This window comes from Mycoplasma zalophi (assembly GCF_025486335.1).
GTDB lineage: Bacteria > Bacillota_I > Bacilli_A > Mycoplasmatales > Metamycoplasmataceae > Metamycoplasma > Metamycoplasma zalophi.
Genome location: NZ_JAOOPZ010000003.1, coordinates 1 through 57,671, shown reverse-complemented (window position 1 = coordinate 57,671; position 57,671 = coordinate 1). Strand labels below are relative to the sequence as shown.

The 57,671-nt window shown below is 29.4% G+C and carries 55 protein-coding genes, 4 rRNA genes and 1 pseudogene (1 of these 60 running past the window's edge); 58 read left to right on the top strand and 2 right to left on the bottom strand.

From position 1 onward, the window contains the following. Positions 1-995: the final stretch of a PhnE/PtxC family ABC transporter permease gene (locus N8G13_RS02510; protein WP_262289334.1), read on the top strand. The gene continues 1,180 nt to the left of window position 1, outside the view; the window shows 995 of its 2,175 coding nt (coding positions 1,181-2,175); its start codon lies beyond the left edge, outside the window; its stop codon occupies positions 993-995. Between the two features lie 3 nt (positions 996-998). Then, entirely contained in the window at positions 999-1,916 is a 918-nt protein-coding gene (locus N8G13_RS02505) for a DHH family phosphoesterase (RefSeq protein ID WP_262289333.1), read from the top strand. A gap of 27 nt (positions 1,917-1,943) precedes the next feature. Here N8G13_RS02505 and N8G13_RS02500 read toward each other — a convergent pair whose 3' ends face one another. Next, positions 1,944-2,489: a deoxycytidylate deaminase gene (locus tag N8G13_RS02500; RefSeq protein ID WP_262289332.1), complete on the bottom strand. Its 546-nt coding sequence runs from the start codon at positions 2,487-2,489 to the stop codon at positions 1,944-1,946. A gap of 602 nt (positions 2,490-3,091) precedes the next feature. Between N8G13_RS02500 and N8G13_RS02495 the strand changes: the two genes are divergently transcribed. The 8 genes from N8G13_RS02495 to N8G13_RS02460 all read left to right on the top strand — a co-directional run bounded on the left by N8G13_RS02495 (position 3,092) and on the right by N8G13_RS02460 (position 17,094). Next, positions 3,092-6,403 carry an OppA family ABC transporter substrate-binding lipoprotein gene (locus N8G13_RS02495; RefSeq protein ID WP_262289331.1) on the top strand — a complete coding sequence of 1,104 codons (3,312 nt, stop codon included), beginning with the start codon at positions 3,092-3,094 and terminating at the stop codon, positions 6,401-6,403. A 16-nt stretch (positions 6,404-6,419) separates the two neighbouring features. After that, a complete protein-coding gene (locus N8G13_RS02490; protein ID WP_262289330.1) occupies positions 6,420-7,511 on the top strand; it encodes an ABC transporter permease in 1,092 nt (363 codons plus the stop codon). Next, complete coding sequence (locus N8G13_RS02485) at positions 7,501-8,784, top strand: ABC transporter permease (RefSeq protein WP_262289329.1); 1,284 nt, start codon at positions 7,501-7,503, stop codon at positions 8,782-8,784. The genes N8G13_RS02490 and N8G13_RS02485 overlap by 11 nt, the downstream gene beginning before the upstream one ends. A gap of 9 nt (positions 8,785-8,793) precedes the next feature. Continuing rightward, the gene (locus N8G13_RS02480; protein WP_262289328.1) at positions 8,794-9,909 is read left to right on the top strand and encodes an ABC transporter ATP-binding protein; all 1,116 of its coding nucleotides are present in this window, start codon (positions 8,794-8,796) and stop codon (positions 9,907-9,909) included. Further along, complete coding sequence (locus tag N8G13_RS02475) at positions 9,899-12,415, top strand: ATP-binding cassette domain-containing protein (protein WP_262289327.1); 2,517 nt, start codon at positions 9,899-9,901, stop codon at positions 12,413-12,415. The genes N8G13_RS02480 and N8G13_RS02475 overlap by 11 nt, the downstream gene beginning before the upstream one ends. Then, complete coding sequence (locus N8G13_RS02470) at positions 12,396-12,917, top strand: hypothetical protein (protein ID WP_262289326.1); 522 nt, start codon at positions 12,396-12,398, stop codon at positions 12,915-12,917. Before N8G13_RS02475 ends, N8G13_RS02470 begins: the two co-directional genes overlap by 20 nt. An 80-nt stretch (positions 12,918-12,997) precedes the next feature. Next, complete coding sequence (locus N8G13_RS02465; RefSeq protein WP_262289325.1) at positions 12,998-13,735, top strand: triose-phosphate isomerase; 738 nt, start codon at positions 12,998-13,000, stop codon at positions 13,733-13,735. Further along, positions 13,735-17,094 carry a type I restriction enzyme subunit R domain-containing protein gene (locus N8G13_RS02460; RefSeq protein WP_262289324.1) on the top strand — a complete coding sequence of 1,120 codons (3,360 nt, stop codon included), beginning with the start codon at positions 13,735-13,737 and terminating at the stop codon, positions 17,092-17,094. Before N8G13_RS02465 ends, N8G13_RS02460 begins: the two co-directional genes overlap by 1 nt. 25 nt (positions 17,095-17,119) lie before the next feature. Here N8G13_RS02460 and N8G13_RS02455 read toward each other — a convergent pair whose 3' ends face one another. Further along, positions 17,120-18,040, bottom strand: a complete 921-nt coding sequence (locus N8G13_RS02455; protein ID WP_262289323.1) for a site-specific integrase — start codon at positions 18,038-18,040, stop codon at positions 17,120-17,122. A 119-nt stretch (positions 18,041-18,159) separates the two neighbouring features. On the opposite strand from N8G13_RS02455, the gene recA reads away from it, so the two are divergent. The 48 genes and pseudogenes from recA to N8G13_RS02215 all read left to right on the top strand — a co-directional run bounded on the left by recA (position 18,160) and on the right by N8G13_RS02215 (position 57,492). Further along, a complete protein-coding gene (gene recA, locus N8G13_RS02450; RefSeq protein WP_262289322.1) occupies positions 18,160-19,140 on the top strand; it encodes a recombinase RecA in 981 nt (326 codons plus the stop codon). A gap of 55 nt (positions 19,141-19,195) precedes the next feature. Then, positions 19,196-20,011, top strand: coding sequence for a TIGR00282 family metallophosphoesterase (locus tag N8G13_RS02445; RefSeq protein WP_262289321.1), 816 nt, complete (start codon positions 19,196-19,198; stop codon positions 20,009-20,011). A 77-nt stretch (positions 20,012-20,088) separates the two neighbouring features. After that, positions 20,089-20,433 carry a transcription antitermination factor NusB gene (locus tag N8G13_RS02440; RefSeq protein ID WP_246529882.1) on the top strand — a complete coding sequence of 115 codons (345 nt, stop codon included), beginning with the start codon at positions 20,089-20,091 and terminating at the stop codon, positions 20,431-20,433. 1 nt (position 20,434) lies between these two features. Then, positions 20,435-20,932, top strand: a complete 498-nt coding sequence (locus N8G13_RS02435; protein ID WP_262289320.1) for a hypothetical protein — start codon at positions 20,435-20,437, stop codon at positions 20,930-20,932. Then, positions 20,920-21,657, top strand: a complete 738-nt coding sequence (locus tag N8G13_RS02430) for a TlyA family RNA methyltransferase (RefSeq protein ID WP_262289319.1) — start codon at positions 20,920-20,922, stop codon at positions 21,655-21,657. The genes N8G13_RS02435 and N8G13_RS02430 overlap by 13 nt, the downstream gene beginning before the upstream one ends. 14 nt (positions 21,658-21,671) lie before the next feature. Further along, positions 21,672-22,829, top strand: coding sequence for an aminotransferase class V-fold PLP-dependent enzyme (locus tag N8G13_RS02425; protein ID WP_262289318.1), 1,158 nt, complete (start codon positions 21,672-21,674; stop codon positions 22,827-22,829). Then, a complete protein-coding gene (sufU, locus tag N8G13_RS02420; RefSeq protein WP_262289317.1) occupies positions 22,816-23,244 on the top strand; it encodes a Fe-S cluster assembly sulfur transfer protein SufU in 429 nt (142 codons plus the stop codon). Before N8G13_RS02425 ends, sufU begins: the two co-directional genes overlap by 14 nt. Before the next feature lie 22 nt (positions 23,245-23,266). Continuing rightward, a complete protein-coding gene (locus N8G13_RS02415) occupies positions 23,267-24,478 on the top strand; it encodes a Y-family DNA polymerase (RefSeq protein WP_262289316.1) in 1,212 nt (403 codons plus the stop codon). Positions 24,479-24,488: 10 nt separating this feature from the next. Beyond that, the gene (locus N8G13_RS02410) at positions 24,489-25,562 is read left to right on the top strand and encodes a nicotinate-nucleotide adenylyltransferase (protein ID WP_262289315.1); all 1,074 of its coding nucleotides are present in this window, start codon (positions 24,489-24,491) and stop codon (positions 25,560-25,562) included. 299 nt (positions 25,563-25,861) lie between these two features. Next, positions 25,862-27,381: ribosomal RNA gene (locus tag N8G13_RS02405) — 16S ribosomal RNA — on the top strand. A 254-nt stretch (positions 27,382-27,635) separates the two neighbouring features. Next, positions 27,636-30,532: ribosomal RNA gene (locus N8G13_RS02400) — 23S ribosomal RNA — on the top strand. A 198-nt stretch (positions 30,533-30,730) separates the two neighbouring features. Beyond that, positions 30,731-32,250: ribosomal RNA gene (locus N8G13_RS02395) — 16S ribosomal RNA — on the top strand. Between the two features lie 254 nt (positions 32,251-32,504). Continuing rightward, positions 32,505-35,401, top strand: a 23S ribosomal RNA gene (locus tag N8G13_RS02390). The 16S and 23S rRNA genes sit together here, the layout of an rRNA operon. A 621-nt stretch (positions 35,402-36,022) precedes the next feature. After that, on the top strand, positions 36,023-36,331 hold the full coding sequence (gene rpsJ / locus N8G13_RS02385; protein ID WP_246529895.1) for a 30S ribosomal protein S10: 309 nt from the start codon (positions 36,023-36,025) through the stop codon (positions 36,329-36,331). A gap of 72 nt (positions 36,332-36,403) precedes the next feature. Beyond that, positions 36,404-37,081, top strand: a pseudogene (rplC, locus tag N8G13_RS02380) (50S ribosomal protein L3); the annotation flags it as partial. A gap of 143 nt (positions 37,082-37,224) precedes the next feature. After that, positions 37,225-37,998: a 50S ribosomal protein L4 gene (gene rplD / locus N8G13_RS02375; RefSeq protein ID WP_262289314.1), complete on the top strand. Its 774-nt coding sequence runs from the start codon at positions 37,225-37,227 to the stop codon at positions 37,996-37,998. Further along, the gene (gene rplW / locus N8G13_RS02370) at positions 37,998-38,402 is read left to right on the top strand and encodes a 50S ribosomal protein L23 (protein WP_262289313.1); all 405 of its coding nucleotides are present in this window, start codon (positions 37,998-38,000) and stop codon (positions 38,400-38,402) included. The genes rplD and rplW overlap by 1 nt, the downstream gene beginning before the upstream one ends. A 78-nt stretch (positions 38,403-38,480) precedes the next feature. Then, positions 38,481-39,326: a 50S ribosomal protein L2 gene (gene rplB / locus N8G13_RS02365; RefSeq protein ID WP_216489252.1), complete on the top strand. Its 846-nt coding sequence runs from the start codon at positions 38,481-38,483 to the stop codon at positions 39,324-39,326. After that, a complete protein-coding gene (rpsS, locus tag N8G13_RS02360) occupies positions 39,326-39,604 on the top strand; it encodes a 30S ribosomal protein S19 (RefSeq protein ID WP_171112548.1) in 279 nt (92 codons plus the stop codon). Before rplB ends, rpsS begins: the two co-directional genes overlap by 1 nt. Beyond that, positions 39,604-39,942 carry a 50S ribosomal protein L22 gene (gene rplV, locus N8G13_RS02355; protein WP_216489253.1) on the top strand — a complete coding sequence of 113 codons (339 nt, stop codon included), beginning with the start codon at positions 39,604-39,606 and terminating at the stop codon, positions 39,940-39,942. Before rpsS ends, rplV begins: the two co-directional genes overlap by 1 nt. 10 nt (positions 39,943-39,952) lie before the next feature. After that, positions 39,953-40,627 (top strand): 30S ribosomal protein S3, encoded by a 675-nt coding sequence (rpsC, locus tag N8G13_RS02350; protein WP_216489254.1) that lies wholly within the window; start codon positions 39,953-39,955, stop codon positions 40,625-40,627. Beyond that, positions 40,605-41,027 (top strand): 50S ribosomal protein L16, encoded by a 423-nt coding sequence (gene rplP / locus N8G13_RS02345; RefSeq protein ID WP_216489255.1) that lies wholly within the window; start codon positions 40,605-40,607, stop codon positions 41,025-41,027. Before rpsC ends, rplP begins: the two co-directional genes overlap by 23 nt. Next, positions 41,027-41,230, top strand: coding sequence for a 50S ribosomal protein L29 (gene rpmC, locus N8G13_RS02340; protein WP_216489256.1), 204 nt, complete (start codon positions 41,027-41,029; stop codon positions 41,228-41,230). Before rplP ends, rpmC begins: the two co-directional genes overlap by 1 nt. Then, a complete protein-coding gene (gene rpsQ, locus N8G13_RS02335; RefSeq protein ID WP_216489257.1) occupies positions 41,230-41,499 on the top strand; it encodes a 30S ribosomal protein S17 in 270 nt (89 codons plus the stop codon). Before rpmC ends, rpsQ begins: the two co-directional genes overlap by 1 nt. Positions 41,500-41,502: 3 nt before the next feature. After that, positions 41,503-41,871, top strand: coding sequence for a 50S ribosomal protein L14 (gene rplN / locus N8G13_RS02330; RefSeq protein ID WP_216489259.1), 369 nt, complete (start codon positions 41,503-41,505; stop codon positions 41,869-41,871). Then, positions 41,871-42,203 (top strand): 50S ribosomal protein L24, encoded by a 333-nt coding sequence (gene rplX / locus N8G13_RS02325; RefSeq protein WP_262289312.1) that lies wholly within the window; start codon positions 41,871-41,873, stop codon positions 42,201-42,203. The genes rplN and rplX overlap by 1 nt, the downstream gene beginning before the upstream one ends. A gap of 15 nt (positions 42,204-42,218) precedes the next feature. Beyond that, entirely contained in the window at positions 42,219-42,767 is a 549-nt protein-coding gene (gene rplE, locus N8G13_RS02320) for a 50S ribosomal protein L5 (protein ID WP_373422496.1), read from the top strand. A gap of 6 nt (positions 42,768-42,773) precedes the next feature. Then, complete coding sequence (locus N8G13_RS02315; RefSeq protein WP_216489265.1) at positions 42,774-42,959, top strand: type Z 30S ribosomal protein S14; 186 nt, start codon at positions 42,774-42,776, stop codon at positions 42,957-42,959. A gap of 8 nt (positions 42,960-42,967) precedes the next feature. Beyond that, positions 42,968-43,369 (top strand): 30S ribosomal protein S8, encoded by a 402-nt coding sequence (rpsH, locus tag N8G13_RS02310; RefSeq protein ID WP_444875231.1) that lies wholly within the window; start codon positions 42,968-42,970, stop codon positions 43,367-43,369. A gap of 1 nt (position 43,370) precedes the next feature. Next, positions 43,371-43,910 (top strand): 50S ribosomal protein L6, encoded by a 540-nt coding sequence (gene rplF, locus N8G13_RS02305; RefSeq protein WP_262289311.1) that lies wholly within the window; start codon positions 43,371-43,373, stop codon positions 43,908-43,910. A gap of 21 nt (positions 43,911-43,931) precedes the next feature. Then, a complete protein-coding gene (gene rplR / locus N8G13_RS02300) occupies positions 43,932-44,279 on the top strand; it encodes a 50S ribosomal protein L18 (protein ID WP_216489272.1) in 348 nt (115 codons plus the stop codon). Then, the gene (rpsE, locus tag N8G13_RS02295; RefSeq protein ID WP_316043856.1) at positions 44,279-44,962 is read left to right on the top strand and encodes a 30S ribosomal protein S5; all 684 of its coding nucleotides are present in this window, start codon (positions 44,279-44,281) and stop codon (positions 44,960-44,962) included. The genes rplR and rpsE overlap by 1 nt, the downstream gene beginning before the upstream one ends. A gap of 17 nt (positions 44,963-44,979) precedes the next feature. After that, a complete protein-coding gene (gene rplO, locus N8G13_RS02290) occupies positions 44,980-45,423 on the top strand; it encodes a 50S ribosomal protein L15 (RefSeq protein ID WP_216489276.1) in 444 nt (147 codons plus the stop codon). Beyond that, the gene (gene secY, locus N8G13_RS02285; RefSeq protein WP_216489278.1) at positions 45,423-46,859 is read left to right on the top strand and encodes a preprotein translocase subunit SecY; all 1,437 of its coding nucleotides are present in this window, start codon (positions 45,423-45,425) and stop codon (positions 46,857-46,859) included. The genes rplO and secY overlap by 1 nt, the downstream gene beginning before the upstream one ends. Continuing rightward, on the top strand, positions 46,853-47,533 hold the full coding sequence (locus tag N8G13_RS02280; protein WP_262289310.1) for an adenylate kinase: 681 nt from the start codon (positions 46,853-46,855) through the stop codon (positions 47,531-47,533). Before secY ends, N8G13_RS02280 begins: the two co-directional genes overlap by 7 nt. After that, the gene (map, locus tag N8G13_RS02275; RefSeq protein ID WP_262289309.1) at positions 47,520-48,275 is read left to right on the top strand and encodes a type I methionyl aminopeptidase; all 756 of its coding nucleotides are present in this window, start codon (positions 47,520-47,522) and stop codon (positions 48,273-48,275) included. The genes N8G13_RS02280 and map overlap by 14 nt, the downstream gene beginning before the upstream one ends. Beyond that, positions 48,275-48,490, top strand: a complete 216-nt coding sequence (gene infA, locus N8G13_RS02270; protein ID WP_216489284.1) for a translation initiation factor IF-1 — start codon at positions 48,275-48,277, stop codon at positions 48,488-48,490. Before map ends, infA begins: the two co-directional genes overlap by 1 nt. A gap of 14 nt (positions 48,491-48,504) precedes the next feature. Then, positions 48,505-48,618, top strand: a complete 114-nt coding sequence (gene rpmJ / locus N8G13_RS02265) for a 50S ribosomal protein L36 (RefSeq protein ID WP_169605176.1) — start codon at positions 48,505-48,507, stop codon at positions 48,616-48,618. Positions 48,619-48,624: 6 nt separating this feature from the next. After that, positions 48,625-48,993, top strand: a complete 369-nt coding sequence (gene rpsM, locus N8G13_RS02260) for a 30S ribosomal protein S13 (protein ID WP_216489286.1) — start codon at positions 48,625-48,627, stop codon at positions 48,991-48,993. Between the two features lie 2 nt (positions 48,994-48,995). Then, entirely contained in the window at positions 48,996-49,370 is a 375-nt protein-coding gene (rpsK, locus tag N8G13_RS02255; RefSeq protein ID WP_216489289.1) for a 30S ribosomal protein S11, read from the top strand. Positions 49,371-49,383: 13 nt separating this feature from the next. Further along, positions 49,384-50,382 carry a DNA-directed RNA polymerase subunit alpha gene (locus N8G13_RS02250; RefSeq protein ID WP_216489291.1) on the top strand — a complete coding sequence of 333 codons (999 nt, stop codon included), beginning with the start codon at positions 49,384-49,386 and terminating at the stop codon, positions 50,380-50,382. Then, positions 50,382-50,744 carry a 50S ribosomal protein L17 gene (gene rplQ, locus N8G13_RS02245; protein WP_216489293.1) on the top strand — a complete coding sequence of 121 codons (363 nt, stop codon included), beginning with the start codon at positions 50,382-50,384 and terminating at the stop codon, positions 50,742-50,744. The genes N8G13_RS02250 and rplQ overlap by 1 nt, the downstream gene beginning before the upstream one ends. Before the next feature lie 56 nt (positions 50,745-50,800). Next, positions 50,801-50,995, top strand: coding sequence for a 50S ribosomal protein L32 (gene rpmF, locus N8G13_RS02240; RefSeq protein WP_216489295.1), 195 nt, complete (start codon positions 50,801-50,803; stop codon positions 50,993-50,995). A gap of 133 nt (positions 50,996-51,128) precedes the next feature. Beyond that, complete coding sequence (gene mraZ, locus N8G13_RS02235; RefSeq protein WP_262289308.1) at positions 51,129-51,569, top strand: division/cell wall cluster transcriptional repressor MraZ; 441 nt, start codon at positions 51,129-51,131, stop codon at positions 51,567-51,569. Next, the gene (gene rsmH, locus N8G13_RS02230) at positions 51,563-52,465 is read left to right on the top strand and encodes a 16S rRNA (cytosine(1402)-N(4))-methyltransferase RsmH (RefSeq protein WP_262289390.1); all 903 of its coding nucleotides are present in this window, start codon (positions 51,563-51,565) and stop codon (positions 52,463-52,465) included. Before mraZ ends, rsmH begins: the two co-directional genes overlap by 7 nt. A gap of 10 nt (positions 52,466-52,475) precedes the next feature. Next, positions 52,476-53,675 (top strand): hypothetical protein, encoded by a 1,200-nt coding sequence (locus N8G13_RS02225; protein ID WP_262289307.1) that lies wholly within the window; start codon positions 52,476-52,478, stop codon positions 53,673-53,675. Between the two features lie 8 nt (positions 53,676-53,683). Beyond that, on the top strand, positions 53,684-54,826 hold the full coding sequence (gene ftsZ, locus N8G13_RS02220; protein ID WP_262289306.1) for a cell division protein FtsZ: 1,143 nt from the start codon (positions 53,684-53,686) through the stop codon (positions 54,824-54,826). A gap of 134 nt (positions 54,827-54,960) precedes the next feature. After that, positions 54,961-57,492: a type I restriction-modification system subunit M gene (locus N8G13_RS02215; RefSeq protein WP_262289305.1), complete on the top strand. Its 2,532-nt coding sequence runs from the start codon at positions 54,961-54,963 to the stop codon at positions 57,490-57,492. The last annotated feature ends 179 nt before the right edge of the window (positions 57,493-57,671 follow it).

Genomic DNA, 57,671 nt, shown 5'->3' with positions numbered 1-57,671 from the left:
TAGCTATTTCAGTTTTAGCGAGTGTAATAGGTTTATTTTTAAGTTTAATTTTAGGGATATTAGCTTCAAGAAAAGTTACTGGATTATTTATTTCATTATTATTTAAATTCTTAATAATTGCAATTAGAGCAATTCCACCATTTACATATGCACTTATTTTCTTATTATGACAAAAAGATTCAATTATATGAGCAGGAACTCTAGCTTTAGGAATTCATAGTATTGGAATGCTTGGTAAATTAATTACTGAAAGTGTAGATAAAATAGATGATAAAATTTTCCAGTCACTTGATAGTGTTGGTGCTTCAATGTGAACAAAAATAAGAGTGGGAATTTTAAAAGAAATATTACCACAAACATTATCTAATTTCCTATACAGAATTGAAATTAATTTTAAATCAACAGTTGTTATAGGAGCCGTGGGAGCATGTAATTATGGTTATCAAATCATTGTTTATTCTGCTGATATTCGTTATTGAAGTTCTTTAAGTTCATATTTAATATTTACAATTGTTTTATTGTTAATCATTGAACAAATTTCTAATATTTTAAGAAAAAAAATAATTAACGGTTATTTCTTAGAAGAAAATGTTCGTATAAAAAAATATTTAAGAACTAAAACTTTACTTAAATCACTTGCAATTGCAACTGCAAATAAAATGCCCTTTATTTACGACTTAAGAAATGCAAAATTTGAAATTGCAAAATTTAATGGTGAAAATATTAATAAATATTTTTTAACTCAAACAACATATAATGAGACTACAAAATCACAATTATTGGAATATTTACAACAAAAACAAGATATACGTAAAGAATATAAAACAATTTCTAAAACATTAAAAAATATTCAAAAAAATGCTTTTATGAATAATTGAAAAGAAAATCCACGTAAAGTAAATAATTTTAAAATATTTAAAAAATTAAAATATGCATTAAGAGCTTATGATAAATCAACTTCAAAATTCTTTGAAAGTAAAACGCAGAGAGTTTAAAATATGTTAGAAAAACAATTAAAAGAATTTTGAAATTACATTTTAGATGCTGAATACATTACTTTATTTACTCATGTTGAACCAGATGGCGATACATTAGGCAGTGCTGTTGCACTAAAAGAATTAATTTTATTAAATTCTCCAAAAATTAAAGAAGTTCAAATTTCAGGAAAAGATTATCCGCGTAATTTGATGTTTTTAGTTGATTTTGAACCTCGCTTAGTTTCAGATGCATTTTTTAAAAAAAGTTTAAAGGTTGTTGTTGATACATCAACTAAATCAAGAATATATGATCAAAGAGTAATAACGACTGAAGCTATTAAAATTGATCATCACCCACATGAAAATGAGTGACTATTTGAAATAGGCGGTGATAATTGACCCGCAACTGGACAATTGGTTGCAATGTTGATTAAGTATTTAAATTTAAAAACTAATGATTTAGCATTAGAAGCCACTGCTTCTGCTATATTAACAGACACTGAATTTTTTAAAGAAAGAAATATTTCACAACAGACATTTGAGGCGATGCAAATTCTTTTTGAAAGAAATTTAAATTATAGTTTTTTGTTACAAAAAATGCAATTAAACGAACAAGAAATAGAGTTTATTTTTGAAATCTGTAAAAATAAATATATTTCAAAAAATGTTTCATGAGTTGTTTCTGAAGAAATTGTCACAAATGATTTAGCAAGACCGCTAGTTGCTAAATTTGTAGAAATAACAACAACCGAAATTGCAATTGCTTTTTTAAAAAGAACTCAAGGTGATTACCGTGTCGAAATAAGATCAAAAGGAAATTTTGATGTTTCAAAAATAGCAATTCGTTTTGGCGGCGGCGGTCATCATAATTCAAGCGGTTTTATTATTAAAAATAACCAACAAATACCAGAGGTTATTTCATACATAAATAATTTATAAAAAAATCAAGCGCGCTTGATTTTTATTTTATTCTTTTTCAGTTATGTTAATATCAAAATCTCTTTCTAGTTTTATTAATTCCACACCCATAGACTTTAAAATATATAAACTACTCTCTCATTCCTCTGAGTCATTTCTGTATTCATTTGCATAAACTACTCTTGTAATTTTTGATTGAACAATTAATTTAGCACAATTAAAGCAAGGTGAGTGAGTTATGTAAATGGTGGAATTAGGTTTAATATTACTATTTGTTAAATTAGCGTTAATAATTGCATTTGCTTCTGCATGAACTACATAAGTGTATTTAGAATTTTTAATATCATCTTTAGTTTTAGGTCTATCTCAGCTAAAAATTTTATCATTATCAATATTTTGTGTTTCAGATACTTCAGAAACAACTTTTGGCATTCCATTATATCCTACACTAATAACATGATTTGAATCACTTACTATACAAGCTCCTACTTTTGTAGTTGGATCTTTTGAACGCATAGCAGAAAGTTTAGCGAGTGACATGAAATAATAATCTCATTTTAAGCTACCATTTTCAGTTAAAAATATTTTTTTCATTTCTTAATTGTATCACAAGATAATAAAAAATTTAGCAACCCCCGCAGCTGTGCTAACTATTATTCATTGAAATAAGGATTTTCCTCGGTTAGACATTTACAATAAATCCAATCACTGTGTGATCGAATCAAAATTATTATATCATAAAAACATGAAAAATTTTATTTTTATTTTTTATATTATGAGTTAAAAGTTTTTTGAAAAAATAAATTAAAAAAGTAGATTTTTTTTACAAAGTGATATAATTATATCGATAGTTATGGAAATAAATACATTATTTAATGGAAAAAATATGAATAATTCTGACACAAATAATGGGTCATTTTTTAACTATTCAAATTTTAAAGCTATGAACATTATTAGCATGTATATTATTATTAAGTGACTTAATATGAAAAAATGAATAGCTTTCAAATTTGATTGCAAAATTTCTTAAAAAAATATAACTGTAATGATAACAGAATTAAAAGTATATTTAAGCTAGCAATTAAACTTGAAAAAGTTTATTTTGTTAGCTTTTTTTAATAAATTTTGTAAATAAATTATAAAAAATCAATTAAATTTCTACTTCAAAGAAACAAAATTGTAAATTAAGGAGAGATATGAAAAATTTAAAAAAGTTTAAATTTCTTGTTTCGGGAATAGCGCTAAGTGCTGCCGTAACTGTTTTAAGTGCCTCGGTTGCTGCTGCTTGCGCTAAACAAGAAACCGTTTCAACAACTCAGGAGAAACAGGTTTCAGATGAGGCAAAAAATAGTTATGTAAAAAGTTTAGAATTTTACAAACAAGAACTACAATCACTTTCATCAGAAACTGATAAATTAGTAAAACAATATAATGATAAAGGTAAAACTGGTGAAGAAAATTTAGCTTCAAGATTAAAAACTACTCTTGAAAAAGAATTAACTTCAATAAATAGTGCATTAACAACATATGGAACAAAAAATAATTTAACTGTTTTTGAATATAATGAAGCTTTAATAAAATATAAAGCATTATCAAAAAAAGATCCAAAAACAGATCAAGAAACAGCTGAATTTAAAGATTTGGAAAATAAATTTACTCCATTAACAGAAGCAGAAACTCAAAAATTAACAACATTAAAAGCTAAAGCAGATAAAAGTGCTGAAGAACAAAAAGAAATGGAAACTTTAGAATCAAAAGTTTTATATGAAGATGCTAAAAAATTACAAGAAGTTTTAGATAATGCATCAAGTAATTATAAAAAACATGTTTTAACTTTCAATACATTAGTAAGGGATATTAACACAACTTCAACTGGTGGTATTGTAACTGCTGCGCAACGTAAAACATATTCATATGAATATAATACTGCAAACTCATTAAATGGATTTGATTACGACGGTTCATGATCATATGGTTCAGAAATTCAAACTTCTAAATTCTTACAAGTATCATTAAAACTTTTAAGAACTACACCTTTAAATGAACCAGAGCTTTCAAAAACTCAAGATGATAACTTTAAAGTTGTTACAAAAATTAATAAACCATCATTCTGAAAATATACATTTGAGGGAGCGAAAGCTGTTGTAGTTACATTAGCAGATGGTACTGTTAAGGTTTATGATAATGATAAAATTGATGATTTAAATTCACAAACCGATTCACAAAATACTGATGGAACATATTCATCACTATACGTTCAAGCATTTTCAAGCGATTCACGTTCAATTAACTCAAAAGAATTTTTAAATAGCCTAAACAAAATTAAAAAATTACAAGTAGTTGTAAGAGAAACTCCATGAGTAACATCAAATGGTGAAAAAACAAAATACACCACAAAAGCAGATGACTACTACTACTCATGAATGAGAACAGTTTTACACTCACAAAAAACACGTTTAGCAAATGGTTCAACTCAAGAATTAGAACAAGAAATGAATAGCTTATTACCTGCTGGTTCAACAACATTTACTAAATCTGATACATATCCAAATGAATATGTTTATGAACTTTACAATGTTAAATCATCAGATTTCTACGATAGAGCTAAATTTATAACAAGTGTTGAAGGTGAAAATGAATATAAAGGTCAAGAAGCTCTAACATTTACACCATTAGATGACACAACAAATATTTTAGGAACAGAATTATTTACATCATTTAGTGATTCAAATGACTTTATAGCAGCGCCTAGTGATTACATTAAAGAAAAAACAGCTGATAAAACAATGGAAATTGTTTCATATAATGAAACTAGTGCTAATAGCTTATTACAAAAAATTAAACAAGATACTTTCTTAAGCACTAAAGTTGGTCAATTTGGAATATTCTGATACGGAATGAATCCTGCAGAAAATACATTATATGCTGGACCATATTATGCAGAAGGATTCAGATCATTAAAAGAAACATATAAACAAAACCCACACTTCTTCAATCAAGAATGAGTAAATTCAACTGAAAGTATTAAAGTAATTGAAAGTATTTATCAACAAGCACCAGTGGATGCAGGAATATTTGACCAAAGACAATGAGCAAAATACCGTGAAGGAACAACAACAAGAATTCCTTATTCATCACTAAACCAACAAGCAAAAAACACAATTAATAAAGATCCTATAGAATATGGATTACGTTCATTACAATCTTTAAATAAAACTAGTTTTATTTCAAGATTATTACTACAACCAGTACCGGCTTCATTTGAACAATTAGAGGTTCCAACAACAACAAATCCAGCTCAATATTACTCATTTAATGATGTTTATGCAAAATTAATGTGAGGAAGTTCATTACGTGAAATAGCAGATGGACAGGTTAAGAGTTTAGATACATTCATAGCAGGAACAGGATTACAATTTAGAACATTAATTTCAGCAGCAATAAACTGATCAAAATATATTGATGCGCTAACTTCACAAGTTGGTAAACCATACTTAGCTCACCTTGCACCAGATGCAAGTATAGCTGGAAAAGATCAAACTAGTGCTAAATTAAAAACAGTTCGTGAAGCTTATGAAAAAGTTAACTCATTATTTGCATTAGATTCAAACTTAGCAAAAATTGATTTTGGTACAAATATAGGAAATGAAATTACTCCCGCTAATAACTATGATACTTTCAAAGGAACATCAGAAGAATTAGCTCAATATAAATCAGCTGGTTTTGAACAAATAAAAGCTCAAATGAAAAAATTATTGGATGAATTATACAAACAAAATCCAACATTCGCTGATCAAAAAGTTAAATTTACTTACTTCTATCCATATTTAAACCCTTCAAATGCTTACTTACAATCAACAAGAAATGCAATTGAAGTTGTTAAAGCTTTAGATTCTCGTATTGATACTGAATTACAAACACCAACAAATGCTCAAGAATTCTATAAATTAATATGAGGATCAGGAACTGATTTCAATGGATGAGGATATGACCTTAACACAATAGGTTCAGGGTTCGATGGATTTTCATGACAAGGTAATTTAATTCCACAATTATTTGCAATTGGTCAATCAGCAGAATTACAAGGTAAATTACAAACTTCATTCCCACAAATGGTAGATGCAGCTAAAGCATTAGTAAAATACACAAATGAAAGATTAAAACAAAACAAAATATCATTTGGAACAGTAGATATAACTAAATTACCTGAATTATTATTAAAATACCAAATACAAACGTCAGCAGTAGTTGATTTATCTGAAGGGGTTAAAACTTCAACAGGAACATTCTCAGGACAATTCTGAACAAACTACATATTAAATAAAACAAATGAAGATTTAATTGAACTTGCTGTAGAATTATCAAACTACTTATCACCAGCACAATTTGATTCAAATCAATCAATATCATCTGAAGATTTTGCACCTTTCTTATTACAAAAAGGTTATGAATCTCCATTACAACAAAGTGGTATAGAACATTACGCAGATTGAAAAATAAAACTTTAATAGATAGGTATTAACCATGTCAAAATATATTTTACAGAGGATAGCTTTTGCTATCCTTACATTATTTATAATATCTCTATTTTCATATGTACTAATTGCAACTTTTAGTACTACAAACCCATTTAGGGAACTTGCTATTAACAATAAAGTTCCAAACATTGAACAATTTGTTAAAGAACAAGAAATGAAATACGGGTGAGATAAAAATGTTTTAACACAATATTTTACATATATTGGTAAATTTTTAAGTGGTGATTTTGGTTTTGTGTTTAATGGACAAAACAATCCATTTGGTGCAGAAATAACCACAATGCCACAACTATTTTTCAAACCACTAAAATATTCAATTATGATATCATTACCAGCTTTTATAGTTAGTGCAATAACAGGAATAATTTTAGGTACTTTTGCAGGATATAAACGAGGAACATTATTAGATAGTGGAATTAATATTTTTGTATTAATTTTTATCGCATTGCCTTCATTTATTATTGCTCCTATTGCAATAAACATTGCAATTAATTCAGGGCTTCCTTCAACGGTATTTAAACCAGGTGATGGACAACCTATGAGTGTTGTTATTAAGTCATATTTAACACCTATTTTTGTTGTTACATTAGGATCATTAGCTGGATATACTTCTTATACACGTAACCAAGTTATAACTGTTTTAACAAGTAATTATGTTTTAATTGCAAAAACAAAAGGATTAAGTAATTTAGAAATTTTTAGAAAATACGTTTTTAGAAATATTTCTATTCCTATTTTCAGTATTGTTTTCCCTTCTTATGTTGTTTTATTAACAGGATCTATTATTGTTGAAGTATACTGAAATGTTCCAGGAACTTCACAAATAATAGCAAAAGCCTTCCCATCAGGTGAAAGAAATGTTGTTATGTTTAGTACCTTATTCTTTACATTTTTATCACTTATAACAGAAATAATTACTGACGTAAGTTATGCAATATTAGATCCACGTATTAAATATTCATCATCAAGTGGAAAAAACAGATTAGCATATCTACAAGCATACATTGAAAGAAAAAAAATAGAAAAATCATTTTTACAAGAAAATTTATTAAATAAAGGAGAAGCAGATGCAAGCTAATGAATTTAATAATCGCTATAATCTGGGAACAAATTTACAAGAAAAAATTAAATATGTAAGCAATCCAGATTCATTACATTCTTCAAACATTGCAGGTAAACCTAAAAAAATGCTTGTAGAAATTGTAAAAAGATTTTTCAAAAATCCTTATGTTACCTTAGCATTTATTACATTTATAGTTTTACTTTTATGTTCAATTATTATTCCTTTAACAACACAATATACACCAAATAAACCTATAAATAAAGTAGATAAAGAATTTATTACTTTATTACCTCCACAATATTTACAAACAAAATCAGTATTATTAAAACCAAATAACCGTATCTTTCAAACATTTTTAGATATTAGAAATTTAGTAAGAGATCATGCAGATCTTCAACCTTATTTTCAACCTCTATTAGATAGTTTTAAAGTCGGAGAATTACAAGCAGCATCAGAAAGTTACCCAGTAACTTACAACACATTTATAATGTTTGATGCTTATTTATTAAAAATTGAAGTTTCAAACATATTATTAGCTGATCCTTCACATGTTTTCACTGCTACAGAAATTTCTCAAATACGTTCAACATTTCCAGTAGTTAATACACTTTTAGGTACAGATGTTAATGGTTATGACATTTGAACAAATAGTTGAGCAGCCACTGCTGAAAGTATTAAAATAGCATTAATAGTAGCAACTTTACAAACACTTATCGGAGTAGCAATTGGAGCTTATTTAGGATTCCATGTTGGTAAGTGAATTGACACAATCTTCATGAGAGTTATTGAAATATTTTTAGCTCCTCCATCATTAATATGATTACTACTATTTGTTTCAATTATGGGAGTTTCAAATACAGCGTTAATAACAGCTTTAGTTATAACTGGTTGAGCATGACCTGTTTCAGGAACTCGTATGTTTATAATTACAGTTAAAGATGAAGAATATATAACTGCTGCAAAAAGTATTGGTTCTTCAACATCAAGACAAGTATTTGCTCACGCATTACCTGCAATAATAGGTAAAATAGCAACTAGTTTCGTGCAAAGAATTCCAGGAATTATTCTTTCAATTGCATCATTGGCGTTTTTAGGATTTTATAAAAATGCAGAAACTGCAAACTTAGGACAATTACTACTTGATGCAACTCCTCAAGCACCTGATAATTTCTGAGTCTTATTATTACCTTCATTAATACTACTAACATTATCATTATCACTACAATTTATTGCTTTAGGTGTTCATGATGCTCTAGATCCTAAAGTTATTAAAACATCTAAAAAATAGGAGAAAATCATGAAAAATAAACAAGAATATGATTTAAATATTTATACAGAAAAAATTGAAACTGAAGACACAAAAGACACTGTTTTAGATGTTGAAGATTTACATGTTAGTTTTAAGCTAGGTAAAAAACAATTATTACACATAATAAGAGGTATTGACCTTAAAATTAAAAAAGGTCAAATAGTAGGTATAGTAGGTGAATCAGGTTCTGGAAAGTCTGTTACTTCAAAAGCTTTAATTAATGTTAATGAAAGAACTTTAACAACTTCTAAGACAATGTCTATTGATAATATTGATTTATCTAAATTTAAAAAAGAAAAAGAATGAACAAAAATAAGAGGATCAAAAATTGGATATATTCCTCAAGATCCTTTAACATCATTAAATCCAACAAGAAAAATAGGAAAACAATTATTAGATGCACTTAATAATAACCCAGAGTGAAAAAAACGTTCTTTAAAAGACAAAAAAGAATATTTAATTGGTCTTTTAAAACAATTCGGGTTACGTAATGCAGAAGAAATTTTTTACATGTACCCTCACACATTAAGTGGAGGAATGAAACAAAGAGTTGTTATTACTATGGTAGTAGCTCTTAAACCACTAGTTATTATCGCCGATGAACCAACAACAGCATTAGATCCAACAGTTCAAGCATCTGTTTTAGCATTATTTGAAAACATTAGAAACACAATGGGAATTTCAATAATTTTAATTAGTCATAATATTTCTGTTGTTGCTAAATTCTGTGATTATATCTATGTTATGTATGCAGGAAGAATTGTTGAAAGAGGAACTAAAGAAGAAATTTTTACCGTTCCAGCTCACCCTTATACCTGAGCTTTAATAAGTGCAGTTCCAGAAGATAGAGAAGCTAGATTATTTTCAATTAAAGGAACACCACCAGATATGGCTAATTTAGGTTTAGGAGATCCTTTTGCACCTAGAAATGAATATGCAATGGAAATTGATTTTATTAAGGAACCTCCATTGATACCAATTTCAAAAACCCATTCAGCTGCAACATGACTATTACACCCTGATGCTCCAAAAGTCCATTTAAGAGAAGATTTAGTTAAACGTTTAGAATCATTTAGAAAGGTATTTTACAAAGATGAACAATAATAATAAAAAAGTTATTTTAGAAATAGATAATTTAAAGAAATACTTTATAAATAATGGACACATAAATAAAGCGGTAAATGGTGTTAGTTTCAATGTTCATGAAGGTGAAGTTGTTGGATTAATCGGTGAATCAGGTTCAGGAAAAACAACAATCGGTAGATCATTACTTAGACTTTATGATAATTATAATGGTTTTGTTCGTTTAGATGGAAGAATTATAAGTGGTAAGAAAATTTCTAAACGTCGTAATAAATTCCTAAGAAGAAACATGCAAATGATTTTCCAAGATCCACATGCTTCTTTAAATGGACAAAAAACTATTTATTCAACACTAAAAGAACCTTTAGTAGTAAATGGAATAATGAAAGAAAAATTACATGACATTTTTAGTGATTGAAATAAAGTAACAAAAATGTTTAAATATACATTTTCTAAAAAAACAAAAACCCTAGAATTAGAAAATTTAAATGAATTTAATAAAATTGCAACAAAATTTGTTGAACATTGAGAAAAAGAATTAAATAATATTCATTTCGATAATAATCTTAATTTAGAAGATAATTTCAACACATATTTTGCTTATCTAGAAGAAAAACAAAATATGGAAAGTGAAGTTATTAATGCAATGTATTCAAATACGACTAAATTAATTGAATACTACTACCAAAAACAAAAAGAATTTCGTGATAATACTTTAGAATATGATGAAATTGAAGTTAATAATCAAACTAAATTATTAAATGAAGGACTTTTAAAAGTTAAATATTCTCAACAACAATTAGATGCATACTATGAAGTAGAAAAAATAAAAGCGCAAGAATCAAAATTTACAAAAGATATAAAAGATTACAAAACAATTAACCAAAACACTTTTAAAAACTTTTATCAAGAATTTAAAAACGAAAAAGATTTAATTAAAAATTCACGTCTTTTAGCAACTGATTTAGATTATTACGCTTACAACCTAAAAAGAGAACTTTTAAACAAAAAAGCACTGAAGTTATTACAAAAAACCAGAATTCAACTAAGATATTTAGGATTTAGTGAAGTAAAAAGATTTGTAAATGACTTAAAACAATATATTTTAGCTTTTTATAATGAAGAATTGCAATTTCCTTACCAAAAACAATTAGCAAAAAAAATAAATCATACAATTGAAAAATCATTTAATTTTAATTATGATGATTACGTTGAACAAAATAAAGCTAATATTCAGGAAATAAAAGATGAATTCGCAAAATTCGACAAAAAAATAAATGAATTAAATTTAATTTTAAAAGAAAAACACCAACCTTTAATTACTAATGAAGAGTTAGAAACAATTAAACAAAATCTACAAAAAGCAAAAGATATTCAAGCTCAGGAAGTTAAAAAATATGTTGAAAAAAATAAAACTGTAATTGATGAATTAGATGTACAAATTAAAGATGTTAATGCTACTTATTATGGTTTAAGAGATAAAATTACTAATTTATCTGCAAAATTCAAAGAAGTACATAAAGAATTTTTAAATTACATTCAAAAAGCACCAATAAGTAGTTTTTACACTGAAGAATCAATTGAACAATTAACTGAAAAAGAAGAAAAAAACAAACGTAAATTCGCTGTTTTAAACTATAGTACAATAGTTACAAATAAACTAGAAACCCAAAAAACTTTTGACATTGAATATAAATATTTACTAAGAGATATTGCAGATATTGATTTACTTTTAGGAATTAATGAAACTTTTGTAAGTAAAATTCTTAAAAATAAAGCACCTTGACTTTTAAATGCATATGAATTTTTATACACAAATGTATTTATTCGTTATCGTGTTAAAAATTTATTATATAAAACTATAATTTATAAAAATTTAGAACAAGTAGGACTATTAAAACAATTTGCATACCGTTATCCACATGAATTTTCAGGTGGACAAAGACAAAGAATTGTTATTGCAAGAGCTTTAATTACTGAACCTAAAATCATTGTGGCTGATGAACCAATTGCAAGTTTAGATATTTCAATTCAAGCTCAAGTTGTTAACTTATTAAAAGATTTATGTAAATCAAAAAACATCGGTTTAATTTTTATAGCTCATGATTTAAGTATGATTGAATATGTTGCAGATCGTGTACAAATTATGCACCTTGGAAAAATAGTAGAAAGTGGAAAAACAGAAGCAATTTATGACACCCCTGTTCACCCTTATACTAAAAACTTATTCAAAGCTATTCCAAAAATTTCAAATGCTGATGAAAAATTCCAAAACGTTAGCTTTGAATTAGACTACCTTGAACAACAAAAATTCCCAAATATTCCAAAAACATATCAAGTTGAAGATGAGCATTATGTATACGGAACTAATGAACAAGTACATGATTGAACAAAGGTTTTAAAAGAAATAAAAACTTTAAAAATTGAAACAAAAGATGCATTAAGTTTCGAAGATTTAGAAAAAGCTAGAAAAACAAGAAACACTAAATTAAATAATCAAAAAAATAATGAAGAAAAACCATTTTAAAAATTTTTATAATAAATTAAAAACTTGAATAATAAAGGGGTTTAATTTATATACTGTTTCTTTTTTAGTGATAAACATTTTAATTTATATATTCGTGTTTTTAACTCTTGCCTACTGGTTAAAAGACTCAATTTTAATTGATGAAAATAATGTAAGACATACATTTAAAAACACAAAATCTATTTCTGATTCATTAACTGTTGCTAATGTTATGATTTTTAGCATCAATGTACTTAGTTTAATGATTAGAAAAGGTTTTGGGTCAGGTTTAAAAAAGATTTTACAAAATGTTTTTGATACTTTTAATTTTAAAAAGCAAAATGAGATGTTAAAAAAACGGAATATGTCACAATATGAATTAAAACAATTAGAAAATCAAAAACCTAAAAAAGAATCAAAAATCCATGGAAAACCAGAATATAAATCATCAAGTTTTATTTTTTGGACACTTATTTTCATAACAATATTTATTCAAATATCATTAATACCTTATATGATATAACTCAAAAATACTCGCATTTTTTGTGAGTATTTTATTTTTAATTTATAATTAAATTAAAATTTAATAAAAAAGGATAAAAAATGGATAAATATTATTTAATTGGTAACCACAAAATGAATTTAACATTTTCTGAAGAACAAAAATTTGTTAAAAATTTCAATGAATTAAGTGAGGAAAATATAAATTCAAATATATACGTTGGTATTTCAGTGAGTCCAAGTAATTTAGCTTTAAAAAGCGTAGTCGATTTAAATGAATTAAAGTTAGGATCACAAAATATTTCAATTTATGAAAAAGGAGCATATACTGGTGAAGTATCTGCAACTCAAGTAAAAGATTTATCGGTAGATTTTACAATATTAGGTCACTCAGAACGTAGAATACATTTTCAAGATAACCCATCTTTAATTAACATAAGAATTAAAAATGCACTTGAAAATGATTTAAATGTTATCTTATGTATTGGTGAAACAAAAGAAGAATATCAAGAAAATAAAACAATTGAATCATTAACTTATCAAATAGAAGAAGCATTAAAGGATGTTCAAAATCCAGAAAAAATCATAGTTAGTTATGAACCAATTTGATCAATTGGAACTGGATTAGTATCTTCAAATGAACATTTAAAAGAAATATATGATTTTTTAGAAAAAAAATTGCCTCATACAACTTTTATGTATGGAGGTTCTGCTAAACCTTCAAATATTTTACATTTGCTTGAAATTAAGCAAATTAAAGGATTTTTAGTTGGTAATGCATCTTTAGATTCAACAAGTTTTTTTGAAATGTATAAAATTTTATCAAATTTAGGAAAATAATGGAATCAGAATACGAATTACAAAATAGAATTGTTGAACTTTTAAAAATACATTACAGAGATAATAAAGAATCACAAAATAATAATGCAATACCAAAGGTTATAAAAAACGCAAATAATGAAGATTTAAAGCGAAATTGATGTGACATACTGAATATTATTAACAAAGATATTTTAAAAGATAAAAGATTAAATATAAGTCATATCGAGATTATTTTAGGTCAATTAGCAAAACAAACAGTTACTGAAATTCACGATCTTTTACAAATCGGTACTTTACCGGCTTATGATTATTTTCAAAATAACAAGCCTATTTACTTAAAATTATTTAAAGGTAAAGAATTTGAAGCTCATTTTGATAATCCTGATGCAATTTATCAAATAGCAACTGAAACAACATTCCAAACAGATAATAAATTAAAAAGTGAATTAAGAACTGATATTTTACTCCTAATTAATGGTTTACCAATTTATAACATTGAATTAAAAAAAGAAAGATCTAATATTCAAAAAGCTGTAAATCAATTAAAAAATTACAGTGAAGAATTATTTAAAAGAAAAATTTATGATGATGCTAAGCATCAAGTAATGTATAAATTTGTACAAATTTTAGTTGCAATGTCTGAAAATGAAATGATTTATACACCAAATCAAACAGATCCACAAAATATAAGTTCAAAACCAAGCGAATGATTTAACTGAACAAATAAAGATAATTCAAAAATTCATGGCTATGAACAAGTAGTGAAAACATTTTTTCAAATTCCTCTTACTCATCATTTAATTGCAAGATACACAGCAGCAAACATAAGCAATGACCAATTAATGGTTTTAAGAAGTTATCAAGTTCACGCTATTGAAGCAGCATTAAAAAACGTTGAAGAAGTAATTGAAAGCCAAAAAGAACACCAATTAAATAAAATTGGTTATGTTTGACATACAACAGGTTCAGGAAAAACCTTTACTAGTTTTAAACTTGCTCAATTATTAAAAAGAAAATACCCAGATCGTAGAGTAGTTCATGTAGTTGACAGAAGATCACTAAATCAACAAACAAAATTTCAATTTCAAAAATATGCAAATGATGATAGTTCAGAAGATAAATATATAATAAAAATTTCACAGCCTGATAATTCAAAATTCTTAAAAAGAAAATTAGAATCAAAACCAGATGCTGAAATAATAATAACTTCAATTCAATTGATTCATGAAATAAAAACTATCCAAGCTGAAACTGAAAAATTTATATTTGTATTTGATGAAGCACACCGTTCAACAGATGGAGAATGATTTATCCAATTCAAACAAAATTTCAAAAATGCCATGGTTATTGGTTTTACAGGTACACCAATTTTAAATGAAGAAGATGAAGAATCACAAAAAACTTTAACTCAACAAATTTTTGGTGAAGAAATTCATAAATATACAATGCAAGAAGGAATTCGTGACAAAAAAGTTCTACCTTTTACTATTAAATTAGATTATCGAAAAGAATTATTAGAATTTTATGGAGTTTTAGACTCAATGAAATCAAAAGCACTGGAACATCAAGATAATATTGAAAAATTTCAGTGTTTTTTAAGGGATAAAACGCAATTTTATAAAACATATGTTCAAACTTCTTGAAGTAGTATTTTTTCACGAAATGATTTTGATAATGCAAGACAAACATTTTTAAGTTTATTAGAAGAAAATGAACAAAATAATGATTTAAAGCAAAAATTAGAAAACAAATTAGAGTCACTTGGTTATTTTGAAAGTGATAATTATAAAAAATGAATAGTAGAAGAAATAATTGCTGATAGACAAGATAATAAAACCAGAATCTGAAGCGGTATTTTTGCAACATCAAGCATCGAAGAAGCTATTTGATACTACAAACAGTTTCAACAAGATCTTGCAAAGTCAAAAAGTGAAAATAAAATAAAAGTATCAGTTTTATTTGATTTTTCACTTTCTTCTGATTCTGCTAATTTTGAAGAACGCACGCGATTTTTAAATGAACTTTTAGATAAATATAATAAAGATTTCAACACCGCTTATAATGCTCGCGATCATTTAAGAGATGGTACATTTAAAACAGATATTGAAAAAAGACTAGCACAAGATATAAAAGAAGAAAATATCACCAAAACAATAAAAGATAAAGGAAATTCAGAACAAAAATTAGATTTATTAATTGTTGTTGATCAATTATTAACAGGATACGATTCTAAATTTGTAAACACCATTTATTTTGATAAAGAAATAAGTCAAAAATACTCAATAATTCAAGCTATTTCCAGAACAAATAGAATTTATCCAAATAAAAATTATGGAAAAGTTCATTTCTTTAAAAAACCAATTCAAATGAAAAATAACTTAGAAATGGCTTTAAGAATGTATGCAAATGTTACACCAGATCAATTTAATGGTTTTATTGAAGAATACAAACCTAAAAAACTTTTTGCAAAAATTTTACAAGAATATAATAACCTTGAAAATATTCGTCAAAAACTGAATATTCCTGAAGATTATGGCAGAATTCCAACTAATACTATGGAAACAGAATATCAAAATCTAGATCAAAAAACAAAAGATAATATTACAAAATTTTTAGAGTCATTTAATAATCTTTTTAACTACAGAAAAAAATGATATTATTTAGATCAAATTGAAAGAGAAAATTTCCATCAATCCCCTGTAATTTCTAAAAAAATAGAAGATATTACATGGTTTTATATTTTAAAGAAAAGATATCGAGATTTAGTTAATTTAATAAAACAAACTTCAGATCCTAACAAAATAGATGAAAGAAGCATAATAAATTTTGAAATTTTTGAAAATAATTCAAACAATATTGATTCAAACTTTAATATGAAAGTGGATGAAAACTTTTTAGAAAATTTAAAAAAACCTTTGACAAAAGATAAAATAATTGATATTTTAGAAGAAAAGCAAAAATGATATGAATATAATGATCAGATGATTATAAAAGAGTTAATAAAAGAAATTAATGATAATATTTATGTAATTGAGAATTACGATATATTTTTTAGTAATATTTTTGAAGAAATTTCTATATATATTGATAAATATAAAAATAAAAAACGCGAAAATGATATAAATTATTTTTTAGAATTAACAGGAATTAGTGCAGAGGATTTTCAAGACTATAAAGATATGGATTTAAGTCAAAAACAGATTTTAAAATATAAATACATTTTTCGATTAATTAAAGATAAAGAACATATTGATAATTTAGTTAAATTCTGTAAAGTTGAATTCCCTGATATAAAAGATATAGAAAAATCTAACTCAGCAAAAATAAAATGTATAAGATACTTTTTTGAAAAAAAGATAAATAATAAACAACAATAATTGTTGTTTTGTGGGTTATATAATATTAAAATAAATTGGATATAGATCTCATTACAAGATCTATATCTTTATTTTCAAGTTCATTTATAATGTGAAGATAAATTTTTTCAGTTGTATTCATGCTTGCATGACCTAGACGTTTTGCAACTGACGCAATAGATACCCCTGCATATAATAAAATAGATGCATGTGTGTGACGTAAACCGTGAATAGAAATTACTGGAATATTTGCTTTTTTACAACAGCGCTCTAATCGATCGTTAATGGTTGAATTAAAAATGCGTTCTTTAAAAACAAAAATTGGTTTGTCTATTTCAAGATCCTTAATTAAAAATGCAAATTTTGAACTAGTTAATCAATCTAATTGTATTTTTCTATTTGAAGTTTTGTTTTTTGTTAGTGCAAATCCAGTATTTTCTTTATAATCTCATGTTTTATTTACACTTAAAGTTTGTCTTGTAAAATCAAAATCTTTTGGAGTAATTCCTAATGCTTCTGAAAAACGCATTCCGGTTTTTGCAACTAAAAAAATCAATCAATCAAAATTCAATTTATCTTCTAGTTTTAATTCTTTTAAAAGTAATTGCAATTCAAATTGACTTAAAAATTTTGTTTTTTTCTCCCTTGGGAACTTTCCTTTAATAACTGCTTTTCTTGTGGGATTTACTAAAATTAATCCATCATCAAAAGCATCTAAGATACAACTTTTTAAATGATGATGGAAATCTAAAGTTGTTTGCTTTTCATGATAAACCGCATAGTCATTTAATATTTTTTGATAAGTAATTCTATCAATATCACATACTCTCAAATTTGGAACCAATTTAATAAGTCAATCCAGTGTTAATTTGTATTTTAAATACGTTATATTTCTAATTGACCCCTTTTTATATATTGATATTCAATTTTCAAAGTATTTATAAAATAAAATTTCGTTTTTTTTCATTATTTCCTTCCTAACCCACAGAAAAAAACAATGTATAATTACTATATTAAAATTGTAATTACTAAAATAATTTTTTTTATTTTTTATTGATTTTTTACTTATTATAAGTGGAGGACAAAATGGAAAAAACACAAATTGAATCTATTTTAAAAGAAATAGAAAAAAAATTCGGTAAAGAATCAATTATGTATTTAGGACAAAAACCTAATTTAAGTTGCAAAACATTTTCAACCGGTTCACTTACAATCAATAAAGCTTTAGGAATAAATGGTTGACCTAAAGGTAGAATTATAGAAATATATGGACCTGAAAGTAGTGGAAAAACTACTTTAGCATTACATGCAATTGCAGAAGTACAAAAAGAAGGTGGAATTGCTGCATTTATTGATGCAGAACATTCTATAGATCCAATTTATGCCTGTAATTTAGGAGTAAAAATTGATGAATTAATTCTTTCACAACCAGATAGTGGAGAACAAGCGCTTGAAATAGTGGATATTTTAACAAAATCAGGGAACATTGACTTAATTGTTGTTGATTCTGTTGCTGCATTAGTAACTGAAGCAGAACTTTCAGGAGAAATGCGTGATCAAACCATTGGTGGTCAAGCTAGATTAATGTCAAAAGCATTAAGAAAAATTACAGCAAGTCTGGCAAAAAATGAAACTAGTGTAATTTTTATTAATCAAATAAGAGAAAAAGTAGGTGTTATTTTTGGAAATCCAGAAACAACACCAGGTGGAAAAGCTTTGAAATTCTATTCATCAATAAGAGCAGAAGTAAGAAAAGCAAGTAATATAACTGATAACAATGAAATAAGTGGAAATGCTATTAAAGTTAAAATAGTAAAAAACAAACTTTCTGCACCATTTAAATCTGCTAATGTAGAAATAATTTTTTCAAAAGGTATTGATAAAATTGGTGAAATTATTGATTTAGCAGAAAAATATCAAATATTAGTTAAAAAAGGTTCATGATATTCATACAATGAACAAAACATTGCACAAGGAAAATCTAATTTAAAAATATATCTTGCTCAACACGAAGATGTTTTAAAAGAAATTAGCGAATTTGTAATTGAAAAAATATCAAATGAATAAATAAAATATCTTATTATGATATATTATTATAATTTTAAATTATAATCATATTATTATGTATGGAAAAAATAGTGATGAAGAAATTAATGTAGTATTTTTTGGAGATATTTTTGGAGATCCAGGTATTAATGTAGTTAAAAAATACATGGATGAAATAAAAACAAAATATAATCCTGACTTTTTGATAGCGCAAGCCGAAAATGTTTCAGGGAGAAAGGGTTTTAGACCTGAAGAATATCATAAATTAAAAGAAATTGGAATCAATGCATTTACTTTGGGGAATCATGTTTGAGCAGAAGAATCAATTAAATATATTATTGATAACGATGATATAATAAGACCTGCAAATATAAAAAATACATATCCAGGAAGCGGATATCGTGAATTTAAGGTAAAAAATTTTACTATAGGAATTGTATCTATTATGGGTATTCAATTTAATATTTTATTGAATCCTTGAAATGAAGAATCTGCAGATGATTTTTTTGCAAAAATAGATGAAATTTTAAATGATCATCACCCTGATTTTGTAATTATTGATTTTCATGGCGAAACAACAAGTGAAAAAAATGTTTTTTCTCTTTATTGTGATGGAAAAGTATCGGCTGTTTTAGGAACTCATACCCACGTTCAAACAAACGATGCAAGAATTTTACCTAATGGAACTTATTATTGTACTGATGTTGGAATGTGTGGACCTCATAATTCAGCGATTGGTGCAAATTACAAAGAGGTTTATGAAAAAATGCGTTATGGATCAAGAGCAAAATTCCAAATTTCTCCAAATTCATGTCACATTAATGCTATTTATTTTAAATTGACAAAAGATAAAAATAAACAAGAAATAAAATTAATAAATATTATAGAATAAGGACTTTATACTTTATGAACTCGATTAATAAAATTAAAAAAACCGTTAATTTTTCATATGATAGGATGCAAAAAAGGATGGAATATATAACAGTTTTATATCAATGTGAACTTTTTAAAATTGATATAAATACTGAAAAAATTTTTAATGATCTTACTATCAATGAAAATAAAGTAGAAACAATAGAAAAATTAAAAAATACTTTACCAAAAATTAAAAATTTATTGCAATTAGCCACAAATGATCGATTATGAGAACAAATTGAACCATTAGTGAGAGCAATTTTAATTTATGGAGTTTTTGAAATGAGTTTTAATGATCCGGCCTTGGTTATCAATGAAATGATAAACATTACAAAAATATACAGTCCAGGTAATACATATAAATTTGTTAATAGTATTTTAGATAAATTTAAAAAATAATATGACACAAGAAAACATTAAAAAAATTAACAATAACATCAGAAAACTTAAATTATTACTATATACAAATCCAAAGTCATTAAAATATATATCACGTTTTAAACATAAACAAATGCAATTTTTAGTTTCAAAAATATTTTTGCTTTTTGAAAGTTCACTTTCTTTAAATGAATTAATAAAAATTGAATATGAATTGTTAGAAAAAAATTTTTTAAAAGATATGTATGTTGATATTTTTATGGACAACAAATCTACTTTTAATGAACAATTTATAAATTGCAAATGAGAAAGTTTTGCAAAATTCCTTTATTATATTTTTCAAACTTCAACTTACTTTTATGATAAAAAACATAAAGTTCCTAACATTTTTATTATTGGTGGTGAAACCACTATGAACGAAGAAAAACGTAGACTTTTTAACGAATTTTCTGAAAGTTTAGAAAAAGCAAGTAGTAACTTTAATTTTTATGTAAAGCAAATATTAAAATGAGTAAAATAGTCAAGAAAAGATTAGATATTATTGTGAGTGAAAAGTTTGAATTTACAATTTTAGAAGCTGAAATGCAAATAAGAAGCGGAAATATTTTAGTAAATAGTGACAAAATATTTTTACCTTCCTTAAAATTTTCAGAAGATTCTAAAATTGAAATAATAAATCAAAAGGAATATGTATCAAGAGGATCTTATAAACTTTTAAAAGCAATTAAAGAATTTAAAATTAATTTAAAAGATTTTGTGTGTTTAGATATTGGTGCAAGTACTGGTGGATTTGTTGATGTTTTATTAAAACACAATGCAAAAAAAGTTTATGCAGTAGATGTAGGAAAAGCACAATTACATAATTCACTAATTAATAATGAAAAAGTAGTAAATTATGAAAAGACCAATGTAAAAGATTTAAATCTTAGTTATTTTAATGAAGAATTAGATTTAATAACTTGTGATGTTAGTTTTATTAGTTTAAAATATGTTTTTAGTGTTGCAAAAAATTTATTAAATCCACAAAAGCAAATAGTAGTTTTAATCAAACCACAATTTGAAGCTTCTTCAAAATATGTTGAAGCAGGTGGATATGTTGATGAACAATATCATCCTTATTTAATTGAAAAAGTTAAAGGTTTTGCATTAGAAAACCAATTTCAATTTAACAATATAGCAAAAAGTCCAATTGCAGGAAATAAATCAAAAAATATTGAATATCTTGCACTATTTACAAAAATATAATGAAAGGTGAAAATATGAATTATAAGAATCGTTTTCCAATGTTAGTAAATAATCCAGATTTAGTTTACTTTGATAATGGTGCACTAGCATTAAAACCTGATTTAGTCTGTGAAGCAGGAAATGATTTTTATACCAAATATTCAATATCAACCAGAACAAAGGATTCTAAGTTAGGACTAAAAACAAGCGCATTTATAACACAAACAAGACAAAAATTAGCTTCATTAGTTGATGCTGATGAAGAAAATGTTATTTTTACATCAGGTTCAACAGAGAGTTTAAATCAAATAGCTATGATGGTAGCTGATATAGTTAAAGATGGCGACGAAATATTATTTTCTTTATTTAACCATGCTTCTAATGTTCTCCCTTTCTTTTACTATTTACAAAATAAAAATGTTACTTACAAATATTTTTCAGATCAAACTGAATTATTAAATATGATTAATCCAAAAACAAAAATTATTTGTTTAAGTCAAATTACAAATAATTTTAATGTTAAGTACGATTTAGATGAAATTTATAAATTATGTAAAGAGAATGAAGTGTTTTTAATAAATGATGCTGCTCAAGCAATTGCATATAAAAAAGTTACAATTGCAAATTGTGATGCAATAATTATGTCAGCTAATAAATTTTATGGTCCTACAGGATTAGGTTCTATGATTTTTTCAAAACGACTTTATAATAAATTAAGACCTAAAAAATTTGGTGGTGGAGCTTCAAAATATCTAAATTACACAGATGTATTATCACCACTTGCTTTTGAAGCAGGTACACAAAATTTTGCAGGAATATTTCAATTAAATTCAGCACTTGATTTTGTAAATGAAATTGGACTTGAAAATATAAATAAAAAAGTTACTAAAATTTCTTATTATTTACATAATAAATTAAAAGAGCTTGATAATATTGTTTTATATTCTAAACCAGGTGATGTAATTTGTTTGTTTAATGTAAAAAATGTAGCAAGTCAAGATGTTGCAAGTTACTTAGGGAATAATTCAATTTATGTAAGAAGTGGAACTTTTTGTGCATGATTTATGGAAAATATAAGCGAAGTAAAAGGTACTTATGTAAGAGTTTCATTAGGATTTTATAACGATGAATCAGATGTTAATAAATTAATTGATAAATTAAAAACAGGAGGTGATTTTCTTGACTACTTATAGCAATTTAGAAAAAAGAGAAATAATTTATTCACATTATGAAAAACCAAACAATTTTTCGGAACATAAAGATGCAAAAAGCATTTTAGATCATTCTAATACAGGGTGCGCTGATAATTTAGTTTTAAATGTAGAAGTTGAAAATAATATTTTAAAAAACGCAACTTTTAATGGTATCGGTTGTTCTATTTTTATGGCCGCAAGCGATATTATGATTGATATTTTAAAAAATAAAACTATCAATGAAATTAAATTAATAATTAATGAATATGAAAATATGATTTTCAATTCAAAAATTAATAATGTTGATATATTGGGAGATTTAATTATTTTTGAAAATGTAAGAGTTCATATGAATCGTGTTGAATGTGCAACTATTATTTCTAGATCATTTAAAAAAGCTCTAAATATTGAATAAGCAAATTATTTTTCATATCGACATGGATTCATTTTTTGTAAGTTGTGAAAGGATAGTAAAAGAAGAGTTAAGAAATACTCCTGTTGCCATAGCAAAAGATACAAAAAGATCAATTGCATCCGCTTTAAGTTATGAGGCAAAAAAATTAGGTGCAAAAGTTGGTATGCCTGTTTATCAATTAAAAACTTTGATACCTAATATTATTCTTGTAAAACCTAACTTACCATTTTATAACTTAATTAGTAATCGAATTTTTGATTATATATATAATAATGTAACAAAAGATTTAGAAATATATAGTATAGATGAATGCTATATCGATATGAGTTTAAAAGTTAAAAATTATGAAGATGCTTATAACGAAGCTAAAAAAATTCAAGAACAAATTAAAAGAGTATTTAAAATACCGTGTTCAATTGGGATAAGTTACAATAAATTTCTTGCAAAAATGTCAACTAATTTAGCAAAACCTCATGGTATATTAATTACTAAAAATGAAGATATAAAAAAACATTTTTACAAATTACCTATTAATAATTTTTTTGGGATTGGAAAACACAATACTCAAAAATTAATAAGTGAAGGTATTAATACTATTGAAGATTTTGTGAATTATGATAATTTTAATATTTTAAAAAAACATTTAGGAAATAATTTTTGATCTCTTAAACAGCAAATTTCAGGAAATGATGTAATAAAAAAAGAAAAAATTATGACCACAGTTAAATCTATTGGTAATAGTTTAACCTTTGAAATGGATAATTTATTTATTGCAGAAGACATTTTAAGACAATTGCGTTATTTATCCTTTAAAGTTGCTGAGAGATTAAAATCAAATAATAATTTTGGTTCTATTGTAAAATTATCATTACGACAAATGGATGGAATATGAATTTCTTTTCAGCAAAACATTCATGATAATATTTTTGATTTCGAAGATATTTATAAACAAATAAGTAGTTTGTTTTGGGAACATTGAAATGAAAATCCACTTCGAGGAGTTGGAGTAACTGTAGCACAATTAAAATCATATGGTGATATGAGTTTAGATCTTTTTCAAAAAAGAAAAGAGCAGACTCCTAAAGAAATAGTCAACAATATTAATTATATGTTTAATAAGAAAGTTCTGCAAATAGCAAAAGATTTACAAAATAAAGATAAATCTAAAATTAGTAATACAAAATTTGTAAATGAAACTTATAAAAATGTTGCAAAAAATAAAATAAAAATATAAGTGAGGAAATATGAAGATAGGTTTATATGGTGGAACTTTTGACCCGATCACAAAAGGACATATTAAAATTGCTAAACATGCAATTGAAAATTTAAGTCTAGATAAATTAATTTTTATTCCAGCTTATGTTAATCCTTTTAAAACAAAACAAAAATCTGTTGATTGTAACCATAGATTTAATATGATAAATCTTATTTTAGAAGATAAGATGGAAGTTAGTGCGTTTGAAATCAACAAAAAAGGTCCTTCATATACAATCGAAACTTTAAAATATTTTAAAAATAAATTTCCTAATGATAAATTATTCTTTTTATTCGGCTCAGATAATTTAAATTCAATCAATAAATGAAAAAATATTGATGAATTTAAAAATTTTGCGCAATTGGTTTGCTACCGTCGTTCTAATAATATAAATAAAATAAATTTAAAAAAATATAATATAAAAATGATGAATAATACTTTATATAATTTTTCTTCTACTACATATAGGCAAGGCAATATATCTATGGTTACAAAAGAAGTTCAAAATTATATAGCAAACAATTATTTATATTTAGAAGATATTTTAAGAAATACATTATCAGTTAATAGATATAAACATTCAAAACAAGCAGCAGATTTTGCTTTAAAATTAGCAGATCATTTAAACTATTCTAAAAAAGTAGCATATTATGCAGGATTACTTCATGATATTACAAAAGAATGAACTATTGATCAACATCGTAATTTTCTAAAAAGATATAATATTGATGAAAAAAAAATAGAAGATCATCAACTTCATCAAAAAACAGGGTATTTATATTTAAAAAATGTTTTATTAATAAAAAATTCTCAAATATTAAAAGCAATAGAGTATCACACTACATTAAATTACTCTATGTCAACATTATCTAAGATAGTTTATGTAGCTGACAAAATATGTGCTGGCAGAGCTTGAGAAGGTATACAAGAGTACCGTAAATTAGTATTTTTAAATTTTGATGAAGGTTATAAAAAGCTAGTTTTAAAAATCTGAAATCACTACAAAGAAAACAATTATTCTTTAACTGAAGAACAAAATAATATATATATAAAAAATATATAAAAAAAGGCAAGTAATTTTACTTGCTTTTAATTTATTTATGATATGATTATAGAGCAAGTAAATTTCTATATATTACTTAAAAAATCCAAGACAATAATTTAAAAAAAATTATTTTTTTTAAAAATTAAATATAAAATATGATATGATTAATTAGCAAGTAATTGATCCACAAATAATCTACAAAAAAATTATTTTTTTTAAAAAAATTTTGAATTATTGTAGTATAATTTTATTTGCAAATTATGTAAAATAGTTCTTTGAAAACTGGATATAAATACCATAAATCGTCAATTCAATTTATTATTAAGAGTTTGATCCTGGCTCAGGATGAACGCTGGCTGTGTGCCTAATACATGCATGTCGAACGAGTAGCTTGCTACTAGTGGCGAATGGGTGAGTAACACGTGCTTAATCTGCCTTTTAGATTGGGATAACAAACGGAAACGTTTGCTAATACCGGATATGTAATATATTCGCATGAATTTATTATGAAAGGAGCTTTACGGCTTCACTAAAAGATGAGGGCGCGGAACATTAGTTAGTTGGTAGGGTAATGGCCTACCAAGACTATGATGTTTAGCCGGGTTGAGAAACTGAACGGCCACACTGGGACTGAGATACGGCCCAGACTCCTACGGGAGGCAGCAGTAGGGAATATTCCACAATGGGCGAAAGCCTGATGGAGCGACACAGCGTGCACGATGAAGGCCTTCGGGTTGTAAAGTGCTGTTATTGGGGAAGAACACTAAAAAGAGGAAATGCTTTTTAGCTGACGGTACCCAATCAGAAAGCGATGGCTAACTATGTGCCAGCAGCCGCGGTAATACATAGGTCGCAAGCGTTATCCGGAATTATTGGGCGTAAAGCGTTCGTAGGTTGTTTGTTAAGTCTGGTGTCAAAGCCCGGGGCTCAACCCCGGTATGCATTAGATACTGACAAACTAGAATTAGATAGAGGTAAGCGGAATTCCATGTGAAGCGGTGAAATGCGTAGATATATGGAAGAACACCAAAGGCGAAGGCAGCTTACTGGGTCTATATTGACACTGAGGGACGAAAGCGTGGGGAGCAAACAGGATTAGATACCCTGGTAGTCCACGCTGTAAACGATGATCATTAGTCGGTGGATGATTCACTGACGCAGCTAACGCATTAAATGATCCGCCTGAGTAGTATGCTCGCAAGAGTGAAACTTAAAGGAATTGACGGGGACTCGCACAAGCGGTGGAGCATGTGGTTTAATTTGAAGATACGCGGAGAACCTTACCCACTCTTGACATCTTCCGCAAAGCTATAGAGATATAGTGGAGGTTAACGGAATGACAGATGGTGCATGGTTGTCGTCAGCTCGTGTCGTGAGATGTTAGGTTAAGTCCTATAACGAGCGCAACCCCTATTTTTAGTTACTAACAGGTTATGCTGAGAACTCTAGAAATACTGCCTGGGTAACCAGGAGGAAGGTGGGGATGACGTCAAATCATCATGCCTCTTACGAGTGGGGCTACACACGTGCTACAATGGTCGGTACAAAGAGATGCAATACGGTGACGTGGAGCAAATCTCAAAAAGCCGATCTCAGTTCGGATTGAAGTCTGCAACTCGACTTCATGAAGTCGGAATCGCTAGTAATCGCAAATCAGCAACGTTGCGGTGAATACGTTCTCGAGTCTTGTACACACCGCCCGTCACACCATGGGAGCTGGTAATGCCCGAAGCCGGTTAGTTAACTTCGGAGACGACTGTCTAAGGTAGGACTGGTGACTGGGGTGAAGTCGTAACAAGGTATCCCTACGAGAACGTGGGGATGGATCACCTCCTTTCTACGGAGTACATAAGATTATTTAAAATAATAATCATATCACCATGAACTTTTTTAAGTTCATTTAACAGTTACAAAAAAAAGATTTATGAAAATTTATATCCAGTTTTGAGAGTTCTATCTCTCTTATAGTTCTTTGAAAACTGAATAGAAAAGACATTTGTAAATATTAATATTTCAAACGTTTTGATCAACCAATATAGAATACAAAATCATATCTAATTCTTAATTTTAAATTAGGACAATAGGTCATACTATTAAATAAGTAAGAGTTTTTGGTGGATGCCTTGGGTCTGGAAGTCGATGAAGGACGCGATTACCTGCGATAAGCCTCGTGGAGCTGGAAATAAGCTATGAAACGGGGATTTCCGAATGGGGAAACCTAACTAGATTAATCTCTAGTTGCATTCTAATGAATACATAGTTAGAATTGTGAGACACGTTGAGAACTGAAACATCTTAGTACCAACAGGAAAAGAAAATAAATAATGATTCCCTGAGTAGCGGCGAGCGAACGGGGAAGAGCCTAAACCAACACTTGTTGTTGGGGTTGTGGGACAACTTACATAGAGTTACAAAATTCATAGATAGCAGAAGGAGTTGGAATGCTCCACAATATAGGGTGAAAGTCCCGTACGCGAAATTTATGAATCTCTTAGTTGAATCCCGAGTAGGGCGGGGCACGTGAAACCCTGTCTGAATCTGCCGGGACCATCCGGTAAGGCTAAATACTAACCAGACACCGATAGTGAACTAGTACCGTGAGGGAAAGGTGAAAAGAACCCCGAGAGGGGAGTGAAATAGATTCTGAAACCAATTACTTACAGTTAGTCAGAGCCCGTTAATGGGTGATGGCGTACATCTTGCAGTATGGACCGGCGAGTTATGACAGCATGCTAGGTTAAGTAGAATAAAGCGAAGCCGTAGAGAAATCGAGTCTGAATAGGGCGCTTTAGTATGTTGTTATATACCCGAAACCAGGTGATCTACCCATGAGCAGACTGAAACTTAGGTAAAACTAAGCGGAGGGTCGAACCGTAGTACGCTAAAAAGTGCCCGGATGACTTGTGGGTAGGGGTGAAATTCCAATCGAACTTGGAGATAGCTGGTTCTCTTCGAAATAGCTTTAGGGCTAGCGTGTAGTGTTAAATAATGGGGGTAGAGCACTGAATATGGAATGGCGGCGCCTAGCTGTACTGACTATAATCAAACTCCGAATACCATTATGTATTGCTATGCAGTCGGAACATCGGTGATAACGTCGATGCTCGCGAGGGAAACAACCCAGATCGTCAGCTAAGGTCCCAAAATTGTGTTAAGTGAGAAAGGTTGTGGGATTTCTTAAACAGCTAGGATGTTGGCTTAGAAGCAGCCATCGTTTAAAGAGTGCGTAATAGCTCACTAGTCGAGAGATCCTGTGCCAATAATTTAACGGGACTAAAACACAATACCGAAGCTACGGGCATGTAAATGCGTTAGGAGAGCGTTCTAAGGGCATTGAAGCTAGACTGTGAAGACTAGTGGAGCGCTTAGAAGTGAGAATGCCGGTATGAGTAACGATTCAGAGTGAGAATCTCTGACGCCTATTGGGGAAGGTTTCCTGGGCAAGGTTCGTCCACCCAGGGTTAGTCAGGACCTAAGACGAGGCCGAAAGGCGTAGCCGATGGACAACAGGTTAATATTCCTGTACTTCCTTAAAGTGTGATGGAGTGACGGAGAAGGATAGCATTACCACTTATCGGATTGTGGGGTAAGCATTTAGAGGGTTACTGGAGGCAAATCCCTAGTAACTTAACCTTGAGATGTGATGCATAGTGAAATGGCAACAAAGTAATGAATTATGTGATTCCATGCTTCTTAAAAAAGCTTCTAACTTAAGCTTTAAGGGACCTGTACCGAGAACGAACACACGTCCCCAAGATGAGTATTCTAAGGCGAGCGAGAAAACCAATGTTAAGGAACTCTGCAAAATTATCCCGTAAGTTCGCAAGAAGGGATGCCAATAGAAATATTGGCCGCAGTAAAATGTGAGGGGGAACTGTTTATCAAAAACACAGCTCTATGCTAAGTCGTAAGACGATGTATATAGGGTGACGCCTGCCCAGTGCCCGAAGGTTAAGATGATGTGTTAGCTATGCGAAGCACTGATTTGAAGCCCGGGTGAACGGCGGCCGTAACTATAACGGTCCTAAGGTAGCGAAATTCCTTGTCGGCTAAATACTGACCTGCACGAAAGGCGCAATCATCTCTTAACTGTCTCAACATTGGACTCGGTGAAATTATGGTCCCAGTGAAAACGCTGGGTTCCCGCATCAAGACGAAAAGACCCCGTGGAGCTTTACTATAACTTCGTATTGAATTTTGGCTTAACATGTGTAGGATAGGTGGGAGACTTTGAAGCTTGGACGCTAGTCCAAGTGGAGTCATCCTTGAAATACCACCCTTGTTAATTTGAAATTCTAACTTGCTACCATTATCTGGTAGGAGGACAGTGCGTGGTGGGTAGTTTGACTGGGGCGGTCGCCTCCTAAAGGGTAACGGAGGCGTTCAAAGTTACACTCAATACAGTCAGAAACTGTATGTAGAGCATAAAGGTAAAAGTGTGATTGACTGTGAGACCTACAAGTCGAGCAGGTGCGAAAGCAGGACTTAGTGATCCGGCGGTACTTCATGGAAAGGCCGTCGCTCAACGGATAAAAGCTACCCCGGGGATAACAGGCTTATCTTCCCCAAGAGATCACATCGACGGGAAGGTTTGGCACCTCGATGTCGGCTCATCGCATCCTGGAGCTGGAGTCGGTTCCAAGGGTTGGGCTGTTCGCCCATTAAAGCGGTACGCGAGCTGGGTTCAGAACGTCGTGAGACAGTTCGGTTCCTATCTGATGTGGGCGTTGGAATATTGATGAGAGCTGCTCTTAGTACGAGAGGACCGGAGTGGACGTACCGATGGTGTTCCAGTTGTTTCGCCAGAAGCATAGCTGGGTAGCCAAGTACGGAAAGGATAACCGCTGAAAGCATCTAAGCGGGAAGCCTCCTCAAAGATGAATATTCCCTATGAAATTCCTTATAGACTATGAGGTTGATAGGCTGGAGGTGTAAGTGTAGTAATACATTCAGCTGACCAGTACTAATAAATTCAATGGTTTAATAGTTTATATTTTATGTTGGTAAATGTACAAGTTTTCTATTCAGTTTTCAGAGTTCTAGAAAAAAATAAAATGAATTCTGTTTTTATATGCTTTTTTTTAAAAAAATAATAAAAAATAGTGTATAATATTAAAGCATTTAACAAAAAATGTGATAGTTCTTTGAAAACTGGATATAAATACCATAAATCGTCAATTCAATTTATTATTAAGAGTTTGATCCTGGCTCAGGATGAACGCTGGCTGTGTGCCTAATACATGCATGTCGAACGAGTAGCTTGCTACTAGTGGCGAATGGGTGAGTAACACGTGCTTAATCTGCCTTTTAGATTGGGATAACAAACGGAAACGTTTGCTAATACCGGATATGTAATATATTCGCATGAATTTATTATGAAAGGAGCTTTACGGCTTCACTAAAAGATGAGGGCGCGGAACATTAGTTAGTTGGTAGGGTAATGGCCTACCAAGACTATGATGTTTAGCCGGGTTGAGAAACTGAACGGCCACACTGGGACTGAGATACGGCCCAGACTCCTACGGGAGGCAGCAGTAGGGAATATTCCACAATGGGCGAAAGCCTGATGGAGCGACACAGCGTGCACGATGAAGGCCTTCGGGTTGTAAAGTGCTGTTATTGGGGAAGAACACTAAAAAGAGGAAATGCTTTTTAGCTGACGGTACCCAATCAGAAAGCGATGGCTAACTATGTGCCAGCAGCCGCGGTAATACATAGGTCGCAAGCGTTATCCGGAATTATTGGGCGTAAAGCGTTCGTAGGTTGTTTGTTAAGTCTGGTGTCAAAGCCCGGGGCTCAACCCCGGTATGCATTAGATACTGACAAACTAGAATTAGATAGAGGTAAGCGGAATTCCATGTGAAGCGGTGAAATGCGTAGATATATGGAAGAACACCAAAGGCGAAGGCAGCTTACTGGGTCTATATTGACACTGAGGGACGAAAGCGTGGGGAGCAAACAGGATTAGATACCCTGGTAGTCCACGCTGTAAACGATGATCATTAGTCGGTGGATGATTCACTGACGCAGCTAACGCATTAAATGATCCGCCTGAGTAGTATGCTCGCAAGAGTGAAACTTAAAGGAATTGACGGGGACTCGCACAAGCGGTGGAGCATGTGGTTTAATTTGAAGATACGCGGAGAACCTTACCCACTCTTGACATCTTCCGCAAAGCTATAGAGATATAGTGGAGGTTAACGGAATGACAGATGGTGCATGGTTGTCGTCAGCTCGTGTCGTGAGATGTTAGGTTAAGTCCTATAACGAGCGCAACCCCTATTTTTAGTTACTAACAGGTTATGCTGAGAACTCTAGAAATACTGCCTGGGTAACCAGGAGGAAGGTGGGGATGACGTCAAATCATCATGCCTCTTACGAGTGGGGCTACACACGTGCTACAATGGTCGGTACAAAGAGATGCAATACGGTGACGTGGAGCAAATCTCAAAAAGCCGATCTCAGTTCGGATTGAAGTCTGCAACTCGACTTCATGAAGTCGGAATCGCTAGTAATCGCAAATCAGCAACGTTGCGGTGAATACGTTCTCGAGTCTTGTACACACCGCCCGTCACACCATGGGAGCTGGTAATGCCCGAAGCCGGTTAGTTAACTTCGGAGACGACTGTCTAAGGTAGGACTGGTGACTGGGGTGAAGTCGTAACAAGGTATCCCTACGAGAACGTGGGGATGGATCACCTCCTTTCTACGGAGTACATAAGATTATTTAAAATAATAATCATATCACCATGAACTTTTTTAAGTTCATTTAACAGTTACAAAAAAAAGATTTATGAAAATTTATATCCAGTTTTGAGAGTTCTATCTCTCTTATAGTTCTTTGAAAACTGAATAGAAAAGACATTTGTAAATATTAATATTTCAAACGTTTTGATCAACCAATATAGAATACAAAATCATATCTAATTCTTAATTTTAAATTAGGACAATAGGTCATACTATTAAATAAGTAAGAGTTTTTGGTGGATGCCTTGGGTCTGGAAGTCGATGAAGGACGCGATTACCTGCGATAAGCCTCGTGGAGCTGGAAATAAGCTATGAAACGGGGATTTCCGAATGGGGAAACCTAACTAGATTAATCTCTAGTTGCATTCTAATGAATACATAGTTAGAATTGTGAGACACGTTGAGAACTGAAACATCTTAGTACCAACAGGAAAAGAAAATAAATAATGATTCCCTGAGTAGCGGCGAGCGAACGGGGAAGAGCCTAAACCAACACTTGTTGTTGGGGTTGTGGGACAACTTACATAGAGTTACAAAATTCATAGATAGCAGAAGGAGTTGGAATGCTCCACAATATAGGGTGAAAGTCCCGTACGCGAAATTTATGAATCTCTTAGTTGAATCCCGAGTAGGGCGGGGCACGTGAAACCCTGTCTGAATCTGCCGGGACCATCCGGTAAGGCTAAATACTAACCAGACACCGATAGTGAACTAGTACCGTGAGGGAAAGGTGAAAAGAACCCCGAGAGGGGAGTGAAATAGATTCTGAAACCAATTACTTACAGTTAGTCAGAGCCCGTTAATGGGTGATGGCGTACATCTTGCAGTATGGACCGGCGAGTTATGACAGCATGCTAGGTTAAGTAGAATAAAGCGAAGCCGTAGAGAAATCGAGTCTGAATAGGGCGCTTTAGTATGTTGTTATATACCCGAAACCAGGTGATCTACCCATGAGCAGACTGAAACTTAGGTAAAACTAAGCGGAGGGTCGAACCGTAGTACGCTAAAAAGTGCCCGGATGACTTGTGGGTAGGGGTGAAATTCCAATCGAACTTGGAGATAGCTGGTTCTCTTCGAAATAGCTTTAGGGCTAGCGTGTAGTGTTAAATAATGGGGGTAGAGCACTGAATATGGAATGGCGGCGCCTAGCTGTACTGACTATAATCAAACTCCGAATACCATTATGTATTGCTATGCAGTCGGAACATCGGTGATAACGTCGATGCTCGCGAGGGAAACAACCCAGATCGTCAGCTAAGGTCCCAAAATTGTGTTAAGTGAGAAAGGTTGTGGGATTTCTTAAACAGCTAGGATGTTGGCTTAGAAGCAGCCATCGTTTAAAGAGTGCGTAATAGCTCACTAGTCGAGAGATCCTGTGCCAATAATTTAACGGGACTAAAACACAATACCGAAGCTACGGGCATGTAAATGCGTTAGGAGAGCGTTCTAAGGGCATTGAAGCTAGACTGTGAAGACTAGTGGAGCGCTTAGAAGTGAGAATGCCGGTATGAGTAACGATTCAGAGTGAGAATCTCTGACGCCTATTGGGGAAGGTTTCCTGGGCAAGGTTCGTCCACCCAGGGTTAGTCAGGACCTAAGACGAGGCCGAAAGGCGTAGCCGATGGACAACAGGTTAATATTCCTGTACTTCCTTAAAGTGTGATGGAGTGACGGAGAAGGATAGCATTACCACTTATCGGATTGTGGGGTAAGCATTTAGAGGGTTACTGGAGGCAAATCCCTAGTAACTTAACCTTGAGATGTGATGCATAGTGAAATGGCAACAAAGTAATGAATTATGTGATTCCATGCTTCTTAAAAAAGCTTCTAACTTAAGCTTTAAGGGACCTGTACCGAGAACGAACACACGTCCCCAAGATGAGTATTCTAAGGCGAGCGAGAAAACCAATGTTAAGGAACTCTGCAAAATTATCCCGTAAGTTCGCAAGAAGGGATGCCAATAGAAATATTGGCCGCAGTAAAATGTGAGGGGGAACTGTTTATCAAAAACACAGCTCTATGCTAAGTCGTAAGACGATGTATATAGGGTGACGCCTGCCCAGTGCCCGAAGGTTAAGATGATGTGTTAGCTATGCGAAGCACTGATTTGAAGCCCGGGTGAACGGCGGCCGTAACTATAACGGTCCTAAGGTAGCGAAATTCCTTGTCGGCTAAATACTGACCTGCACGAAAGGCGCAATCATCTCTTAACTGTCTCAACATTGGACTCGGTGAAATTATGGTCCCAGTGAAAACGCTGGGTTCCCGCATCAAGACGAAAAGACCCCGTGGAGCTTTACTATAACTTCGTATTGAATTTTGGCTTAACATGTGTAGGATAGGTGGGAGACTTTGAAGCTTGGACGCTAGTCCAAGTGGAGTCATCCTTGAAATACCACCCTTGTTAATTTGAAATTCTAACTTGCTACCATTATCTGGTAGGAGGACAGTGCGTGGTGGGTAGTTTGACTGGGGCGGTCGCCTCCTAAAGGGTAACGGAGGCGTTCAAAGTTACACTCAATACAGTCAGAAACTGTATGTAGAGCATAAAGGTAAAAGTGTGATTGACTGTGAGACCTACAAGTCGAGCAGGTGCGAAAGCAGGACTTAGTGATCCGGCGGTACTTCATGGAAAGGCCGTCGCTCAACGGATAAAAGCTACCCCGGGGATAACAGGCTTATCTTCCCCAAGAGATCACATCGACGGGAAGGTTTGGCACCTCGATGTCGGCTCATCGCATCCTGGAGCTGGAGTCGGTTCCAAGGGTTGGGCTGTTCGCCCATTAAAGCGGTACGCGAGCTGGGTTCAGAACGTCGTGAGACAGTTCGGTTCCTATCTGATGTGGGCGTTGGAATATTGATGAGAGCTGCTCTTAGTACGAGAGGACCGGAGTGGACGTACCGATGGTGTTCCAGTTGTTTCGCCAGAAGCATAGCTGGGTAGCCAAGTACGGAAAGGATAACCGCTGAAAGCATCTAAGCGGGAAGCCTCCTCAAAGATGAATATTCCCTATGAAATTCCTTATAGACTATGAGGTTGATAGGCTGGAGGTGTAAGTGTAGTAATACATTCAGCTGACCAGTACTAATAAATTCAATGGTTTAATAGTTTATATTTTATGTTGGTAAATGTACAAGTTTTCTATTCAGTTTTCAGAGATCTAGCCACTTATGTGGTTTTTTTTATTGCTTTTTTATAAAAAAACATAAGAACATAATAATTTGATATAATTTTAATTATGAAACAAATAAGGATAAATACTAAACAGAATTATTTAAAAAATAAAATTATTAAATTTCTCCAATTTCTTTTTTTGTATGTTTCTATAATTTTTTTATTTAGTATTCTTATTATTTTTTTAAAATATTTATCAGATAAAAATTATTTTCAATCTAGTATATTTATTTCTTATTGAACAATAAGCAGCATTTTAACAACTTTTGCTTGCACAACTTATCATTATATAAATTGGAAAAATGGTCAATTTCATTTCAAAATATTAACATGATTTAGTTTAATTCTTTTCATAATTATCAGTTTAATTTTCAGTTTTTCTTATTAAAAAAACAATGATAAAAAAACTGATTTTTTTTATTTTTTTGTTATAATATTAAAGCAACTATTAGATTATGATACATAAGGTTATGATACACCGAGCTTAGTTGTTCTCTCGTGTATTAATCAATTTATGTTGAATCTGATCCAAAAATATGGACAAGGAGAACAAATTATGAAATTAAATATTAAACTAAAATCATTTGAACATGCATTAGTGGATAATGCTTCTGTTAAAATTGTAACTTTAGCTAATACTGATAAAGATGCAGTAGTTAGTGGACCTATTCCATTACCTACAAAAAGAGAAATTATCACAATTCTACGTTCAGTGCACGTTAATAAAAAATCTCGTGAACAATTTGAATCTAGAACTCATAAACGTTTAATTATTATTGATAACGTTTCTGAAAAATTGTTAGATCAATTTAAGCGTATTGAATTACCTGCAGGTGTTCAAATTACAATAAATACTGTTAAATAAAAACAGTTATATTTTTTTATTTTTATATATAAAAATCTATATTTAGTTATAGAAAAAACGAAAGGATAAATTATGAAAGGAATCTTAGGAAGAAAAGTTGGAATGACTCAATTATTCACAAACATGGGTGAACAAATTCCAGTTACAGTAATTGAAGTTAAACCAAATGTTGTTACTAAAGTTCTTACAGCTGATCATGATGGTTATGTTGCAACTCAAATCGCTGTAGAAGATAAAAAACAATCAAGAATTAAAAAACCTGAAATCAATAGATTCAAGCAAGCTAACACAACACCTAAGCGCTTCGTAAAAGAAATTCGTAACATGACAGGTTATGAATTAGGTCAAACAATTGACGCATCTCTTTTTGAAGCTGGAGAAATTGTTGATGTTACTTCAACTTCAAAAGGAAAAGGTTTTGCTGGAACTATTAAACGTCACAACCAAAAAATAGGACCTAAATCACATGGTGGTGGTGGAGGATCTAAACCAGTTCGTCAAACAGGTTCAATTGGGGATATTTCAGGGAATAAAGTTGTTAAAGGTATGACAATGCCAGGACATTTAGGAGCTGTTAAATCTACAATTCAAAACTTAGAAGTTGTTTATGTTGATGTTGAAAATAATTTATTAATTGTTAAAGGTTCAATACCTGGACCTAAAAAAGCTTTTGTAACTATTAAACAAAACGTTAAAGGGTTACCTGCTAAAGAAGCTATTACATTAGTTGATTTAAAAATAGCTTTAGAAAAAAATGAACTATTTGAACAAGCTAAAAAATATGGTGTTGAACTTGCAACAACTATGTCAATCAATGAAATGAAACAATTATTAAAAGAAGCTGAAGAAAAAGCTGCTGAAGCACAAAATAATGAAGAAGGAGAAAATTAATCATGGCAGAAACTAAAGAAACCAAAAAAACTGTTAAAAAAACAACTAAAACTACTTCTTCAACTAAAAAACCAACAACATCTAAAAAAACTACAACAACAAAAAGTACAACTAAAAAGACAACTGAAGTTAAAAAAACTCCAGTAGCTGTTAAAAAAACCAATACACCAGTTGAAACAAAAACTTTAAAATTTAATAAAGAAATATTAAATGATAGATTATTTGGATTAGAAACAGTTCACACTCAAGCAATATTTGATACTGTATTAAGTGATAGAGCAAGTCGTAGATTTTCAACTCACGCTGTAAAAAACAGAGGACAAGTTTCTGGAACTGGTAAAAAACCATGACAACAAAAAGGAACAGGTAGAGCAAGAGCAGGTTCATTACGTTCACCAATCTTCGTAGGTGGAGGAAGAGCTTTTGGACCAACAACTGCTAAAAACTATTCTTTAAAAGTTAACAAAAAAGTAAGAAGCTTAGCAATTAGAAGTGCGCTAAGTCAATTAGCAAAAGCTGAGCAAGTATTTGAATATGAATTCAAACTTGCAAAACCTTCTACTTCAACATTAGCTCAACAATTAAAAGAATTAAAATTAGATAATAATAAAGTTTTAATTGTAACAAGTGATTTAAACGTATTCTTAAGTGCAAGAAACTTAGAAAATGTAAAAACATTAAAAGTAACAAGTTTATCAGTTGAAGAATTATTAGCAACAGATTGCTTATTAATTAGTGAAATAGATTTAAAAATCTTAGAAAGTTTGGTTAAATAATGAATATTAATGAAGTTATTAAGTATCCAGTATTAACTGAAAAAACATATCAACAAATGCACGAACAAAATGTTTATACATTTGCAGTTGATAGAAGAACAAATAAAGTTGAAGTAAGAAAAGCAGTTGAATTTATTTTCAATGTAAAAGTTGAAAAAGTAAACATTATAAAAGTTTCTAAAAAACCAAAGAGAATTGGTCGTTTCCAAGGATTTACAAAAGCTTACAAAAAAGCATTAGTATATTTAGTAGATGGAAATAGTATTTCATTCTTCCCAAATGAAGAAGAAAATAAAAAAGAAGTAAATGTTTCAAAAGAAGAAACTACAAAAGAATTATCAGAAGCAGAAAAAAAAGCTGCTGCTAAAATTAAAAAAGTAACTGAAGAAAAAGACAATAAATAATTATTTTAGTTACATTACAATTAATAAAAATTAATATAACTTAAAAGAAAAAAATATTTTTAAGTACAAGGAGTAATAATGGCTATAAAACATTATAAGCCAACTTCTAATGGTAGACGTAATATGTCAAGCTTAGATTATAAAAATAATTTAAGTGGACATAAACCAGAAAAATCACTACTAGTACCATTAAAAAAACACGCTGGTAGAAATCATAGTGGTATTATTACCACTCGTCACCATGGAGGTGGAAACAAAAGAAAATATCGTTTAATTGATTTTAAACGTAATAAAGATAACATTGAAGCTGTTGTAAAAACAATAGAATATGATCCAAACCGTAGTGCTAATATTTCATTATTAGTATATAAAGATGGAGAAAAACGTTACATTTTATCACCAAAAGGATTAAATGTAGGTAATGTTGTTGTTTCAGGAGAAAATGTTGATATTAAAGTAGGTAACTCTTTAGCATTAAAAAACATTCCTGATGGAACATTTGTTCACAATATAGAATTACAACCTAAACAAGGTGGAATCATTGCACGTAGTGCAGGAACAAGTGCACAAGTTTTAGGTAAGGAAGAAAATGGAAGATATGTAATTTTAAGACTAAAAAGTGGAGAAGTAAGAAAAGTATTAGCAGAATGTAGAGCAACAATTGGTATTGTAGGAAATGAAGAACATTCATTAGTTAATATAGGAAAAGCTGGACGTAATCGTCACTTAGGAATTAGACCAACAGTTCGTGGGTCAGCAATGAACCCTAACGATCACCCACATGGGGGAGGGGAAGGACGTCAACCAATCGGACGTAAATCACCACTTACACCATGAGGTAAAAAAGCTCTTGGAGTTAAAACACGTTCAACTAAGAAATCATCAAATAAATTAATTATCAGAAGAAGAAAGGCGAATAAATAATGGCTAGATCACTTAAAAAAGGTCCATTTGTAGATGAACATTTAATGAAAAAAGTTCAAGCTATTTTAGATGGTAAAGCACCAAAAAAACCAATTAAAACTTGAAGTCGTCGTTCAACAATTTTCCCAGATTTCATTGGACTAACATTCCAAGTACACAATGGTAAAATTTTTAATGATGTATTTGTTACAAATGATATGGTAGGACATAGATTAGGAGAATTCTCACCAACCCGTACATATACAGGACATGGTGCAGATAAAGGGAAGAAGAAATAATGAATAGCGCAAAAGCAAGTGTAAAAGTTCAAAGAATTTCTGCTTACAAGGCAAGATTAGTAGCTGACCTTATCCGTAACAAAAATACTCAAGAAGCAATTTCTATATTACAAACAACCAATAAAAAAGCAACAAAAATAATTTTAAAATTATTAAAAAGCGCAATAGCTAATGCAACAAACAACCATGGATTAGATGGACAAAAATTATATATTTCAAAAATTCTAGTGAATGAAGGACCAACATTAAAACGTTACCAACCACACTCAAAAGGTAGAGCATTTCCAATTTTAAAAAGAACAAGTCACTTCTACATTGAAGTAAGCGAAAGAAACTAAGGAGAAATTTATGGGACAAAAAGTTAATCCAAATGGTTTTAGATACGGAATTTCTAAAGACCACAATACAAACTGATATTCAGATAAAGCAAAATACGCAGATCAATTAATTGAAGACCAAAAAATCTACCGTTTCTTTAACAATTTAGTTAGAAATTATCAAATTGGAAATGTACAAATTTTAAGAGATCAAAAAGAACATGTTATCGTTAAAGTTCACACAGCAAAACCTGGAGTTATTCTAGGAACAAATGGAGATAATGTTAAAGAATTAACATTAAAATTAAAAAAATATCTTCGTAATAAAAAAATTAATTTAAACATTGAAGTTGTTGAATTAAAAAATCCTGATTTAAATGCAAAATTATTAGCTGAAGGTATTGCAGAAAAATTAGAAAACCGTGGAAGCTTTAGATTAGCACAAAAATTTGCTATTCGTTTAGCTATGAAAGCTGGAGCTAAAGGTATTAAAACCGCAGTTTCAGGTCGTTTAAACGGTGTTGATATGGCACGTAAAGAAGGATATAATGAAGGTGAAATGAAACTTCATACCTTACGTCAAGATGTAGACTACGCAACCGCAACAGCAAGAACAACATACGGAGCTCTAGGAATTAAAGTTTGAGTATCATTGGGAGAAAAACAATTACAAGGAGATAAAGATGTTACAACCAAAAAGAACTAAACACCGTAAAATGTTTAGAATTCGTCACGACAAAATAAAAGCAGGACGTGGAAATAAAGTTTCATTTGGAGAATTTGGACTTCAAGCAAAAACAAGTGCTTGAGTAACTGCAAGACAAATTGAAGCAGCCCGTATCGCTATTACTCGTCGTATGGGACGTGAAGGACAAGTATTTATCAGAATTTTCCCACATATGTCAAAAACATCTAAACCTATCGGAGTTCGTATGGGTTCAGGTAAAGGTAGCCCAGAAGAATGAGTATCAGTAGTAAAAGTTGACACAATGATGTTTGAAGTTAAAGGTGTTAGCGAAGCTATTGCTATGGATGCATTACGTCTAGGTGGTCACAAACTACCAGTAAAATGAAAGATTATTAAAAAAGAAGAAGGAGTTAACTAATGAAATACCAAGATCTTAAATCAAAAAGTATTGAAGAATTAAATAATTTAGTTACTGACTATAAAGCTAATCTTTTTACATTACGTTTTAAAGCAAGAACAGGACAATTAGAACAAAACCACAAAATTAAAGATATCAAAAGAGATATTGCTCGTGTTTTAACAGCATTAAATGAAAAAATGTCATCAGGAGAAACAAAATAATGGAAAGAACAAATAACCGTAAGGTATTATCAGGAAAAGTTGTTTCAAATAAAAATGATAAAACAGTTATCGTTTTAGTTGAAACATATATTAAACACCCTAAATATAACAAACGTTTCAAAAAATCAAAACGTTTTGCAGTTCACGACGAAAACAATCAAGCTAAATTAAACGATATTGTAAAAATTCAAGAAACTCGTCCACTTTCAAAAACAAAACACTTTAGATTAGTTGAAGTTTTAGAACAATCACAAGAAGGAGATGAATAATCTATGATACAAGAATTATCAAGAGCTAATGTTGCTGATAACTCAGGAGCAAAAGAAGTAGGAATTATTCGTAACTTAGGTGGATCTGTTAAAAAATTTTCTAATATTGGAGATATCGTAATTTGTTCAGTTAAAAAAGCAATTCCTAATGGAATGGTTAAAGAAGGACAAATTGTTAAAGCTGTTGTTGTTAGAACTCGTTATGGTCTACAAAGATCAAATGGAACATATATTCGTTTCGATGATAATGCTGTAGTAATTATAAAAGATGATAAAACGCCAAGAGGAACACGGGTATTTGGGCCTGTAGCACGTGAATTACGTGATAAAGGTTATCTAAAAATCGTTTCTTTAGCTCCGGAGGTATTATAATGGCTAGTCAAAAAATTCGTAAAAACGATACAGTAGTTGTTATAAGTGGTGCTCATAAAGGTAAAGTTTCTACTGTTTTAGCTTTAGATCCAAAAAATAATTTAGTAACATTAAAAGACGTAAACAAAAAAACAAAACACATCAAACCAAATCAACAAAATCAAGACGGTGGAATTGAAATTAAAGAATTTCCAATTCATATCTCAAACGTTGCTATTTTAGTGAAAAAAGGTACAGCTTCAACACCTGCTACATATTCAAGAGTAGGATTTAGCATTGATAAAAACAACAAAAAACAAAGAGTTGTTAAAAAAACAAATAAAACATTTTAATTAAATTAAGGAAGTATCATGAATAAATTACAACAAAAATATTTAGAAGTAACTAGAAAAGAACTTCAAGAAAAATTTAATTACAAAAGTTCAATGCAAATACCACACATCGAAAAAATAGTATTAAATATGACAGCAGGAAACGAAGTTACTAATTCAAAAGCAATCGAAGAAGTTAATAATGAATTAATGTTAATATCAGGACAAAAACCAACACAAACAGTTGCTAAAAAATCATTAGCAAGTTGAAAATTACGTGAAGGAATGCCTATGGGTTCAAAAGTTACTTTACGTAGAGAAAAAATGTGATCATTTTTAACAAAATTATTAGAAGTTGCATTACCTCGTGTAAGAGACTTCCGTGGAGTTAATCCAAAGAGTTTTGACGGTAGAGGAAACTACGCAATAGGAATAAAAGAAGAAATCATTTTCCCAGAAATTAGTTTCGATAAAGTAAGAAAGTTAAAAGGTTTAGACGTAATCATTGTAACAAGTGCAAAAACAAATGAAGAAGCATATGCACTTCTAAAAAGTTTAGGTATGCCTTTTGGTAAAGGAGAATAATAAATAATGGCTAAAAAATCATTAATCGTTAAATCACATAAAACACCAAAATTCTCAACAAGAGCATATACACGTTGTGAATTATGTGGACGTCCACATGCAGTATTAAGAAAATATAAAATTTGCCGTATTTGCTTTAGAAATTTAGCACATGAAGGTAAATTACCAGGAATTAAGAAAGCGAGTTGATAATTATGGCAATTATAACTGATCCAATAGCAGATATGTTTGTAAGAATTAACAATGCAAGAGCTCGTAAAATGAGAGATGTTATTGTTCCTCATTCACTTAAAAAAGTAGCTATTTTAGAAATTTTTAAACGTGAAGGATACATTGTTGATTTCAAAGAAACAATGCAAGATAACCACAAACATATCGTTGTATCATTAAAATATAAAGGTTTTACAGGTTCACAAAGTGTTATTAATGGACTTAAAAAAGTTTCAAAACCAGGACTTAAAGTTTATGCAAGTGCTAAAACGCTTCCAAGAGTTTTAAGTGGATATGGAACCGCAATTATTTCAACATCAAAAGGTTTATTAACCGATAAAGAAGCTAGAAAGGAAAATGTAGGTGGAGAAGTAATCGCCTTCATTTGATAATATGTCTAGAGTAGGAAAAAGAATTTTAGAAATACCTGTTAATGTTGAAATTACTATCACAAATAACACAGCACAAGTAAAAGGACCTAAAGGAACATTAGAATATACATTTAATCCATTAATCAGCGTTTTAGTTGAAAATAATACTGTAACAACTCAACGTAAAAATGAAGAAAAACATACTAAACAATTACACGGAACCACAAACTCTTTACTAGCATCAATGTTAAAAGGTGTTAGTGAAGGATTTACAAAAGAAATCGAAATTATCGGGGTTGGATACAAAGCAACTCAAAAGGGAAATCAAATCGAAGTTATTGCGGGATATAGTCACCCAGTATTAGTTGATATACCTGAAAACTTAGATGTTAAAGTTGTAAAACCAACTTACATTACTATTTCAGGAATTGATAAACAAGCTGTTGGTCAATTCGCAGCAATATTAAGAGATATTCGTCGTCCAAGTCCTTATTCAGGAAAAGGAATTATGTATAAAGGTGAAAAAATTCGTCGTAAAGAAGGGAAAACTGCTTCTAAATAATAAGCAGAAAGGTAAAATATTATGCAAAAATCAAGAAAAGATAGACGTGTTACAAAACACATGAAAATTAGAATGCATTTACAAGGTACAGCTGATGTTCCACGTGTAACTGTATTTAAATCACTACACAATTTTTATGCACAATTAATAAATGACGAAACACATACAACTTTAGCAGCTTCATCAACAAAAGCATTATCTCTTACAACTAATAATATTGAAGCAGTCAAAACTGTAGCAAAAGATTTTGCAACAAAATTAAAAAACAAAAATGTTACAAAAATTGTTTTTGATCGTTCAGGATATATTTATCATGGTAAAGTGGCAGCATTTGCTGAAACACTACGTGAAGAAGGGATTAATTTCTAATGACAAATAATTTAGAAGAAACTCAAGTTTTAACAAACGAAGAAACAACAAAAGTAGTTAAAAACACACACAAAAACAATTTTAAAGCAAAAGAAAATGATCAAGAAAAAACAGAATTTAGACGTGAAAAAAGACCAAATTCTCGTTTTAATAAACAAGATAAAGATGCAAGAAGATCAACAAGAAGACCTAGAGAATTTAACACTGTAAATTCAGAATTTGAAGAAAAAGTTGTTAATATAGCTCGTGTTACTGTTGTTGTTAAAGGGGGGAGACGTTTTAGTTTTTCAGCTTATGTATCAGTTGGTAACAAAAAAGGAAAAATTGGATTTGGACACGGTAAAGCAAACGAAGTTCAAGATGCAATTAAAAAAGCAGTTAAAGATGCGCATAAAAACATTTTTGAAGTTCCTATTGTTAATGGAACAATTCCTCACGAAATGCAAGCTAAGTTTTTAGCTTCTAAAGTTCAACTACGTCCTGCACGTAAAGGGGCTGGAATCATTGCTTCAAATACAGTGCGTAGCGTTGTAGAATTAGCAGGATATACAGATATCTCTACAAAAACTTACGGTTCAAGAAATAAACAAAATATTGTTTATGCAACAATTAAAGCCTTAAAAAACTTAAAAACAGCTAAAGAAATTGCTGAATTAAGAGATATTAAAGTAAGTGATTTATAGTATTTAAGGAGTAAAAAATGCAAAAATTAAATAATCTTAAATATACAGAAGGCGCAAGAAAAGATAAACACCGTGTAGGTAGAGGACATGCTGCTGGTAAAGGTAAACAAGCTGGTAGAGGACAAAGTGGACAAACAAAACGTAACAATGTACGTCTAGGATTTGAAGGGGGACAAAACCCATGATTCAGACGTTTACCAAAAAGAGGATTTAAAAATGTAAATCATATTGAATTTCAAGTTGTTAATTTAGATCAACTAGAAATTAAATTTGAAAAAAATGAAACAGTAAGTTTTGAAACTTTATTTAATAAAGGTTTAATTAAACATTATGATCAACCTGTTAAAATTTTAGGACGTGGAGAAATTACAAAACCACTAGTTTTAACAGATATTGATAAAATTTCTAAAACAGCCGAAGACGCAATTGTTAAAGCTGGAGGAAAAATCGAGGTTGAATAATGAACAAAACTACCAAAGATCAAAAAACTCAGTCTCAAAAACTAAAAAAATTAAGTTTTGATTCTAGGTTTGTTAAATTTAAGAATAGTTATAATGATTTTTGAAAAAATCATGATTTAATAAAAAAAGTAATTTTTACTATATTCTTATTAACTATCTTTGTAGCAGCAGGAACAATTACTATTCCTGGTATCCATTTAGTAAATCAAGATAAATTAAATGGAGGAGATTTTTTAGGGATCTTAAATTTAGTAGGTGGTGGAGGGCTTAGAAATTTTAGTGTTGTAGCTCTAGGAATTAGTCCATTTATTACCGCTAGTTTAATTATGATGATTTTACAAACTAAAATATTTCCACCAATATATAGACTAAGTCAATCCGGTCCCCAAGGGCGAATCAAAATTAATATAATTACAAGATTCGCAACCTTAATATTTGCAATTATTCAAGCAATTGTGTTAACAAAAGCCTTAAAAAACCCCAAAACAGGGTTTGGGATCAGAATTATTAGTGAATTAGATACAAATACTTATGCTTATTTCATCTTACCTTTAATTTTAATAGCCGGAAGCTTGTTTGCATTATTTTTAGGTGAGTTAATAACAAATAAAGGTGTTGGAAATGGAACTAGTTTAATAATATTTGCAGGTATTGCTTCCAATTTAATTCCAACATTTAAAAATGCTTTTGAATTTCTTGTAACAAGTTCAAAAACAGAATCATTAGTATTTAAAGAATTAATTAACTTTAGTGTTTATTTAATTTCATATAGTTTAGTTATATTTGTTGTAGGGTATTTCTACTTAGCAGAAAGACACATCCCTATTCAACAAGTAGGAGCTGGTCTTTCTAAAAATGAAAAAGAATTATCTTATTTACCATTAAAAGCAAACCCCGCAGGTATTATGTCGGTAATTTTCTCATTGATGGTACTAAGTCTACCAACAATGATTGCTGGATTATTTAATCCTGCTACAAGTTCATATTACAATTGAATTTATACTAATTTTCAAATGACACAACCTGTTGGTTTCTTTCTATTTATTGTAATTACATTTGCATTTACTTTGTTAATGGGATTACAACAATCAAAAATAGATAAAATTTCAGAAGACTTTGCAAAAAGCTCAACATTTATTCCTGGTATTAGACCAGGTGAACAAACTGAAGATTACTTAATTACAAAAATTTTAAATTTAAGTTATTTTTCAAGTATATATTTAATTATTATTGGTGCGATGCGTTATGTAGAAGAAATGCTACACCTACCAGCTAATATAGCTTTTGGAGGAACGGGGTTAATGATTTTGGTTTCAGTTACAATTGAAACGTTACAACAAGTTCAAGCCCGTTACAAAACCCAAGAGTTATCAAGAAAACGTAAAAAAATTCTACATAGTCTTGAAAATGGAGAAGAAGGTGATTTATTATGATAAAAACATATAAAGATCTAAATTTAATATTTTTAGGAGCACCTGGTGCTGGAAAAGGTACTGTAGCAAATCAATTAGTATTAAATGATGAATTTATTCAAGTTTCAACTGGTGAGATACTAAGAGAAGAAATTAGAAATCAAACCAAACTTGGATTAGAAGCGCAAGCTATTATGAGTCGTGGTGATTATGTAAGTGATGATATCGTAAATGAAATTATTAAGGCAAAATTAAATAAACTAACATCTCTTAATCAACATTTCATTTTAGACGGTTATCCACGAACATTAGCACAAGTAAATTTTTTAGAATCACTTGAATTTACTAAAATAGATTATGTTATTTTATTAAATATTGAACAAGATGTGATTTTAGAGAGATTAACAAATCGAAGAATTTGTCAAAATTGTGGCGCAACATATCACTTAATTTCTAAAAAACCTCAGGTAGAAAATATATGTGATGAATGTAAAAATCCTTTAATACAAAGAAAAGATGATCAACCCGATGTTATTTTAAAAAGATTAGATGTCTTTACACAACAAACAAAACCATTGATTGATACCTATAAACAAAAAGGTAATTTGATTGAAATCAATGCAAATCAAGATATAGAAGATGTTTATTTAGATATTAAAAATAAACTAATAGAATCGATACAAAATGATTTTAATTAAAAATTCTCAAGAAATAAAAGACATCAAAAAATCTTGTGCTATCCTGGCAGAAGTAAAAACCATCTTATGAAACTTCATAAGACCAGGTGTTTCTTTAAAAGAAATAGATAGCATCGCTTTTAAAGAAATTAAAAAAAGAAATGCAAAGCCTGCTTTTTTAGGACAATATGGATTTAAATACAGCTTATGCATTAGTGTTAATGAAGAATTAATCCATGGTATTCCTAGTGATAGAATCTTAAAAGATGGTGATTTGGTAAAAGTTGATATGGGTGCAATTTGAAATGGAATGTATTCAGATAGTGCTTTTACTAAATATGTAGGAGATAATCCTAGTGAAGAAGATTTAAATTTAATAAAAGTGGCAAAAGATGCTTTTATGGCCGGATTTAAAGAGGTTAAAGTCGGTAAAAGAATAGGTGATATAAGTCATGCAATTGGTAAAGTAATCAAAGAAGCAGGATATTATACACCTTTAGAATATACGGGTCATGGCATTGGTCGTTCTTTACATGAAGATCCTTATGTATATAATGACGGAAAAAAAGATACCGGACCTTTAATAAGAAATGGTATGGTAATTTGTATTGAACCAATGATTCTACAAAAAACCTACAAAACAAAAGTTTTAAAAGATGGCTGAACAGTAGTAAGTTCATCAGGATTGAAATCCAGTCATTATGAACAAACAATTCTTATTGAAAATGATAAAGCAATCATTTTAACAGGAGACAATATTTAATGGCAAAAGATGCAATCAAAATGACAGGTAAAGTAACTAAAGTTCATTCAACAAAAAATTTTATTGTACAACTTGAAAACGGAATTGAAATCCAAGCAACAACAAGTGGTAAAATGGCACTTCACAACATCAGAATAATTAATGGTGATACTGTGGATGTTGAAATGAGCCCTTATGATTTATCAAAAGGAAGAATAGTTTATCGTCATAAATAACGAAAGGAAATCGCATGAAAGTTCGCGCTTCTATCAAACGAATTTGCAAAGATTGCAAAGTTATAAAAAGAAATGGTACAAATCGTATTATTTGTATTAACCCAAAACATAAACAAAGACAAGGATAAAAAAATATGGCTAGAGTTTTAAACGTTGAAATTCCTAATAATAAACGTGTAGTTATTTCTTTAACTTACATATTAGGAATCGGTCGTTCTACATCAGAAGATATTTTAAAAGAAGCTAATATTGATGAAAATATTAGAGTAAAAGATCTAAGTGAAGAACAATTAACCAAAATTCGTGACATTGCTAAAAAATACTTAACAGAAGGTGATTTACGTCGTGAAACCCAATTAAACATTAAACGTTTAATGGAAATTAAATCATATCGTGGTTTAAGACACCGTAAAGGATTACCTGTTCGTGGGCAATCAACACAAAAAAATGCTCGTACAAGAAAGGGACCTCGCAAAACCGTAGCAGGTAAGAAAGGTAAATAATAATGGCTAAAAAACAAAAGAAAATTGTTACCAGTGGTATAGCACATATCCATTCTACTTACCAAAATACCATTGTTTCATTCTCAGATGAAGCTGGAAATGTTTTTGCTTGATCATCTTCAGGAGCAATTGGTTATAAAGGTACAAAGAAAAAAACACCTTATGCAGCTGGATTAGCTGCTCAAGCAGCTTTAGAAAAAGCATTAGAATTTGGATTAAAAGAAGTTAAAATACTTGTTAAAGGTGTTGGTGCTGGTAAATCAACAGCTAGAAAACAAATTGAAGCTTCAGGTTTATTAATTAAAGAAATTAAAGATGTTACACCTGTTCCTCACAATGGTACACGTCCACCTAAAAAAATATTAAAAAGAAAGTAGAACTTAATTAATTATGGAAAAAATGACCAAAATTCATTACGCAGAATTAACAACTGAAAAAATTAACGAATGTGATAGTACTTTTTCATTACAACCTTTATCAAGGGGGTTTGCTGATACATTAGGAACCGCATTACGTAGAACATTATTATCATCAATTACATCATGCTCTATTTTTGCAGTAAAAATAGCAAATGTTCACCACGAATTTGAAATTTTAAGTGGACTTAGAGAAGATATTGTTACTTTATTAGGTAATTTAAGACATATTCGTTTTAAATATAATAAAGAACTTTTTGAAGAACCTAACACAGTAGTTAAAGTTTCATTTAATTTTTCAGGTAAAAAAATAATTTACGCCGGAGATATTCAAACTGATGCATTAGAAATCGTAAATACAGATTTATATATCGCTGAAATTGAAGAAGGTGGACAATTGCAAGTTGATCTATTTATAAAAAGCGGTAGAGGATATGTTGATTTTGAAGAAAACAAAAAAGTTGTTGCAGCATTAGGATCAAAATTAGATAGTAAAATAACAAATGGACAAATTTTAACAGTTGATAGTGATTTTAGCCCTGTTAAAAAAATTAGTTACGAAGTACAAGAATTAAATAGTTCAAGTACAATTATTGAAGAAGAATTAATTTTACATGTTGCTGTTGATGGGACAATAGCAGCAGCTGAGGCATTATCACAAGCATCACAAATATTAATTGCTCATTTACAAATTATTGGAAATGTTGATAATATTCAAGAAATTAGACTATTTGAAGATGTTGCACAAGAAAAAGAAAATAATGAAATGCGTTCAATGGATATTGAAAAATTAGGTCTAACTATTAGATCAAAAAATGCATTACATCGTGCAGGATACTATAAGGTTGATGATCTATTAAATTTAACTGAAGATGAATTATCTAATATTAAAAATTTAGGTAAAAAATCAGTTGATGATATAGTTAAGAAAATTAATACTTTCAGAGAAAATTTAAATAAAGGAGACGAATAATGGCAAATCCTGTGCAATTATACAGACGTAATTCAGAGTGAAGAAACCATGTGGAACGTTCTTTAGTAACCGATGTTTTAGTTAAAGGTAAAGTTGAAACTACATTAGCAAGAGCTAAACAACTACGTCGTAAAGTTGATAAAATGATTACAAAAGCTAAGAAAAATACTTTAGCTTCTCGTCGTCAAGTTGCAAGTTATTTAAGAAATATTCAAGCAACAGCAGATAAAGACGCAGTTCAATATGTATTTGATGTTTTAGGACCTCGTTATAAAGATCGTAACGGTGGATACTGCAGAATAATTAAAAAAGGATTCCGTCAAGGTGATGGATCTGAAATGGCAATTTTACAATTAGTTTAATATTTATAATTTATAAACTAATTTTAAATTACTACTAATTATTAAGGAGAAATATTATGGCTATAGTTCCAAAGAGAAAAACATCAAAACAACGTAAACATTTACGTCGTTCACATCATGCTTTAACAAAAAATACATTTAATTCATGTTCAAATTGTGGTCAAGTAGTTTTACCACACAGAATTTGTGAAAACTGTGGTTTTTACAATGGTAAAAAAGTTGAAGGTTTCAAAGCTAAACAAGATAAATAATCCAAAAATTAAGCACCAGAAAATTCTGGTGCTTTTTTATATATTTTTTTTGCAATTATAAAAATAACATAAAAAATGTGAAAATAAAATTTTAAATTTTGTATAATTTAGGTGATAGTGGGGAGGAGTGGGAATGTATGGAAATTACGAGCGTACTTTAGATGAAAAAAACCGCATAGTTGTTCCGGTTAAATTCCGTGAAGAATTAGGTAATAATTTTTTCATTACTTTTGGTTTAGATAATTCTCTTACCTTAAGGAGTCAAGAAGAATTTAATAAATTAACCAAAAAGCTAGCAGAAAATAACATGTTAGATAAAAACATGCGCCAATTTAATCGTTTTATTCTTTCAAATACAGAAGAAATAAATTTGGATAGAAGTGGTCGCTTTGTAATTCCTACAAGATTCCTTGAACGAGCTGCTATCAAAAAGGATATTATTTTCATTGGAGTTGGTAATGTATCTGAAATATTTGCAAAAGAAATATACGAACAAGATATAAAATCAATCGATGAAACACAAGAATTTGACAATCTAGCGCAATTACTTTTTGAAAGTGGTGCTAAATTATAAAACACATCCCAGTTCTTCTTAAAAAAAGCATTGATGCTTTAGATATAAAAGAAGATGGTATATATGTTGATTTAACATTAGGACGCGCAGGACATAGTCAAGAAATATTAAAAAAACTGTCAACAGGACATCTTTATTGTTTTGATAAAGATCAACAAGCAATAGATGAATCAAAACCTTTACTTGAAAAAATATCACCAAATTTTACGTTGATCAAATCAGATTTTAGAAATTTTGATGAAGAATTAGCAAAATTAAATATTTTAAAAGTAGATGGTATTTTAGCAGATTTAGGTGTATCTAGTCCGCAACTAGACGATTTCACAAGAGGGTTTAGTTATTCAAAAGATTCTCGTTTAGATATGAGAATGGATAAAGAACAAGAATTAGATGCACATTATATTGTTAATAATTACGAAGAACAAACTTTAAAACATTTATTACAAAATAACGCTGATGTAAAGCTTGCATGAAAAGTTGCGAAAGCCATTTGTGATAATAGACCTATAGACACAACTTTGCAATTATCAAATATAATAAAAAATGCTTATCCAGCTTATTTATTAAGACAAAAAAATCCTTTAAAAGCAGTTTTCCAAGCAATAAGAATAGAAGTTAACGGAGAACTTGAATCACTTAAAATTATGTTATCCAAAGTGGAAAAAATGCTAAATAAAAATGGTATTTTAGCCATAATAAGTTTTCATTCTATTGAAGATAAAGTGATTAAAACATTTTTTAACTCTTTAAAATTGGAAGCTTCAACTTATAAATTGCCCATTCAAATGCAAGAAAATTATAAGATGAAAAAAATTATTGTTTCTGATGAAGAAAAAGACGATAACTATCGTTCAAGAAGTGCAATACTAAGAACACTTCAAAAATTAATAGATTAATGGAATTAAGATGGAAAGAAAAGTAATTGTTGTTATAAAAGAAAATTTCGCAAAATTTACTATTTGTGCTTTTGAAAGTATAAATGGTGATTTTGCAATAATACTATCTCATTCCATTAATAAAAATCAAGAACATGAAAAAATAATTAAGACATTTAAAAACTATATTGAAGAAATTCAAAATATTACCTGTGGTAATGTTAAAAATATAATTTATTTAATAAATGATCCTAATTATTTTTATACAAATAAGTATGCTTTAAATTTAAATAACAAATTTATTGATTTTAGCAAAATTGATTTAAATTCAATAATAAATCAATTTAAGCAAGACACAATCGATTTTTTAGCTTGTTATCAAGTAAATGATATTCAAGTAATAAAAAAAGACAATAGCATATTACAAACAAAAGATTTAAAATTAATACTTTCACAGGAAATAAAATCTTTAAAAGCAACTATAACTAGATATTTTATTAAACAAAATGCATATAAAAATGCACAAAATCTAGCTAAAAAATTATCTTTAAATATAGAAAAAATGATTATTGGTCCACAATTAGAAACTCTTTATGTTTCTAATCTAAAAAATCAAGATCAAAAAATTCTTATAAATATTACAGAAGATAATGTTTTATTATCTTCTGTAACAAACAAAGCTATTCAAGAAAAAATAACACTTAACTTTGGAACAAATATTTTAATTTCAAAATTAGCAAATGAATTAAATATAACTTCTTATGAAGCACAATGTTTAATTGCAAATTACAATCATTTAGAAAATGATTTACAATTACCTTTTCTATTTAGAAAAGATAAAACCTTACAAGTTATTGATAAATTTATAAAAGAATTTTATAAAAAAATTTCCTTAAAAATAGCTTGTGTGTTTAATTTATCTAATATTTTAGACTTTTCAAATACAAAACTTGTTATTTTAGAATCTAAAATTCTAAACCAAACAACTTCGCAACAAATACTATCTTTATTAAATCCCAATAATAAAGTAGAAACAATTCAAGATTATAAACTACCTATTTATAAATATAAAAATTTCAATAATTTAGTTTTAGTTAATTATTTAAAATTAAATATCTCTGATCAAGATATTACCAATACATATACAATTAATACTCAAACTATTGAAAATATTAAATTTAAAAAACAAACGATCATTAAAAATTTTATTAAAAGAATATTCACAGTGTAGGAGAAAAAATGGAAACATCACAATCAAATAAATTATCAGAAACCATCGAAGCCACTGCTTCTATAAAAATAGTTGGAGTAGGTGGAGCTGGAAATAATTCATTAAAAAGTTTAATGGATGTGCAACTACCTGGGGTTGAATTTGTTGCAGTTAATACTGATAAGCAAGCCTTAAAAGAATTTCCTAACAAAGAAATTTGCCTACAAATAGGTGATGAACATGGACGTGGAGCAGGAGCTGACCCTGAAATGGGAAAACAAGCAGCAATTGATGCACGTAATGATATAAAAGATCGTTTAAAAAATACAGAACTTGTAATAATAGCTGCTGGTATGGGTGGAGGAACTGGAACAGGTGCTTCACCAGAAATTGCCAAAATAGCTAAAGAAAACGGTTCATTAACAATAGCAGTTGTAACAATGCCTTTCATTTTTGAAGGTAGAAAAAGAACAGAAGTTGCAATAGAAGGGTTAGAAAAACTAAAAAAAGAAGTTGATGCATATATTATAGTAAGTAACGAAAAACTTTTAAATGCATTTGGTGAATTACCAATCGATGAAAGTTGAAAATATTCAAATATAACATTAAAACAATTAATTAGATCTATTATTGATATTACTGTATTACCTTCATATATCAATTTAGATTTTGCTGATTTACAAAATTTAATTAAGAAAAATCCAGGTGAGTTAGTAGTTGGAATTGGAAAAGCAACAGGAAAAGATAAAGCTGAAAAAGCTGTTTCACATGCTTTAAAGAGCCCTATTATTGAATCAAATATTATGGGTGCAACACAATGCATAGTTCATATTTCTGTAGGAAATAATGCAACACTAAAAGATATTAGTGATGTATCACAATTCATGAATAAAATCATGAATAAAGAAGTTGATATGATATTTGGATATAATAAAATCGAAAGTGAAAATAAAGAACAAGACGATAGTCTTGTTGTAACTATTATAGCTGCTGGAATCAAAGAAGAATTTAAAAAAGATACTCAAGCAATAAGACAAGAAGTTAATCAACAAATGGAAAAATCATTAGAATCTTTACACAATAAAAACATCGAAAATGATGAAGAAGATATCACTCTAGAAAATGAAAATAATTCTGAAAATAACAAAGGTTTATTTGATTTCTTTAAATAAAACGATGTCTTAGAAGTTTTTAAGAAACATAAAAAACCAATCATAATTCCCGAGATTTTCTCGGGATTTTTTATTTGCTTTGTACTTTGATTTTTTGAATATTTATATATAATTTTATATTATAAAGGAGTTTTATGGCATACAAAATGACACCCACTCAATTAGCTAGTAAACTATGAGATTCAGCTAATGAATTAAGAAAAAATTTTGATTCAAAAAAATATAAAGATATAATTTTGAGTTTGATATTTTATAAATTTCTTTCACAAACAATTATTGATTGATTTTGAGAAAATGAAGGCATAAAATATGAAGAAATAAAAGAATTTGACAATTCTCCAGATGAAAATATTCAAAAACTAATTTTAGATGAAAAAGGTTATTATATACCTTATAAATTTTTATTTCATACTTGAATTAATAATTCAAGTGAAGATGAACAACTTTCAATAGATCTTTTTAAATCTGCATTAGATTCATTTGAAAAAAGTGTGCGAGATACACAAGATGATAATTTCATTCAATTGTATCATGGAATTTTAAAACCATTAAGAGATAATTATGAACAAACAACAGCAAGTGATAAACGTGCAACTGAAAATAATTTAAAACAATTGATAAAAAAAATAGATGAAATTCCCACAGGAAAACAAGATTATGATTTATTAGGTTACATTTATGAATATTTCATTGGAAAATTTGCAAGTACATCAGCAAAAGAAGACGGTCAATATTATACACCACATGAAGTATCTGATTTAATGTCTGAAATAATTTCAAATCATTTAAAAGATCGTAAAGAAATTTCAATTTATGACCCAACTTCAGGTTCAGGTTCATTACTTTTAAATATTGGTAAAACTTACCAAAAAATGACTGGAAATGAAAACAACATCACATATTATGCACAAGACGTATTACAAGAAGCATATACAACAACAAGAATGAATCTACTAATGTCAGGAATTGAACCTAGTAAAATTCATGTAAGCATGGGAGATACTTTAAAAAGAGATTGACCATTTATAAAAGATAAAATAACTGATATGAATACATCACAAAAATTAGATGCAGTTATTTCAAATCCACCTTATTCACTAAACTGAGATCCAGAAAATGCAGCTAATGATCCTCGTTTTATAAACTATGGTTTAGCACCTAAATCTAAAGCTGATTTTGCGTTTTTATTACATTCATATCACCATTTAGATACAGATGGGATTATGGCTATTGTTTTACCTCATGGAGTATTATTTAGAGGAAATAGTGAAAAAAGTATTCGTGAACAATTAATTAAAAATCATGCAATCGATACCATTATTGGTTTACCTGATAACATGTTTTTTAATACCAATATTTCAACAATTATTATGATTCTTAAAAAAGATCAAAAAGAAACAGATGGTTCAATTCAATTCATTGATGCTTCACAATTGTATGAAAAGAAAGATAAATTCAAGAAATTTAATATTTCACATATTAAAAAGATTTCACATGCAATTATAAATAAAACTAATATTGAAAACTTTTCTAGAGTTGTTAGTTTAGAAGAAATCGAAGCTAATGATTATAATTTAAATATTTCAAGATACATAGAAAACTTTGAAACACCAAAAGAATTTGATTTATTTGCTTCTTTAAATGCAAAAATACCACAAAAAGAAATTGATGAATTTTCTCAATTTTGAAATATTTTTCCTAATTTAAAAAACAAAATCTTCAATCAAGATTTAGAACATAAAAATTACAGTGTCTTTAAAGATGTTGATTCATTAGATAGTTTAATATTAGAAGATGAAGAAGTTAAAAATTATTTAAATGATTTTAATGATAATTTATCAAACTTAAAAGAATTTATTAAATCTAGATTTAGTAATTTACATACATTTGCAACTGTAGAAAAATTCAAGTTCCAAAAAGAATTTGATGATTCATTTTTTAGAAGTTACAATCACCTGGATTTAATTGATAAATATGAACTATATCAAATTATTCACCAAATAAATGATACCGTTTTAGATGATGTACAAATTCTTTCAGAGTTTAATGTAACTGACAACTTTGCAAAAGATAATCAAGATGAAATCTTTGAAGATATTGAAAAAAAATCTAAAAAAGATGAAAACAAAACCATTCTTAAAAAAGAATTTTTAATAAATCAATTCTTTTTAGACAAACAACAAGAAATTGATGAATTAAATGCACAAAAAGAAGAATTAGCTTCAGAAATTTCAGAACTAAAAGATAGCAAAACTGAAAATGATTCAGATGAAGAAATTAACAAAATAAACAAAGAAATAAAAGCATTAGATACTCAAGCTAAAAAAATTAAAACAACAATCGATGCTTTAACAAACGAAATTACAACTAATTTAAATGAAAAAATTCAAAACTTAACAAATGAAGAATTTTTAAATTTACTATATGTTAAATGAACAGAAACTTCATTTACTAAAATTTCAAATAAAGTAGATGAAATTTTAAATGAATTTATTTCAAATCTTAAAAATTTACACAACAAATACAACGAAACAATGTCAGATTTAGATACTCAAATTAAAGAGAATGAAAAAGAATTAAGTTCTCTATTAAAAGAATTAAAAGCTGAAAATGAATCTGATGCGTTAGCAATAAAAGAATTAATAAAATTATTAGAAGGCAAATAAAATGAATGATAAAAAAAGTTTAGTGCCTTCAATAAGATTTAAAGAATTCACTAACGATTGGTTTCAAGACAAGACAAAAAATCTTTATAATTTTGCTTCAGAAGGTGGAACTCCAAATTCTACAAATAAAATATTTTATGAAAAAGGTAAAATACCGTTCGTAAAAATAAATGACACAA